This is a genomic window from Bradyrhizobium pachyrhizi, assembly GCF_001189245.1.
In the GTDB taxonomy this organism is placed as follows: Bacteria; Pseudomonadota; Alphaproteobacteria; order Rhizobiales; family Xanthobacteraceae; genus Bradyrhizobium; species Bradyrhizobium pachyrhizi.
The window spans coordinates 1-41173 of sequence record NZ_LFIQ01000059.1; the positions used below are offsets into that span (position 1 = coordinate 1).

General features: G+C 62.1%; 34 protein-coding genes and 6 pseudogenes. 21 read left to right on the forward strand and 19 right to left on the reverse strand.

Annotated elements, in window-relative coordinates; all coding sequences use genetic code 11:
- Positions 1-83: 83 nt before the first annotated feature.
- Entirely contained in the window at positions 84-260 is a 177-nt protein-coding gene (locus tag AKL29_RS12620) for a hypothetical protein (protein WP_430648871.1), read from the reverse strand.
- Positions 261-1271: 1011 nt separating this feature from the next.
- On the opposite strand from AKL29_RS12620, the gene AKL29_RS12625 reads away from it, so the two are divergent.
- Positions 1272-2198, forward strand: a complete 927-nt coding sequence (locus AKL29_RS12625) for an AfsR/SARP family transcriptional regulator (RefSeq protein ID WP_152977556.1) — start codon at positions 1272-1274, stop codon at positions 2196-2198.
- Between the two features lie 353 nt (positions 2199-2551).
- On the opposite strand, the pseudogene AKL29_RS40610 reads toward AKL29_RS12625, so the two are convergent.
- The 3 genes and pseudogenes from AKL29_RS40610 to AKL29_RS12640 all read right to left on the reverse strand — a co-directional run bounded on the left by AKL29_RS40610 (position 2552) and on the right by AKL29_RS12640 (position 5071).
- Positions 2552-3360, reverse strand: a pseudogene (locus AKL29_RS40610) (transposase).
- Positions 3361-3470: 110 nt separating this feature from the next.
- Entirely contained in the window at positions 3471-3791 is a 321-nt protein-coding gene (locus AKL29_RS12635; RefSeq protein ID WP_050384398.1) for a hypothetical protein, read from the reverse strand.
- Between the two features lie 91 nt (positions 3792-3882).
- Positions 3883-5071: pseudogene (locus AKL29_RS12640) on the reverse strand (IS3 family transposase).
- 403 nt (positions 5072-5474) lie between these two features.
- On the opposite strand from AKL29_RS12640, the gene AKL29_RS12650 reads away from it, so the two are divergent.
- The 16 genes from AKL29_RS12650 to AKL29_RS12725 all read left to right on the forward strand — a co-directional run bounded on the left by AKL29_RS12650 (position 5475) and on the right by AKL29_RS12725 (position 21688).
- Entirely contained in the window at positions 5475-5936 is a 462-nt protein-coding gene (locus tag AKL29_RS12650) for a nuclear transport factor 2 family protein (RefSeq protein WP_028338068.1), read from the forward strand.
- A 32-nt stretch (positions 5937-5968) separates the two neighbouring features.
- Positions 5969-7834, forward strand: coding sequence for an alkaline phosphatase family protein (locus AKL29_RS12655; RefSeq protein ID WP_082190568.1), 1866 nt, complete (start codon positions 5969-5971; stop codon positions 7832-7834).
- A 3-nt stretch (positions 7835-7837) separates the two neighbouring features.
- On the forward strand, positions 7838-9205 hold the full coding sequence (locus AKL29_RS12660) for a DegT/DnrJ/EryC1/StrS family aminotransferase (RefSeq protein WP_152977557.1): 1368 nt from the start codon (positions 7838-7840) through the stop codon (positions 9203-9205).
- Between the two features lie 3 nt (positions 9206-9208).
- The gene (locus AKL29_RS12665) at positions 9209-10063 is read left to right on the forward strand and encodes a transketolase (RefSeq protein ID WP_050384401.1); all 855 of its coding nucleotides are present in this window, start codon (positions 9209-9211) and stop codon (positions 10061-10063) included.
- Positions 10053-10991: a transketolase family protein gene (locus AKL29_RS12670; protein ID WP_050384402.1), complete on the forward strand. Its 939-nt coding sequence runs from the start codon at positions 10053-10055 to the stop codon at positions 10989-10991. Before AKL29_RS12665 ends, AKL29_RS12670 begins: the two co-directional genes overlap by 11 nt.
- Positions 10991-12334 (forward strand): radical SAM/SPASM domain-containing protein, encoded by a 1344-nt coding sequence (locus AKL29_RS12675; protein WP_160321742.1) that lies wholly within the window; start codon positions 10991-10993, stop codon positions 12332-12334. Before AKL29_RS12670 ends, AKL29_RS12675 begins: the two co-directional genes overlap by 1 nt.
- A gap of 93 nt (positions 12335-12427) precedes the next feature.
- On the forward strand, positions 12428-13195 hold the full coding sequence (locus AKL29_RS12680) for a B12-binding domain-containing radical SAM protein (protein WP_244481988.1): 768 nt from the start codon (positions 12428-12430) through the stop codon (positions 13193-13195).
- Complete coding sequence (locus tag AKL29_RS12685) at positions 13150-14340, forward strand: radical SAM protein (protein WP_160321744.1); 1191 nt, start codon at positions 13150-13152, stop codon at positions 14338-14340. The genes AKL29_RS12680 and AKL29_RS12685 overlap by 46 nt, the downstream gene beginning before the upstream one ends.
- Entirely contained in the window at positions 14337-15524 is a 1188-nt protein-coding gene (locus tag AKL29_RS12690) for a diaminopimelate decarboxylase family protein (protein ID WP_050384405.1), read from the forward strand. The genes AKL29_RS12685 and AKL29_RS12690 overlap by 4 nt, the downstream gene beginning before the upstream one ends.
- A 12-nt stretch (positions 15525-15536) precedes the next feature.
- Positions 15537-16343: a DUF3050 domain-containing protein gene (locus AKL29_RS12695; RefSeq protein WP_063779905.1), complete on the forward strand. Its 807-nt coding sequence runs from the start codon at positions 15537-15539 to the stop codon at positions 16341-16343.
- 18 nt (positions 16344-16361) lie between these two features.
- Positions 16362-17567: a metallopeptidase TldD-related protein gene (locus tag AKL29_RS12700; RefSeq protein ID WP_152977558.1), complete on the forward strand. Its 1206-nt coding sequence runs from the start codon at positions 16362-16364 to the stop codon at positions 17565-17567.
- On the forward strand, positions 17483-18526 hold the full coding sequence (locus tag AKL29_RS12705; protein WP_152977559.1) for a hypothetical protein: 1044 nt from the start codon (positions 17483-17485) through the stop codon (positions 18524-18526). The genes AKL29_RS12700 and AKL29_RS12705 overlap by 85 nt, the downstream gene beginning before the upstream one ends.
- A complete protein-coding gene (locus AKL29_RS12710) occupies positions 18523-19092 on the forward strand; it encodes a hypothetical protein (protein WP_028338058.1) in 570 nt (189 codons plus the stop codon). The genes AKL29_RS12705 and AKL29_RS12710 overlap by 4 nt, the downstream gene beginning before the upstream one ends.
- On the forward strand, positions 19085-20107 hold the full coding sequence (locus AKL29_RS12715; RefSeq protein ID WP_028338057.1) for a cysteine peptidase family C39 domain-containing protein: 1023 nt from the start codon (positions 19085-19087) through the stop codon (positions 20105-20107). Before AKL29_RS12710 ends, AKL29_RS12715 begins: the two co-directional genes overlap by 8 nt.
- Positions 20101-21027, forward strand: coding sequence for an alkaline phosphatase family protein (locus AKL29_RS12720; RefSeq protein ID WP_063616682.1), 927 nt, complete (start codon positions 20101-20103; stop codon positions 21025-21027). Before AKL29_RS12715 ends, AKL29_RS12720 begins: the two co-directional genes overlap by 7 nt.
- Before the next feature lie 22 nt (positions 21028-21049).
- A complete protein-coding gene (locus AKL29_RS12725) occupies positions 21050-21688 on the forward strand; it encodes a GNAT family N-acetyltransferase (RefSeq protein WP_050384409.1) in 639 nt (212 codons plus the stop codon).
- Between the two features lie 57 nt (positions 21689-21745).
- Here the strand turns inward: AKL29_RS12725 and AKL29_RS40615 are convergent.
- A pseudogene (locus AKL29_RS40615) lies at positions 21746-22260 on the reverse strand (transposase); the annotation flags it as partial.
- Positions 22261-22895: 635 nt separating this feature from the next.
- On the opposite strand from AKL29_RS40615, the gene tnpB reads away from it, so the two are divergent.
- Both tnpB and AKL29_RS40630 read left to right on the forward strand, forming a co-directional pair.
- Positions 22896-23045, forward strand: a complete 150-nt coding sequence (gene tnpB, locus AKL29_RS46640) for an IS66 family insertion sequence element accessory protein TnpB (RefSeq protein WP_082190573.1) — start codon at positions 22896-22898, stop codon at positions 23043-23045.
- Between the two features lie 222 nt (positions 23046-23267).
- On the forward strand, positions 23268-23696 hold the full coding sequence (locus AKL29_RS40630; RefSeq protein WP_244481974.1) for a transposase: 429 nt from the start codon (positions 23268-23270) through the stop codon (positions 23694-23696).
- Here AKL29_RS40630 and AKL29_RS12735 read toward each other — a convergent pair.
- Together AKL29_RS12735 and AKL29_RS12740 are read right to left on the reverse strand one after the other, a co-directional pair.
- A complete protein-coding gene (locus AKL29_RS12735) occupies positions 23638-24420 on the reverse strand; it encodes a hypothetical protein (RefSeq protein WP_244481976.1) in 783 nt (260 codons plus the stop codon). The genes AKL29_RS40630 and AKL29_RS12735 overlap by 59 nt on opposite strands.
- Positions 24421-24566: 146 nt before the next feature.
- A complete protein-coding gene (locus tag AKL29_RS12740; RefSeq protein ID WP_050384411.1) occupies positions 24567-25229 on the reverse strand; it encodes a ParA family protein in 663 nt (220 codons plus the stop codon).
- A 425-nt stretch (positions 25230-25654) separates the two neighbouring features.
- Between AKL29_RS12740 and AKL29_RS12745 the strand changes: the two are divergent.
- Together AKL29_RS12745 and AKL29_RS12750 are read left to right on the forward strand one after the other, a co-directional pair.
- Positions 25655-26706, forward strand: a pseudogene (locus tag AKL29_RS12745) (IS630 family transposase); the annotation flags it as partial.
- Positions 26707-26928: 222 nt separating this feature from the next.
- Entirely contained in the window at positions 26929-27339 is a 411-nt protein-coding gene (locus AKL29_RS12750) for a globin domain-containing protein (protein ID WP_050384412.1), read from the forward strand.
- Here the strand turns inward: AKL29_RS12750 and AKL29_RS43640 are convergent.
- From AKL29_RS43640 to AKL29_RS46455, 12 genes and pseudogenes are all read right to left on the reverse strand, one after another.
- Positions 27322-27648 (reverse strand): hypothetical protein, encoded by a 327-nt coding sequence (locus AKL29_RS43640; RefSeq protein WP_193395207.1) that lies wholly within the window; start codon positions 27646-27648, stop codon positions 27322-27324. The two genes, AKL29_RS12750 and AKL29_RS43640, sit on opposite strands and share 18 nt — an antisense overlap.
- 1069 nt (positions 27649-28717) lie before the next feature.
- On the reverse strand, positions 28718-29620 hold the full coding sequence (locus tag AKL29_RS12755) for a terpene synthase family protein (protein WP_050384413.1): 903 nt from the start codon (positions 29618-29620) through the stop codon (positions 28718-28720).
- Positions 29617-31173, reverse strand: coding sequence for a hypothetical protein (locus AKL29_RS12760; RefSeq protein WP_050384414.1), 1557 nt, complete (start codon positions 31171-31173; stop codon positions 29617-29619). Before AKL29_RS12760 ends, AKL29_RS12755 begins: the two co-directional genes overlap by 4 nt.
- A gap of 246 nt (positions 31174-31419) precedes the next feature.
- Entirely contained in the window at positions 31420-32427 is a 1008-nt protein-coding gene (locus AKL29_RS12765; RefSeq protein ID WP_050384415.1) for a polyprenyl synthetase family protein, read from the reverse strand.
- 145 nt (positions 32428-32572) lie between these two features.
- Positions 32573-33914: pseudogene (locus AKL29_RS12770) on the reverse strand (cytochrome P450).
- A complete protein-coding gene (locus tag AKL29_RS12775; protein WP_050384416.1) occupies positions 33914-34759 on the reverse strand; it encodes an SDR family oxidoreductase in 846 nt (281 codons plus the stop codon). Before AKL29_RS12775 ends, AKL29_RS12770 begins: the two are co-directional and overlap by 1 nt.
- Positions 34756-35055 carry a ferredoxin gene (locus tag AKL29_RS12780; RefSeq protein WP_028336627.1) on the reverse strand — a complete coding sequence of 100 codons (300 nt, stop codon included), beginning with the start codon at positions 35053-35055 and terminating at the stop codon, positions 34756-34758. The genes AKL29_RS12775 and AKL29_RS12780 overlap by 4 nt, the downstream gene beginning before the upstream one ends.
- 1 nt (position 35056) lies before the next feature.
- Positions 35057-36346, reverse strand: a complete 1290-nt coding sequence (locus tag AKL29_RS12785; protein WP_028336628.1) for a cytochrome P450 — start codon at positions 36344-36346, stop codon at positions 35057-35059.
- A gap of 95 nt (positions 36347-36441) precedes the next feature.
- Positions 36442-37644, reverse strand: a complete 1203-nt coding sequence (locus AKL29_RS12790) for a cytochrome P450 (RefSeq protein WP_050384417.1) — start codon at positions 37642-37644, stop codon at positions 36442-36444.
- Between the two features lie 370 nt (positions 37645-38014).
- A complete protein-coding gene (locus AKL29_RS43300; protein ID WP_167350392.1) occupies positions 38015-38515 on the reverse strand; it encodes a hypothetical protein in 501 nt (166 codons plus the stop codon).
- A 139-nt stretch (positions 38516-38654) separates the two neighbouring features.
- Positions 38655-40387: pseudogene (locus AKL29_RS46450) on the reverse strand (ThiF family adenylyltransferase).
- Positions 40300-40893 (reverse strand): reverse transcriptase domain-containing protein, encoded by a 594-nt coding sequence (locus AKL29_RS46455; protein ID WP_347336979.1) that lies wholly within the window; start codon positions 40891-40893, stop codon positions 40300-40302. The pseudogene AKL29_RS46450 and the gene AKL29_RS46455 overlap by 88 nt, the downstream one beginning before the upstream one ends.
- Positions 40894-41173 lie beyond the last annotated feature (280 nt).

A 41173-nucleotide genomic window follows, 5' to 3' on the forward strand; every position in this document is an offset into this window, starting at 1 on the left:
AAGGGGGCAGTTCCGGATGGCGTTTGACACCCGTGTCCTAATTCAGAGTTAGTCTTCCGTGAAGAACGAGGGCGACTGCCGGTTTAAGCGATGTTTTGAACCGGGACAGTTTCGGCGAGCGCCCGGATGATGGCGTGCATGAGCTCTGCGAGCCATCGCAGGAGCAGGCCGAAATTATAGCCCGCAGCGGCGAGGACAGCGTTGATGCGGTCGCCGACGGGTCTCCCCCGATTACCCATATTACCTTTCCAGCGTGCCATGCCCATTACCCCGGCGGACCAGACAGGTGCATTTGTCGATTGCTTCCCTGTCCGCACGGCCTTCCCCGCCATACGATCGGGTCGGCGTCCGCATCGTAACTTTCGAGGCGTGCTCAGGCTTCACTCACGTTACCGCCCGCTGGATTGCTCGGCCGCCCAAAGCGACCTTTGTCACGAGGCTTCGGTCTGTCCGATTGCTCGTCCAAACCGCTCGTCAGCTACCAGATCAATCGACAATTCTCTGGGTGGATGCTTCCTCCACTGGTAATACGCGCCGTCGGGGCGCACCATACGGTCTTACTTTGCGTCTATGTCCGTGTCGGGCTTTTGATCGTTAGTGCAGTAGAGCCACGACAGCACGGTTTGCAGGTTCGTTGTCCGCGCTTCGGAAGGAGCTTGAGCAATTCGGGTTTGTAAGACCGGGCGGGGCCGTGGGCACGAAAACCCAGGGGATCACGAACCATTCCTCGTCGACCAACGTGTCTTCCGCCAGCATCGAGCCTTGCAACCGTTTTACGAGAGCGCGCGGTTTCGTCGCACCTCGGGTAGAACATTTTACGTTGCAACCGTTTAAGTTGTATGCAACCGTACCCTTGGGCCTCAGGAACCCGAGATAGCATTCAGTGGCCATCAGCGTTCTAACAGCCCCGTTCGGCGGGGACGGTGCCCATGTCCAAGGGGCACCCCAAAAGCACATTGGCCGTTCACGATTACGGTTTCTGGACCCCGGCAACCAGTCCGCTACCGACATCAGAGCAAAAAGCAAAATCCATGAACCATCAGCGAATCTCGCGCCGCGCCGCGGCGATCGCTCGCGTCTGCAGCCTCGATGTGTTGCACGACAACGAAACATCTCAGCAAAGAGCCGACCGGATGCTGGCGCCGCACAAGCGGCGTAAACGTTCTCCGTCGTCAAATGATTTGAGGCTAATTAGGCGGCTCGCAGGGGTGGCTCCCTCAGCGGTTAGAGTTTAAGCGCCCTGCGCTCGTTGCTGCGAGCGAGGGTTTGCATTGGTTCTTTTGGGTGCCGCCGTGTTCTGTAATATTCGTACCTTCGGAAGCTTCCAGGTGATCTGCAACGGCCGATCTTACGGTCGCCGGCTATCACAGCACTCCAGAACCTTGCTCGCTTTGCTCGTGCTTCGCTACGGTCGAAGTGTCCGGCGGGAAGAGATCGTCGATCTGCTTTGGTCGGCAAACTACGACAAGGCACACCGACGCCGGCTCAGCACGATTCTGTGGCGCATCAATCACGTCGCGCCACGAAGCATGCAAAGATACGAGATCGTTCGCATCGAGGAGAATGGCGACATCCGGATCGACGCCGACACTAACATTCACATCGACCTGGCCGAATTCGAGACCGTCTTTAAGGCGATTCCGAGTCATGTCGAGGAATTCCGCAGCTTCGATGTCACGGCGATCGAAAATGCCGTCAACCTCTATCGCGGAGATTTGCTTGAGGATATGGACACCGAATGGTTGCACCAGGCACGTGCCCACGTTCGGCAATGTCATCTGGATATGCTGCAACTGCTCATCGAATATTTTGCCAAGGCAGGTCAACCGGACAAAGTTATTCTCTACGCCAACCGCTTCCTGCAGATTGATCCCTATGTCGAGACCGTACATCTTGCGCTCGTGAAGGCCTATTTAGCGACGGGAAAGAACGGCCTTGCCCTCGCGCAGGTCGATCTTTGTCGGCGCGTTCTCAAGGATGACCTCGGAGTTCCGCTGAGCGCCGACGCTGAATTCATCCTCTCTTCTCTCGGTTTGACGCGGCGTATAAAGGCGAGAACACCGCGCCTGCAAACATCCGAATCGTCGGTCGCCTCGACGGATCGAGTAGGTGAACTGCGCTTGACTGTTTCCAAAATTCTTGCGATTTGTGCAGAATTGCTGGACGAGCTTTCGCCGGACGGTTCCTCGCGTCACTAGAACCTATCTCAAAGTTGGCGAAACAGGATTAGCAGGCAAGCAAGCTGGACGAAGCCGAGGAAGTTCTGCGGATAGAACTGCCAACGCACCAACAGGCACCACTGTATCCGCGCGAAAGAGCGTTCGACCAGCCAGCGCCGGTTGTAACGACGGAGCCTGCGCCGGTCTTGAGTGAGCGACCTCACCCGGTTTGAACGATGCGGGGCGATCGATCTCGGTGCTCTGTGTCGGTGCTCTGTGTCGGTGCTCTGTGACCGCAGCTCTTCATCGAAGCGCATCGCTGTCATAGGCGCGATCGCCGATCAGATTCTCTCGTCTTGCACTACTTTGGCAGTTACTTGCGCTGCGGCTTTTCACAAGTTCGTCTTCTGCAATATGGGCATCGCGGGGATGGCAGTCGAAAGAATGAGATCGACGATGGCGTGGCGTACGGCCGGCAAGCTTGGCTGAGGCAGGGGTCCGTTGTTTCTTTTTTCCGCTCCGCTTGTGCGAGGCGACGGTGTTGCAAGAAGGCGTACGCGATCATGGTCATGAGTGCGTGACGATGAAGACCTTGCCAGGATCGTCCCTCGAAGTGATCAAGCCCGAGTTCCTCTTTCAACTGCTGATGCGCCTGTTCGCAGATCCATCGAGCCTTGATCGTGGCAGCTAGCGTGCGCGGATCTGTCGCGGCCGGCAGATTGGCGAGATAGTATTTCTTCTCCCCTGAGGTTCTGTGTTCGCCGATCAGCCAGGCCTCCTCGCCGGGAAGATGCTGCTGGCCCTTACCCTTGATCCGCTGCGGTGGTCCGTCGGCGATCCGCACCCGAACGACGGCAAAACGGGCTTTCAATCGACCCTTGGTTCCGGTTCGCCAACTCACAGTTTGCCACTTGGCATCGGCGAGCATGTCTTCCGCTGCCCTCGACAGGATGTCCGGAATGCACCGCTTGCGGGGACGTCCGCGCGTCGCAACTGGCCAGACCAACTTGACGCAATTGATCGTAATCGCCCGCGGCAAAGCGCTCCGCCATCGGCTGAATGCTTTTGCGCTCACCAGGGCCGATCAACCCCGCAATGTAAAGCGGACACATTCGCCGCCGGCCTTATGACCCAAGCGATCGAGAAATGGCTTCAGCCAACATTCGAGTTTGTCCTCCCGGTCCGACGTCGCGTTCCCCATGGTCGGCCCCTCCAAAAGCCGCCCCTATGAATCATTGAAAAATCGATTCGGGAATCCTGACGGGCTCACTAAACTGACGAAACTGCCAAAGTAGTGCTAGCCTCGATCATCTAGAAATCGAAACAGAGCTGCACCAAGCGCACCTCGTGATGGTTCGCAGCATGGGTGCTCACCGGAAGCGGCAAGCCACGGCGATCCACAATCGCCATGATTTTCAGACCTTTTCCACGTCTCGTCGGGCCGACCTCTGCGCCGCCGCCTTTGGCCATCGCAAAGGTTGCGTCGATGAAACAATCTTCCTCATCGAGCGCACCTTTATCGCGAAGTTCGTTGGCGATATCGGTCAGGATGCGTCGCAACACTTCCTTGCGGCGCCAATTCTCAGAGCGATGATGCACGGTCTTATAGTTCGGATAGCACTGCGGCGGCATGTGCCACTGCGCGCCTGTATTCAGAATTCAAAGAACGGCTTCCAGAACTTGGCGTGTCGCAATAGGCTTGCGGTGACCTTGCCCCCGAGATTTATCCAGTTCTGAGTTCGCTCCGGCTGTTGGATTTGCCCGGGCGGGCGGTGGTAGCGACGGGAGCTGGCGCGGAGCCTTCGGCGTAGCGCAGCGCCAGATCCCGATGCGGGTTGCAGGTGAAGGCGAACTCAGATGGTGTCTTCCATCCGAGCTGTGAGTGCGGTCGTGCATCGTTGTAGTCGGTCCGCCAACAACCAAGTGCGACACGGGCCTGGGCCAAGGACGTGAACAGCGTCTCGTTGAGCAACTCGTCCCGTAGCCGGCCGTTGAAGCTCTCGATGAAGGCGTTCTGCATGGGCTTGCCCGGCGCGATGTAGTGCCAGCGACGCGGCTCTGGTCGGCCCACGTCAGGATGGCGTTGCTGGTGAGCTCGGTGCCATTGTCGCTGACCACCATCCTGGGCTTGCCGCGCTCGGTCGTCAGCCGGTCCAATTCCCGCGCCACCCGGGTGCCCGAGAGCGAGGTATCGGCCACCAGCGCCAGACACTCGCGAGTGCAGTCGTCGACCACGGTCAGGATGCGGAAGCGGCGGCCGTCCGTGAGCTGATCCGACACGAAGTCGAGCGACCAGCGATCGTTGGGGGACATCGGCACCATCATCGGTGCCCGTGTCCCGATTGCCCGCTTGCGGCCGCCACGGCGACGCACCGCAAGCTTCTCTTCCCGGTAGAGCCGGAACAGCTTCTTGTGGTTAATCACATAGCCCTCCCGCTTGAGCAGAACATGCAGGCGTCGATAGCCGAAGCGACGGCGCTCTCGGGCGATCGTTCGCATGCGTTGGCGAAGGCCGACATTGTCTGACCTTGTCGTCTGGTATCTCATGGTCATTCGGCAACAGCCGATGGCTTTACACGCCTGCCGTTCGCTCATCCCGAAGGAGTCCCGTAGATGGGCGACAGCTTTCCGCTTGGCCGCGGGCGTCACCATTTCTTTCCCACGAGGTCCTTCAAGGCTGCGTTGTCCAGCATGGCGTCGGCCAGCAACCGTTTCAGCCGCGTGTTCTCATCCTCCAGCGTCTTCAGCCACTTGGCCTCCGAGACCTCCAGCCCGCCGAACTTGGCCTTCCATTTGTAGATGCTGGCGTCGCTGACGCCATGCTTGCGGCACAGATCGGCGACCGACACGCCGGCCTCGTGCTCCTTCAAAATCCCGATGATCTGCTCTTCCGAAAAGCGGCTGCGCTTCATGCTCTGGTCCTTGTCGTGGGCCAGAACGAACTTCAAACTGGATTAAGCCCGCGGGGCAAGGTCAGCGGGCCCAGCCGTCCATCAGCAATGTGCTATTCCGGAAAGTGTTTCCGGATGCGCTCCCGTTGTTCGTCCGCCAGCCGAAGCATCCTCCTTTATAGCCAATCGACTCGAAGCTTCAATTTAGAAATAGGTTCAGCAACACTTCTCCAAGCACCGTCGCTCCTCACCCGCTCGAATGAGTTGCTTCGTCCGTGTGCGATAGCCACTCGGGGTGTGACAGTGGTGAAATCGACACGTGATCGCGGCGAGGCCTTGGCTTGATATCGAATTCGAGACCGGCGAGCCCGCGATGGTGCGATCGCTCGCTGCGGTCCAATCTTGATCAATACGGAGAGTCCCAATGGCTCTGAAAGCTGATGACGTAAGCGCCTTCTTGAAGAGGTGGGTTTCCTCATATGAGAACGGTGACAAGACCTTCTTCGATGCTTTCTCCAATGACGCATCGTTCTTCTCGATCTCCTCGCCCACCCGCATCGACGGCCTCGAAGAGTTCCGCCGCGGGTTCGAGGAGCAGTTTCTCGGCGAGAAGCGCCGCTCGCAGATTCTTTCGCCTGAAATTCGGGTGATCGGTGATGCGGCCGTCGTGTCGTATCACAACCGGGTTTCGGCCGGCGGCGGCACTGCCAACCTGCGCGCCACGCTGGTGGTGGTGCAAGGCAAAGGTGGGCTCGAGATCGCGCACCTGCATACCTCGCCGCTCGCCTCCGTTGGCGTGCCGGTCCAGGGCCGCGCTCCCGAAGCCATCACCCTGCTCGAGGAGCGCGTAGCCACCGCCGCCGCCGCCGTCGGTACGCCGAAGTAGACCAAGCGATCGGCAACGCAGGAAGTATTCCGATGAAACGCCACGCTCGACCGAGGATTGCAGTTGTCGGTATTGACGGGTTTTCGCCATCGACGCTGCAGCACTATCTCGGTGACGGCGTAATGCCAGCTCTCGCATCACTGGTCGCGCGTGGCGCTCGCGTTCCCCTCATCTCGACCCTGCCGGCGACCACTCCGGTCGCTTGGACGGCAATGAGCACGGGATGCTATCCGTCCAAGAACGGAATCGAAGGCTTTTTGCTGCATCGACCCGGACGGCGGCTCGACGATCGCATCAGCGGTGTCTACGCCGAACAGATGACTGCCGAGCCTCTCTGGCAGACAGCTTGTCTCAACGGGCTCTCGAGCTACGTCGTCAAGTTTCCGGTTTCTTATCCATCTGCCGCAACCCTGCGGGTGGACGGCGCGGCGGGATGGGGTGGACTGACATGCCTTCACGAGACGGCCGCGTCAGGCACCAGAAGCTGGCCGGATAGCGAGGACGCCACCATCTCGGAGGCTGCTCCCTGGCTAGGTCAGGCGCCTGAGCAATTCGCGCCGGTCTGGTTCGGTCGGCTTTCATTGCCCAACACCTGGGGTCATGCGCCGGTTTGCTTCGACCTCGCCGTATCCGAAGGCAAGGACGGACCAACCCTTTCGATCGCGCATGGCGCCGATTGGAGCAACCTTGTCATGACGCTGTTGCGTGGAGAATGGAGCAATCCCATCGAGATCGAGGCGGTCAATCGCCGCGGCGTGTTGCGCCGCTGCGCGCTGCGCTTCAAGACATTGGCCGCAGAGACCAGCCCAGTATCGTTCCAGCTCTTCAATACCCCCCTCCACGAACTCGACGGCCACTCGCATCCAGATGCGCTCTGGCAAAAACACCTTCGCGCTGCCGGACCGATCGAAGAGCAGACGGATCCCTCCTTGCTATTCTCCGGCGCGATCGACATCGCTACGCATGTCGACCGCTGCCAGCTCAACATCGATTGGCTCTCTCGTATATCCCGCTCGATTCTCCGCGACGAACCGTGGGACCTATACATGGTGCATACCCACATCGTCGATTGGGCGCACCACCTTCTCCAAGGGGCTATCGACCCCCGCCATCCCCGCTTCGAACCCAACCGCGCCGACGAAGCGGAGGGACTACTAAGGCATATCTACGCGCTGACCGACCAGCTCGTCGCAACTGTGATCGACGCGGTGGGTGAAAGCGCAAACGTCATTGTAATGGGTGACCACGGCCAAGACCTGCATCACACTACGGTCAGGTTAAATTGCTGGCTCGCCGAGGCTGGATACCTCTGCTTCCGCGACGACGACCCGGCGGAGGTCGACTGGGGTCGCACCCGCGCCTGCGTGCTCGGCAATGGCGTGTATCTCAATGTCGCGGGGCGCGAACCCACAGGCATCGTTCACCGCGACCAGGCCGGCGCACTGATCGACGAGCTCTGCGCGGGATTGCTCGATATCTCCGACCCGCGCAACGGCGAGCGCGTCGTCCACATCGCCGCACCACGAGATCATTTCGCTGCTCTCGGTGCGCACGGACCAGGTATGGGCGACATCGTGTTTTGCTTGAGCAGCGGCTACCAGGCGCGCAACAATCCGGGACCGATGTTCGAGATTACGATCCCCTGGACCGAGTTCACCAGCGGACACGATCATTTCTGGCCACTCGATCCGCGTCTGCAGACACTGATGTTCGCAGCTGGTCCCGCCTTTGTGGCCGGGAGACACGCATCACGCCTGCATTCGATCGTCGACGTCGCTCCGACCATTTCGTCAGCGCTAGGTATGGCCTCGCCACCTGACATTGACGGATCCCCAATCAATTCGATCCTGGCCGATCCGCCGTACGTTTCTGCCAAGCGTTCACCGCTGGAGGTCTAATCCGTGACTATCGCCAAAGCACCGATTATCAGCACCCGGCCTCAGCTAGCTATCGACGGTGGCGATCCCGTCGTGCGCAAGGGACACATGATGATGGCCCGCTGGCCCCGGCTGGATCGCAGCGATCTCGAGGCCGTCACCCGCCAGTTGGAAACCGGCTTGTACACTGAGATGGCATCGACCGCGCGGGTGCGCGAATTCGAAGCCGAGATGTCCATGATGGCAGGCACGCGTTACGCGCTTGCGGTGCACAGCGGCACGGCTGCGCTGCATTGCGCCATCGCGGGGCTAGGGCTGCAATCGGGCGACGAGGTCATCGTCCCGGCATTGGCCTATATTGCGTGCGCCGCCGCGGTGATTCATCACCAGGCGATTCCGATTTTCGCGGACGTCGATCCCGCGACCTACAACGTCACGGCCGAGAGCGTCGAGGCGGCGATCACGCCGCGCACGCGCGCGATCATGGTTGTCCATCTCCACGGCTTGCCCTGCGACATCGACGCGATCTGCGAGGTCGGACGCCGGCTCGGCATTCCAATCATTGAAGACTTTTCGCAGGCCGTGGGGGCGACCTATCGCAACCGTCCTGTCGGCGGCCTGGCCGATGTCGGCGCCGCGAGCCTGATGGCCGGCAAGAACTTGCCCTCGGCCGGAGAGGCCGGCGTTCTCGTGACCAACAATCGTGACATCCGGAACCGCGCGGCAGCCGTCAAGGCATTCAGCGAGGCGGTAAAGCCCGATGGAAGCTACGAGTTGATCGGGGCCACGATGGGGTGGAACTACCGGATCAACTTACTCTCTACCGTGATGGTGAGCCGTCAGCTCTTCCATCTCGAGAAATATACGCAGGCCCGGCAGGAGGGCGCCGCCAGGCTCGATGCCTCGCTGTCCCTCATCCGTGGGTTCACGCCACCGTTTGTGCCACAGGACCGACAGCACTGCTACCACATGTATCGCTTCAAATTCGATCCGGAGGTCGCAGGCCTCTCGGTCACCCTCGATCAGGCGCACGAAGCGCTCAAGCGTGTGTTCAATGCCGAGGGGCTGTTTCTGGTCGAATTTCAGAACCAGCCATTGCCGGGTCATGACCTCATCCGCCAGCGCGTCGGTTACGGTCGCGGTTGTCCTTGGCGTTGCCACGGGAGAGAGGATATCGACTATGGCATCGAGCGCTTTCCCGGTGCGCTGCGGGCGATCCGCGACTCGCTGGTGATCGGCATGCCGTCACAGGCGGTTCTCGCCAATCCCGAGGTAGTTGATGCCTATGTGGCAACGATCGAGAAGCTCGCGTCGAACATGCGGATCTTCGAGCGCTTTGCCGCCGACTTGCCGTCAACGACGCCGTGGTCGGCTTCCGCACGGATGTTCTGAACCATGACCGAGCACCCGCGCCCATTCGATGACAATCAGGCTCTCGACCCTCGCAGCACGCGGTTGCGCATTACTATACTGCGGACTCACGCAGTCGCCGGCCAAGGCCACCTCGGTAGTTCGCTTTCCCTGGTCGAAATCCTGAGCGCTCTGTTCGCCGAAGGACGTTTCGCGACCAACGTAACGGCGGAAGGCGATCGGCTGGTGCTCTCGAAAGGACACGCGGCACTTGGGCTCTATTGTGCGCTCGCGGAGGCGGGTATCATTTCCCACGCCACGCTGGCGACGTTCGGGCAGAACGGCAGCACTCTCGAGCCTCATCCAAACGAGACCGTTCTGCCAGAGGGCTCCGTCTGCACGGGATCGCTCGGGCAAGGATTGTCGATTGGATTGGGCTTCGCATATGCTAGCCGACTGAGTGGCCGTAGTGACGAGCGGACGGTCGTCATCCTCGGCGATGGAGAGCTCAACGAAGGCCAACCATGGGAAGCCGCAATCGCTGCGCGACGCCTGAAGCTCGGAACTCTGCTCGCCATCGTCGACGCCAATGGCATGCAGCAGGACGGTGCGATGAGCGACATCATGCCGATCGACGATCTCCAGGGTGCATGGGCCGCGCTCGGCTGGCAGGTCCATACCGTGGATGGTCACGATTTTCGAGGCCTGCTCAGCCTGCTTGCGGAGATCCGCGACGTCTGCCCCGACACGCCAAAGCTGATCGTTGCGCAAACGGTCAAGGGCCGCGGAGTTCCCTTCCTGGAAAACGCGGTCGACAGCCACTATCCGTCGCCACTCGACAACGCCGAGCTCGACCTTATCGAGCGACTGCTCATTGCGGAGATGCGCGATGTCCAATGACGCTCCACTCTACGCTCGCACACTCCGGAACGTCGGCACGGAGCACGCCAATGCGATCGTTGTCGACGCCGGTCTGGCCACCTCGATGCAATCAGATCTATTTCAGGTCGCCTTTCCCGAAAGGTATGTCAATCTCGGTATTGCCGAGGCGAATGCGGTCGGCTTTGCCTCCGGCCTTGCCCGACGCGGCTTCAGGCCTATCGTGCACTCCTTCTCCAACTTCCTGGCCCGCCGCGCGCATGACCAGATCGCGATCTCCATCGCGCTGCCCAAGCTTCCCGTCCTTTTGGTCGGCGGCTCCTGCGGCGTGTTCGACGGTCGTAACGGCCCGTCGCACTTCGCCAGCGACGATCTCGCAACTTTCACGTCCTTGCCAGGTTTTAAGGTCTACGAACCCGCCGATGGCGAAGACCTGAAGAATGCGATGCGCGAGGCGATGACCGAGGACGGTCCCTCTTACTTGCGCCTGCGGCGCCATGGCATGCGTACCGGACGCGCTGACGAAGCCAAGGGCGGCAACGGCACGCATCTGGTTCACGCTGCCACAGAAGATGCCAGGGTCACCATTGTCGTCATTGGCAATCTTCTTGAAGAGGCATTCACAGCCGTCCGTATTCTGGCCGATCAGGATGTTCACGCGGACCTTTTTCACGTCGTGCGGATCAAGCCACTAGCCGCCGAGAAGATCCTTGCCAGTGCCCGACGCACCCAGCGCCCGATCGTCATCGAAAATCATTGCGCCGTTGGCGGCGGCGCGCAGGCCGTCACGGTCGCACTTGCCAGCTACGGCCTCAACGTCTCGTGCTTCACACTGCCCGACCGCTTCCTTCCGGCCGGCGATCCGCGATGGCTGCTCGCACAGGTCGGCCTCGACGCAAACTCGCTGGCCGACCGGATCGTCGCGCTGCTGCATCAAGGAGCCGCGTGATGCCGCCAATGTTCACCCCGCTGAATGGAGCTCTCCACGATCACGTACCGGCACGCACGCGTGCAGTTGTCCGTTGGCGGAAGGAAGCGTTTGGCTATCTGGCAGCGTTTCCGGATGGTCTTGTGGGTATCTTCGACGAAGCGGCGGCGCAGTTGCTTGAGAACGGCGCCGACTACGCGGCTTGCAGCGCGCATCTCGTCCCTCAGTTGGAAGTACCTACCGACTTTCACTTTGATGCGCCGCTCATGGCCTGGATCGAGCTGACGCGGGCCTGCAACTTACGCTGCCCGCATTGCTTCGTGGAGGGTGGTGTCGCGCGCGCGGGCGAACTACCGACCGAACGTATTCTGGGCCTGCTCGACGAGTGGGCCGCCATGGGCGTTTTCTCGGTGATCCTCACCGGCGGTGAGCCGACCATGCACCCGGACTTCGTCGACATCGTCCATCACGCTCACCGGCTCGGATTCACCGTCGGCCTCGCCACCAACGGCATGCCGATCACGGAACGACTGCTGGCCAAGCTCCCGCGAGATGACGTCATCATCAGCGTCAGCATCGATCATCTACACGGCCAGGGCGCGCATTCCGGGGCAACCGACTTCGAATACGTCACGCGCAAGCTGCTAATGATGAAACAAGCCGGCTTCAACACAAGCATCATGACCACGACGTCAAGTCAGAATGTCAACGCTCTGCAAGCCATCATCGAATGGGCCATCGACAATGACATCAGCCTACGCAGCGTGCCCTTCGTCGCAATGGGGCGGGGTTCGCTCAATCGCCATCTCGTCAATGGTGTCGACGACGTCGAGCGCGCCGCGCGCTTCTGGATCGCCGAGGAGGAATGGGAGCGGGTGCGCGATCCGAAAATCGGCTTGTGCGCCGGCAAGGTCTTCAACTTCCTGCTGACGATGGTCTACGCGACGCGACGTTGCATGAGCGGCCGTGGCCTTTGCTACGTCAATTCAAACGGTGACGTTTACCCCTGCAGCACCTGCTCCGGCAACAAGGTGCTCTGTGCCGGCAATGCACGTTGGACTTCCTTTGCCGAGATCTGGAACGGATATTGGGACATCCGCAACATCACATGGGACAGTTTCACCGAGACTTGCAACGGCTGCTCCATCAGAGAACGCCGCTATTTCTGCACCGGCCGCTGCCCGGGCAGCTCGAGCGTCCTGCACGGACGCCTCGATGGCTGTGGCACCACCGACTTTCAGAAGGCAAGCATCCTGCGCCGCGAGGAGCTCTTCAAGGCGCACATCCACGCCGAGCCGGCCATTCCGGTGACGCGTCATCAGGTCAAGGCAGCGCCGGCAGTAGCCGACGCTGACGCGCGATAGAGGTTATCCGCCATGCAAGTATCGCTCGCGACCAGTCTGCATCTCGATCACGGCGCAAGACCACTCGATGCCATCCCGGGCAGTCGCTTGACCATGCAGGCCTTTGTTCCGGTCGGATTGTTGTCGCTGAAGGCGGCCTGCAACGTCGAGAACGCCAACTGGCGCGTGCACGTCCATGAACTGAACACGCTCATCAATGCTGGCGCCATTCCCAACGATGAGGATTTCTACGACAACGTCGCCCAGACCGTCGTGCAAGGCGGTGGCGACCTCGTCGGGCTGATGACGGATGCCGACTCACTGCATCACACCATTGCCATCGCCAAGCGGATCAAGGTTCGTGCCCCCCAATTGATCGTCGGCCTCGGCGGACCTGCTGTCACGCCGACCGCGCGGCTTCTGCTGGAGCGTTACCAGGCGATAGATTTCGTCGTACGTAACGAGGGCGAAGAGACCTTCCCCGAGTACATCGCCGCGCTCGAGGAAGGCCGCACGCCGGCAGGCATCCAAGGTCTCACCTGGCGCGACGGCACCACCATCCAGCACAACGCAGACCGTAAGGTCATCGAGGATCTGGACCGGCTGCCGATCCCGGATTTCGATGCGTATGCTCAGACCGCACATTCGGCGCTCTACCTCGACGTCGGTCGCGGCTGTCCCTTCAAATGCGCGTTTTGCGCCACCGCGCCGTTCTGGGAACGCCGCTACCGGATGAAGTCGACCCCACGCATCCTCAGCGAAATGCGATTGCTGCGCGACCGTTGGGGCCGGCGTCATTTCAACTATTCGCACGATATCTTCACCTGCGACCAAAAATGGACGCACAAATTCTGCGATGCAATGAAGGCCGCCGAACTCTGACCTGGACCTGCTCGACACGCACGGACGTCATCGACCCCGAACTCCTGGAGCACATGGCCGAGGCAGGATGCGTCGAAATTTACTACGGCATCGAGACAGGCTCGCAGGAGATGCAGCAGACCATCTGCAAGGGTCTCGACCTGAATTGGTCGCGCGAAATCGTGCGCGCAACAGCAGCCTGCGGCATCCGCCCGGTGACCGGGTTCATCGTCGGTTATCCTGAGGAGACCCAGAAGACGTTCTCCGACACTATCGCGCGCTTCTTCGACTTTCTGGAGGTCGGAGGATACCGGGCTCATATCTTTACTCTGTGCCCGTTCCCGGGCGCGCTGATGTTCAACAATGCCAAGGCCGGGATCGACCGCCGCGCAGCCTATCTCGACCTGCCACTGCAGCCGGCCGTGAGGGATGAGGCCGACCAATTGAGCCAAAGCGATCGCAACCTATTCGCGAGCCACTATCGCTTCGCCACGCCCAACATGCCTCACGAATTCATCTCGGCAGCAGAGGAAATTTCGCCGCACATCGTACTGCTGAGGCGGCTTTGGCCGCACCTGCTGCCCTACTACGACGAACCGGCGACACTGTTCAAGCATTGGACGACATGGATCGGCAAACGCAATGACGAGCGACCGTGGCGAGCCAATCATCACGGCAATGCCGGCGATCTGATCGACTTCATCTCCGCGGAGATGCCACTGCTCGGCATCGACGATCAGCCGCTGCGAAATTTGGTCCGTTATGAAGCGGCCAAACTCGCTGCCGCCGCGCTACCGGCGGACACGCTCCCGCATCCGGAACGACTGCTGTCGGATATGATCGGGCAAGGACACCCCTTCCTCATCGTTCCGTTCGAGACCGACATTGGTCGTCTTGTCAGCGGCAGGCCGCAGGCGGCCAACGACATCGAGTTGCCGCAATGGGTCGTGTTCGCGCGCGAGCCGGGCGGAACCGTCAACACCCATGTCATCTCCGACGCGGCGCGGCGCGTGCTGGAACGCGCTCGCACGCCAAGTCCACGCGACGAGCTGGTGCGGGTTGCCCTGAACGACTGCACGCTCCCGCAGAGCGAAGCCTTAGATCAGGCCGTGGAAATCGTCCAGGCGCTGACGTCTAGCAACCTCTTGAGGGAACTCCGGACATGATGATTCCTCCATATGTACTATCCGCCGCATACCACATCGAGGCCAACGGCTATGTCTATGACCTGAACATATTGCGCGATCGCCTGCGCCAGATCGAGGACGCACTCCCGATCCGGAGACGGCGCACCCACTTCGCCACGATGGCCAACGATCATCCGAGCGTTCTCGCCACCATCGCCGAGACCGGACACGGCGTATTCGTCAACTCCCCAGCGCACCTCCACCTCGCGCTTGGCGCCGGCCTCTCGGCCCGGCGGATCATCTATGCTGCGAGCAACATGTCCGGTCATGAGATGCGGATGTGCTTGGATGCCGGCGTCCATCTGGTCATGGACTCCGCAACTCAGTTGGCCGGCCTGGACGCCATCGCACCGGCGGGTACGTCGGTCGGAATCCGCGTTAACGTCGGCAGCGTAATCGAAACACCGTCGCTGGCAATCGAAACGTCCTATCGGTTCGGGCTGCTTGCCGACGAAGTCGGCGCTGCGGTCAGCGCCACGCGCAACGTGCGTGTCACCGGTGCGCACTGCTATTTCGGCACTGACATCCTGGATCCGGACACTCTGCTGGACGGGCTCGAGCGTCTGTCGTCCGTTGCGGTCAAGCTTCCGCACCTCGAGTACGTCGACGGCGGCGGCGGCTTTGGCATTGCTGACGATTTCGTTTCTCGCCAGTTCGATCTCGCGGCTTACGGCGCGGGCGCCGCCGCCATCATGGCGCGGCTCGAACAGAGGACCGGTCGTCCGGTGACCCTTATCGTCGAGCCAGGACGCTGGCTTTGCGCGCCAATCGGCTGGTTCTTTGCCCGCGTGACCGACGTCAAGCCGCGTGCGGATCGCATCCTTGCCGGCGTCGCCGCGAGTGTCGTCCAGTTTCCACGCATGCTACTGCACCCCGACAAGGCTCGCCATCCCTGCGAGATCGTCGACAGCCAGCAGCGCCCGCCCGCGGCCTTGCCAGTCTGGGTTACCGGCAACTCGACCTATTCGCGCGACTTTCTCGCGCGCGGTGCGGTGTTGCCCCATCCTGAGGTGGGCGACCTGATCGCCTTCCACAATGCGGGCGCCTATTGCCGCTCGATGTGCACGCGCTTCCTGGGGAAAGAAGATCCAGAAGAAATCCTCCTCCACGCCCCGGAAGAGCGCAGGCCGCTCATGGATGCCTTTGTAACTGCGACTCAATAGCGAGTAACGCCAATGTCAGCCATGGAAATGTACAATCTGCTGCGTCGCCTCGAGATATCGCGCAAGCAGATTGCCGAGCACAGCATCTATCAGAGTCTCGAGGACATCAACGACATCCGGATCTTCATGGAGCACCACGTCTTTGCCGTCTGGGACTTCATGTCGCTGCTCAAGTCGCTGCAAAAAGCGCTCACCTGCACCGAAATTCCCTGGGTTCCGGTCGGCTCGCCGAAGCTGCGGCGCTTGATCAACGAGATCGTTCTCGAGGAGGAAACCGATGAGGTCGAAGGTGATCCCGCAAGCCATTATGAATTGTATCGCCAGGCGATGATCGAGATCGGTGCTAACACGCGCGCGATCGACGTCATGGTTGAAGCGGTCGCGTGCGGAAAGCCGGTCAGCGAGGCGCTCTACCACTGCGGCGCGCCGGTGGGTGCGCGCGCCTTCGTCGACAAGACCTTCGAGCTCATCAGCTCCGGCAAGACCCATGTCGTCGCGGCCGCATTCACCTTCGGTCGCGAAGAGCCGATTCCCAACATGTTCCGGACGCTGGTCGGCAGCCTGCAAAAGCAGCACGGCGGCCGCTTGAAAACCTTCATTACCTATCTCGATCGCCATATCGGTTTGGATGAAGACCATCACGCACCCATGGCGGTCCAGATGCTCGCCGAGCTCTGCGGCAACGACCGCGAGAAATGGGAGGAGGCCACGCGGGCCGCGATCGTCGCACTGACGGCGCGTCATAGTCTCTGGAGCACAGTCGTGAGCGAAGTGTCGCTGGCGCGCATGGGTGTCCCCCCGCTTCGGGCGGCTGGCTGATCGCCGGGGAGAGATGCCGTGCAGTCACCACAACCGGCGCAGCCTCGTCGCAGAAGCAGTGAGATCGGCGCGCTGCTGACGATCGACTTCGTGACGCATGGACTGCCTCGCACGCGAACGGTGACATTCGAGGCCTGTCGCGACGAGCTGCCCCGCGGCACGGTCAGCTCCTGGACGTCGTCGGCGCCGGCGAACTGGCAGATGCCGTCGGTGTCACCGCCGAGTATGACCGATTCAGACCAGGCGACCGCGGCGCTGCTGGATTTCTCCGCGTCGATTACGGCACCGCTTTCGCTACGCTACAGCCGGCTGGTCTCCTGCAGGCAGATGACCGACGCCGAAGACGACTGGCAATCGAGAGCCATCGATGTTCACGCTTTGACGGGCCGGATCATGCTTGCGAACGGACGCACGATGTCACTGGGCTGGAGCGGCTTTGGTGACGGCCTTGCGGGTATGGCAGAGGGCCCGAAGCGCGCTCGTGTGGAGTGGGTCTCGCGCTGCGCCGGAACGGCCGCACCAGTCGACGCCGGCGATATTCCGGTCGTGCTGGCGCCGCAGCCTGCCGCCGTTGTCGCGCACGAGGCCATCGGTCATTTTTCCGAGGCTGCCGCATCCGCGGCGATCGACCTGCGTCATCGCCTTGGATGCCGGCTTGCGGCCGACGACTTCGATGTGTTTGACGATCCGACACGCGGCGCTGCCGCGCGCTACGGCGTCGACGACGAAGGCACGGTCGCGGTCGGGCCGACACAGATTGTCGACGGCGGCGTTCTGGTCCAGCAACTTCATGGTCGCGGTTCGGCCCGGACAGCACAAACGCTGTCAACCGCAAACGCCCGCGCGGCGCAGATCACCCAACAACCGATCCCCCGCCTCTCCAACCTCGTGGTGCCGGCCGGAACCCGGTCGCAGGACGAATTGGTGGACTGCCTTGGGGACGGCCTGCTGGTTCACCATCTCTCTCACGGCTTTTCGCGCGGACTTGAGATCGAGGCCCGCATCGTGCTAGCTGAGCTTGTCAGATCGGGCCGCCGCACGGGAATTTTCGTCGGCGACGGCCGGCTCACCGAGCGGATCGACGTGCTGGCGCGGTGCATCGCGCGTGGCGATCGCATTGAGCTCAATCCGAATGCCCTTTGCGGCAAGCACGGCCAGATCCTCTACGACGTCGGTACGATGGCTCCCGCCATGTTACTCTCGCAACTGAGGATCGCACGATGACTATCGACCGCACGATCGTCTTTGCGCGCTGCCGCGATGGACAAATCATCCATCACTTCGCGCATCGCGTGATGGCCAATGCTGGACGCGCGGCAGTTGGTGCCTGCGACCAGGATGCTGTCGGGCTGTCCGACCTGGCGAGGAACGAATGGCATCGTCATTCGGCAAGGCTGCCACCGGGACGTCGCAGCCAGCTCGTCGCCGAGATGGGGCACGTCATCGATATCGGCAATGTTCGGCCCTATTCGATCGTCCATGCCAACGGCAGCATTCTCCAGGGCTTGCCATCGCCGCACCTTCCCTTGGTCGCGGAGGCAATCAAGTGGGCCGACGTTCCTCGCAAGCCGCTGCTGACGTTCGGCCCGTCGGCAACGCTCGCGCTGGTGAATTTCATCCTTGACGGTATCCCGGGCGCGATCGACGCGGCGGCGTGGCCGTTCGATAGTGAGCTGACAGTTTGCGATACCGGGCAATCGCCTTATCCCCCGCAACATCGGGACAATGCGACGGCAAGCCGCATCGGCACTGGCACCGAACACCGCGATGAAGGCGATGATATCGCATTCATGCTGCTTCAGCGCAGCGAGGTCTGGCAACGCCCGGTGAACGCGCTCTACAACATGCGGCAACGCAATCTTGCGATCGGATGCGAGCGCAAGATGCCCGATCCGTCCGGCCCGGTCATCGTGTTCGACACCTTGTCAGCGGAGGTCGAACCCACGCTGTCGCGCTCATCCTGGCTTGCGACTTGGTATCTCGTCGACGCAGACCGTCCGATTTGGGGCGAAGAGCGAGTCGCCGTCGCAATCGATACCTCAAAGATCCTGCGAGACGATGTTCGTACCATCGGGACGCCCTGGCCCGCCTGCATATACGATCCGATCGAAGGCGAATGCTACGGAATGGCGCCCCATCTGTTCGCGCAATCCTCGTCCCTAGCGGTGAGCGTGCTGCAATGAAATCCCTTTGTCTTGATCTCGAACCTTATATCAACGCGCACTTGGCGACCTTCGATGCCGACCGCCGGGCCGGCTTTGTGAATGCCTGGTGCAACAGCTTCCCCGCAGAAGAGATTCCCTTTGGGAGTAACCTGCTGATTGGTGGCGCGATGTTTCGACTGCCGGGGAAGCAGCGAGGAACGCCGGACCACATCGAAGCGCTCGAGCAAACTGTTGAAGTCAATGCAGCGACCAGCGCGCGCGCAGCGGCCATTCTCGGCTTCGGAGAGCTCGGCGATCAGGAACTACGGTTCAAGGTTTCGGATGTATTTGGAGACGAGTACATCACGCGGGTAGTCCTGCCGAACTGGCTCGTCCCGAAGCACACCCGGCAGGAGCAGCAAAGCTGGCGGGCGACGCACCTGCACTATCCCGACTATGAGCTGGATCATCTATGTCCATGCCTGTTTGCCGTCGCGGCACCGTTCAGGTCGGAGATTCGGCCCCGCTCCATCACGCTTCACGCCAATCCGCTCGCGCATGTCTTCGCCATCAGCTTGCTGACCGAGGGCCTCCCGCATGCCTGACTTCGCCTCGTCGAGAATTCTAGTCCCGAGCACCCTTCGCAACCTGAACATCATTCTGGATGCGATCGTGGACCGACCGAGTGCCCCCTGCTTGGGTTGTGTCTGGGGCTTTGCCGAGTTCGATCCCTCCTCAACGGCCGCCGAGTTTGACCTCCCATGCGGCTGGCGCTTCTACGCACAAAAGCTCCTGAACTTCGCCGGCATCCAGCTCGACTATGCCGAGGACGGTCGAGACAACGCCTACGATCGCGTTGAGTTGGGTCAGTCCATCATTGCTGCGGTGGACAGTTATTACCTGCCCTATCGGCCGGCCTGGCAGCGGGTGCACAGCGCTCGGACGCTGATCGTCGATCGTCTGGCCATCGACACCGGAATGGCCGACATCATTGACGTCTGGATGCCGGAATACGCCGGCCCGATCGAACTTTCCGATCTTGATCACGCGCGGAATTCGCATGTGCCAGAAAATATCGAGCGTGAGCCGCTCTATGCCGGCATTCCATTGAGGGAACGGTGGTGGACCGTCGCCCTAGTCGTAGACCCGCTCATTCGTAATCACAGCGGCGTCATGTCGAGATTATCGGGGTTGGTGTCGGACGCCATGAGTGCGAACACGCTGGGCAGGATGGCCAAATTCCGCCATGGTGCGGTCGAAGCGCTGTCGCGGCCGCTCGCGATCTCGGGCGGAGCCCGGCGCGCAGCCGCCCTACAACTGCGAGCCGAGATAGGATTGCGCGCCTATCTCTATGCCTTCTTCAATTTCGCGAGCGCTGCTCTCGACGATCAACTGTTCGCCGCCGAGGTCTGCTTGTGGTCGCGGCAGCTCGACGAGCTCTCCGGAGTGCGCGATCTACTGATCAAGTCGGTAGCTTTCGATCGACCCGAATATGCGCAACTTGCCGATCGTGCGCTGCGCTCCGCCGAAGGGCGGGAGCGCAGGTTGACTCAATTCGTCGACGAGCGCTGTCCACAGCAGGCGCCCGATTCGATCCGTGCTGGAGGAGAATCATGCTGAACAACATCATTTGGCTGGTCTTCGACAGTGCACGCTACGACGCTTTCATGGCGGCGTCCACGCCCGCAATCGACAGCATTGGTTCGACGGAACGGCGCTTCAGCTATGCGAGCTGGACCGCACCGAGCCACTACGCCTTCATGATGGGTCTGCCGCCTCATGCCAACGCGCCTGGAGTACTCGCTGCCGATGTCCATCGGCAAGATCTGTCGCTCTGGCAACGTCGCATCGGAGACGATGCTCAGGAGATTTCCTTTGCGGATTTCGCGCCTTCCTTGTCGCTGCCCGCCTTCCTACGCTCCATTGGCTATCGCGCCGAGGCTTACGTATCGCTGCCTGTCCTGAACCCGCATACGCCGATCGCGCAACATTTCGATCATTTCCAGCTGATGCCAACCCATAACGATCTCGCCGCAATCGTAGCGCAACTGCGGTTTTCCCGGCAGCCGCAGTTCATTTTCGTCAATGCGGGCGAGACCCATTATCCGTACGCGCTTCCCCATGAGGGGCCGAACGATCTGCCGCGGATACCTGGCGTTCACGGCGTCTGGCGCGATCTCGACGATTTCCTTAAGAACAGAGGTGGGGTGGCGCAACCGGGGGCAGAAAATAGAATCCGGTTCGACACCGAATCGCTGCGGCCGCTGTGGCAAAAGCAGGTCGCCTGTATCGAACATCTCGATGGTGTCGTTGCTACCCTCATCGAGAAGGCGCCGCCGAACTCTTGGTTCATCATTACGGCCGACCATGGCGAGTTGTTCGGCGAAGACGGATATTTCGGCCACGGCCCCGTAGTCCACGAGAAAGTGTTCGAGGTATTCTTCGTGGAGGGCAAGCGCCCGCGCGTTGCGAAGGCTAGCAGCATCCAGCTTGACCAGGCTGTGATAATGGGGCGGCTGAGGAAGCTCGGCTACGCTTAATATCGATCAAAGGATGACTTTAATGGCAAAGGCAAAGAAAAGGACAATTGCCGTACACAGCGAGGCCGAATCGAGCGGATCGTGCTTCAAGAAGCTGGTCATCCGGCCCGTGACCGACAAGGACTGGCCGGCAATCGCGGCCCTGTTTGGCGACAAAGGTGCCTGTGGCGGATGCTGGTGCATGTACTGGCGAGTGGAACGCGGCGGACGAACCTGGGACGACATCCGGGGTGACAATGCGCGTGCGCAGTTCCACCGGCTGGTGCGGTCCGGAAAAGTTCATGGGCTGCTCGCGTTCGAGGAAACAACGCCAATCGGGTGGGTTTGCGTTGGACCGTACGAAGATTTCCCCCGCCTTGCCACGGTCCGCGCGCTCCGGCGTGAGCGGCCGGCCAAGACCTGGTCCATCGTGTGCTTCTACATTCCCCCGAAATACAGAGCTCGTGGTCTTGCCACACGACTGCTGGTCGCAGCGCAGAAGTTGGCCAAAGCTTCCGGCGCCGCCGTCGTCGAGGGATATCCGGTGGCAACCCGGGCAGGCAAGCAACTTCCTAGCGCCTTCGCATGGACTGGTGTACCGAAGATGTTTGCTGATGCTGGCTTTGCTAAAACTGCCGGAGGCCAAGCCGCACTACGAGTCTGGTTGTCTGTCGTCAGATAATTTGGGACTGATCGGGCCTTTCGAGAAGGGAGGCTCTGGCTCATCAGGAGTTAGAGTTTAAGCTGCTCGCAATTGATGCTGCAAGCGTCGGTTTGCGTTGGTGTTGCGCTTGATGCGTTTTTCGGTCGGCGAGGATGGCCTCAGCCCTGTCGAAGTAGACATCGGCAGGAGTGAGGTTGTCGATGCTCTCATGATAGCTGACGTGATTGTAGTGTTCTACGAAGGCCCCTATCTGCCGTTCGAGGTCGCCGGGCAGGTAGTAATGATCGAGCAGAATGCGGTTCTTCAAGGTTAGGTGCCAGCGCTCGATCTTTCCCTGGGTCTGGGGTCATCACAGCCGCGCACATGTTGCATGCCCTTGTTTTCGAGCCAACCGGCCAGATCGTCTGCCACGTAACTCAAGCCTGTCGCTTAGAAGCCTCGGCCGGTGTGCGACGGTGCCACGGTCGGAGGCCAGAGGCCAGGAGTGCCTGGTCAAGTTTGGCGGTGACGTCGGAGGCAGCCATCGTGCGGCCAAGCCTCCAAGCAACGATGTAGCGCGAGAAATCATCGAGCACGGTCGAGAGATAGTACGGTCGCGGTAGGGACGCAGGTTTCCCAGCGCCCCCCGCCCAGATCTGTACGTGCGGAGCTGGCGCATACGGCTCCTGCCTTAGGTCATGGCGCGTACCGTGGATTGGGATGCGGATGGCAGGCGCGGACTTTCGGGATGTATCGCCCGACGTAATGCTGGAACCGATCCCAGGTCATCGAGAGCGCCGGCTGCGTCGACGAAGCGAGCGCAGCCATGCCCGGCAGACCTCGGCGCGGAACTGCCGAGCGGTTTTAGATTCCCAGGAATCGCTTGGTAGTTCAGCTAACGCTCCACCGTTCCCAGCCGAAGCCCTGTCGTTTCCGGGCGTGCGCCAGATGACGCCTGACCTTTTTCTCCACCCAATCTTTGATGTAGCCGAAGCACTCACTGGAGTGCCCTACTGCGAAGTAGTCCCCCCCCCCGGAGCATTGGATTGATCAGGCTTATCACCCTCCCAATCAGTTGCGACCGGTGTCGGCGGAACGCTCCGGCAGTCAAGCTCGAGATTGCGATTGGCGGCCTCGTCGTGCGGACGGACGCGGCGATAGATGGGGAGCATCTGTCTCGATTGATCCGCGGTGCGGGCGTCACGATGATTGTCCCCGGTTCCGAACCGAAGATTTACATCGCGACGTGGCCCGCCGACTTCCGCTGCGGCACGATGGGCTTGCTGCGAAGGTGCAGGAGATGCTTGGTCTCGATCCGTTCAGCGGTGCAGCCTTCTTGTTCCGGTCGAAACGGGCGGACCGGCTCAGGATTCTAGTGTGGGATCGAACGGCCTAGCGCATGAACGCCTCGAGGGTTGCAAGTTCGTGTGGCCAAAGATTGCGGAAGGCGTTATGCGGACATCGCCGCGATGTTTGCCGCGCTGTTTGAGGGCCTGGATTGGCGGTTGGTCCGCCCGGAGGAAGCGCGGCGTCCACAGATCGCTGGATAAGTGCGGCAGAATGACTCTGTGCCGAGTTGGGCATGGCGCCGTCGGCGCAGATGTGCTCGACATGGCGCATGAGCACCGCGACGCTTCGCGACGAGAATGAACGCCTGAAGGCACTTTTAGCGCAGGCAGCATTGAGCGAACATCAAGCGGCGCTGGCAACGTCGGAAGAAGCGCGGCGCCGGTTGGAGGTCATTCTCGGAGAAGTACGCCGAGAGAAGTTCGGAGCGAAGTCCGAGAAGCTGCGGCCAGATCAATATCATTTGCCGCGCGAAGACGTGGAGATCGCGCAAGGCGTCCTGGACGCGGCACAGGAGAGGGCTGCGGCGGTCATCAGGGGCCGATCGCGTGCGTCCAAAGCTCGGACGAAGGTGCCGGGCAGTCCTCTCAGGGACCTCGCCTCAGTCAAATCGGGACGCCAAATGCCCACGCTGCTTAGCTTTACATTTCTGGATCTGAAATGCGGGTCAGCATCTTCACGTGCGGCCCCGCCCGTTTGAAGATCGGCTCCCAAAAGGCATAGGCGGTCTCGGCGAAACTCGCGCTTATGGTGAACTTCGTGAGCGCGGCTCGATGTGCGGTTTGTCGCCGGCAGCCTTGCCCCTCGACAAGGTGCCAGATGAATTGAGCGACTTGGCGCGCGTATGCGCTCGGACGACCTCGGTGGTTGGGTACGATCTCAAGCCGCATGGTCCCGGTGTCGCGCGTCTCCGGTTCAGTGATATTGGCAAGCCAGATGAAAATTGATGGATCAATGCTCGCGGCATAACCGTCGCGCTTGAGCTGCTGATTGATCATAGAGAATGCGCTGGCGGCTTCTCTGAAGCATTCGCTCAGGATAAAGTTCGCCTGATTCTCCAGCTTGCCGCTCTGAAGATCGTCCAGCAATCTGACCGCCTCGTCAGTGAGCCGCCGCATGTATCGCAACTGCGGCTGGCCCGCGCTGTCGCTTGGTTTCTTCTGCACGATCAACTCGGCCGCATCCGCGCGGAACTCCGTTGCGGCTTCTCTGAGAATGGTCAGAAAATTGCCTTCAAGACCGGAACCGCCGATGTCTTTCGACGCCGCTCTGCTTCCCACCCGTGCTTCCACGAGGTTGGCAATCCTCACCATCATCTCGGTGGTAGTGTCGGAATCTAGGAGTTCGTCCTTGCGCGGCGCCGCCGCATTCCGAGTTTCAAGCACCGCAACGGGATTCGGAGCCGTCACTTGCCTCGCAAGCATTGTTTGATCACGTCTTCTCACCTGTGTGCTCCGATCGCGGATTGGAAACAGCAATCCCACTGGACAACACAAACAGGCCATCGTCAACGGCTCGGCTCGCCGCCGCGGTAAGCTCCACCAGCGAGCGTCGCACACAGCGCTTATGGCTAGCACGGCGCCGTTTTTGCGTGTGACTCATGATCTAACGACCCCTCGACAAGCTTTTTCAAGACCCAGCGCCACAGCTCACGAACTTCCTCCGAGGCTCTTCCCTCTTCTGCAAGCTCGGTCACGCCCAATCCTGCCCCAAGCGCATCCTGGTGGTCATTGCGCTGTCCGACATAGGGAAGCGCAAGCACCCCGAGCGAATTGAGCGACGTTGCAGCTTCACTCAAGCGGCAGCCCCGTGGTGGCGTCTGATTGAGGACGAAAGCGAATCGGCGGTTGAGCCTACGAATAGCAATCAGCGTCGGTATCACAGCTTCGATATCGGCCAGACTCGGACGCACCGGGATCAGGCAAAGATCGGCCTTCGCGATGGCGAGCATGGCCAGTGCATTGTTCGTGGCCGCGGTATCGATGACCGTAAGCCAGGTTCCCTCAGCTTCAAGGCTAACGAGAGCCCCTCCTATTGCAGCGGGATCGGAAATCCGAACGACCCGCGGATAGGGGTGGCCGCGCCGCTCTTTCCATTTTGAAATCGTGCCTTGTGCATCCGCCTCGACAATTGCGACGCGCTCCCCGTTTCCCATCGCTGCGACTGCAACTCCGACCGCCAGCGTGCTCTTGCCGCTACCGCCTTTTTGGGTGACCAGAGCAAGGACATACATATCCTGCGCTTCCCGGATGACAACGACATGAAACGCATGAGTCGTCTAAAAAACTGAAACTACCAATCGGTGACCTATCATTCCCCATCGTGAATCGCATCAAGAGCGAGTGTGGAACTCACAACCAAACCGCGTTATGCGTTGCCCAACGGCTGCTTAGGTCTCAGTCAACTACCAACCTTGGGAATTGATGGAGAAGATGGTCACATGGCAATCTTGGTCCGCTAGGAAAGTCGATACGAGGCTGGGTTTAGAGAATGAAGAAAGCCCTGCTGGGATTGATCTTCGCCAGAACGGAAGCGTTAGATCACACGGAGAGCTAGAATCCTTGACGCGCGTTGCTCCTCTCTCAAGCTAGTCATCTGGAATACAAGTTCGTCACATAACAGGACGCTCGGACCTCTGAAGGAGAGCGCTGGTGGCAGCAGGAGCGGACGTACTTGGAGAGCAAGTTCTTCGTCATCGTGTTGCCCGGTCGCTATCTGAGCGATGTCGCGCGATCCTGCGGCGTGCGGACGGCCTACCTTAGCAAGTCCGTGGCTGCTGAACTCGGTTTCCATGAACACACCGTTGGCAAGTGGCGTCGCCGATTTTTGAAGGATCGCTGTGCTGGTCTGCTTGACGAGGCCAGCCCTGGTCGCCCTCGCACCATCAACGACGATCAGGTTGCCGCCGTGATCGAGCGGACGTTGCGGCTGACGCCGGCCGACGCGACGCCCTGGTCGATCCGCTCCATGGCTGCGGAAACCGGCTTTTCCCCTACCCCGATCCGCCGCATGTGGGCGGCGTTCGGCTTGCAGCCGCACCGTAGCCAGACATTCAAGCTGTCGAGCGATCCGCTGTTCGTCGACAAGGTGCGCGATATCGCCGGCCTTTACCTATCCCCGCCAAACCGAGCCCTTGTCCTCAGCATCGATGAGAAAAGCCAGGTTCTGGCGCTCGATCGCGAGCAGCCGGTCTCGCCGATGATGCCTGGCGGGCCAGAGCGTCGCACGCACAGCTATTTCCGGCATGGTACGACATCGCTGTCTGCCGCGCTCGACGTCGCCTGGGGGTTAGTCATCGGCAAATGCTACAAGCAGCACGGCAACGAGTTCTTGAAGTCTCTAAAAAAGATCGATGCTCAAGTTCCTGAAGGGTTCGATGGCCATATCGTCATGGATAACTACTCCACCCACAAGACGCCCAAGATCAAGGCGTGGCTCGCCCGCCGGCCGCATTATCATGTCCACTTTACGCCGACTGCCGCATCATGGACAATCAGGTCGAGCCTTGGTTCGCCGAACTCACCCGAAAGCAGATCCAGCGAGGCGTTTGCACCACCGTCAGGCAGCTCGAGGCCGACAGCTATACCTTCATCGACCTGCACAACAGAAACCCGAAGTCCTCCAAGTGGATCAAGTCCGCAGATCAGAGTTTGGCATCTGTCAAACGCTTCTGTCACAAAGCCCAGCAGACCTTATGTGGCGAACTTTAGACTCACGTGATTAGCAATCATTGATCTAGGTCGCTTTTTAGGAACGACGTAAGGATGTACGGTCACGAGAGTGAGATTTCACATGGCATCAATCCAGTCCAGCACCTTTGACACTGCCGGAACCGCGACCACGAATTTGGCACCATCGTCACTTCTGATGAGAAGGCGCTGTCGGTCACTGAAATCACAGCGCCATTCTTTACGAGGCTGCTTGTCTGACCAATGACGCCCGAGCAGGTCGACCTCATAGGGATATCATTCGACGCGATGTGGCCGATCCGTCGCGACATCGCTGACCTGTGTTACAGCCGGTTCATCGAACTAGATCCCGATGCAAAAGACATGTTCGCCGGAGACATCGAGCGGCGGCGGATGAAGGTGCTGGATATGATCACGGCCCTGGTCGCCTCACTCGACGAGAGACCGATATTCCAATCGCTGATCACGCTTTCAGGTCATAAGCACGCCAGACTTGGCGTTCAGCTACCGCACTATGTCGCAATGGGCGAGGCGTTGATGTGGAGCCTTGAGCGCAAGTTAGGCGCCTCATTCACCGAGGAGCTGCAGGAGGCTTGGCGAACACTTTACGCCACGGCCCAGACCGAGATGCTGCGGTCAGCCGCGAAAACATAGAGCGTCACGCAAGTTTCGCTGTGGTGCTGAGAGACCGCAGTTGGGGCGCATCGCGATCGACTTTTCTAAAATGTCGCGCTTCAATACGCAGCCGTTCGTTTGGCCGAAGATGGGCTGCTCAAAATCGGTGAGAATCCAGCCCGGATTATGCGGTCTCGGGACATCGCCTAGTTCGTCCGCAGCCATCGTGCCCGTGACGAAGATATGGGCTCTGGCATTGGGCTCTGGCATCAGGCGATCATCGCCGCAGGTCGCCCCGGCGATGACGATCGGTAACGATGGTTCGCGCCGCCACAGACGGTCGCCCATTATTTGTATTATGTGCAGGGATGCGAGCGTTGGCATCGAGGGTACGATTATAAGGGATTTGTGAAATTGGCGGCAGTGTCAGGGAACATGTGGGCCAGTCACCCAGCATGATCTTGCGACCGGGCCACCTGCTTGTGCATAGGCCTTTGCCGTTCTACTGGGAACGAGTGGCTGCGGCCAGTCGCCGTTCGTCGGCAGCCCACGCCAGCATCCGGCGGTTGGCGCCGACATCGTAAGGATCGACAAGAAGGCCCGCGCAAGATCGGACAGCGCAGCTTCGCTATGTCCAAGCCTCCAAGCGGCTTCGGCGCGGAGAAGAAGCAGTGAGCTGCTGGTGGAGGTGAAACTCGAATGAGTCGATCGGCGTATTTGAGCGCCGTCGCAAACTCCTGCGTAATCAGCGCCTCGGCTGCGAGGCGTTCGAGCGCGATATGCGCGTGAGGCCCGGCAAGGAAGGAAACGTCGAGAATCTTGCGAAGATATCGCCATAGATCCGGCGAAACCGCTGCCGCTGTACGGCTTTGCGTCCTCCTCGCACCAATTCAGAGACACCCTGCTTGCCTCTAACGCGGCTATGGTGGCGGCGGAGTCCAGGTAAAGCGTGCTTGTCCTACTTCCTCACCAAACTATCAACCTCGGCGCCCGCTATCGGGCCATGTGGACCGATGGCGCGGCCACTCTATAGGCTGTCACGCAACGGCTGCATCGCTCACTCGCCATTTGCAAAGTACAGCAAGGAGCACTGGGTACGTTCTTTCAGGCCTCTTATAAGCTCGATTGAAGGACTCCATCTTCGCCCTCGCAAACTGCCCTCGAGACAATCCAAGCCTGCTGGTGAGCATCGAGGCCGAGCCAGAATTGGCGCCGTCGTCTCTAATATGACAGCTCGCGTCTTGCAGCGGCGACCGTGCCCGGCGCCGTTCGCCGATCCAGCACGAAGTCCGGACGGTCGTCCTCGCGCCGGCTTGGGGCGATGTCGCTCATGCTCCCTCCATTCGTCGCATCGGGCGAGGATGTTGCGTCGGATCGGACCGACGGCAGCGCGCGCACGCCGCTGCCTCCCGCGCGTTCAGGCCGGTGCACGCTGGCCTCCCCACGGAGCGTCGCTGCGGTAGCGGCTGGTCGAGGTCTGGTAGTAGTGCGCGCGGATAGCCGCCATGGCCTCGATCAACGGTCCCCACGGCGCGGGAAAGCGTTCTTCCGCCATCACCCGGTGCAGCATGCGCGTATGGCCGGCCAGCTCGTCGTTGAGGAACTCCATCACAGGCATAGCCGGATAGCGCTGCAGCAGCAGGATCGCTGCGTTGTCGGCCTCGCCGGCCGACCTGTCCTTGTCGCATCCATGCAGATCGTTCTGCAAGCGCCCTATCGCGGAGATGAGCCGCAGGAGCTGGCGAAACGCCGGACGCGCGCGCAAGCTCGCCATGTCCAGCCCCCACAGCAACGACAGGCAACAGAACACGTTCGCGTAGGCGATCGAATCGATGCCGTTGTGCAGGTACTCGGCGTAGGACCAGCGTTCCTCCCCTGCCGCCTGCGCTTGTCCGGCGCGCAGCGCCGCGCAGTAGCACCGGGTATCGTCGAGAAGCTGAGCATAGTCGCGAGGATCGTAGGCGAGCGCGGCCAGCGAAGCGCGCAGCACAGTGCAGCCCTCGAATCCGGGGAGCGCGCATGGCACGCCCTGCCCGAGCGCCTGCTCTACCGCGGCGAGCTGCTCCGGCGCGATCAGGCCAAGGTCGTTGCAATCGTCGAGCCAGAACAGCAGCGCCAATTCGCGATAGAACGCCACGATTAGCGTTTCGTCCTGCGGATCGCGACCGGTGCGGGCGCTGGTGTCGCGCAGGCTCGACTGGATGCGCTGCAGGATGTACTGGCCCCCCCTGACCGCTTCCACGGCATGCTCGTCGGCGAAGGCGGTCAGGGAACGCCCCCACTCCAGCACCTGCTGCAGCGCGCGTTCGGCCTGGATCATGGCGCCGCTCCTGCTCCCTCGGCCTGGACGCGCCGCCCCCAACGAAGCGCCAGCCACAACCCGGCGAGTTCGGCCACGCGCACGACCCGGGTGGGGCAATACAGTTCCTTGCCGATCCACAGCGGCGTCTGCGGCAATGCATGCACCGCATGGCGGGCGAGCATCCACTCCAGTGCACGCGCCACCGCCTGCGCGATGCGCCGGCGCCCTGTCGGGTCTTCGCTCCCGTCCATCACGTGCAGCGCGAACAGCGCATAGGCGGTTTCCTCGAATGTGGACGCGCGACCGGCGCCCCAGCCGCCATCGTCGCGCTGCGCCTGCAGCAGCGCCGCCAGTGCGCACTCGTCGCGCCACTGGGGCTTGCCTTGCGCCAGCGCAGCGACCGCATGCGCGGTGGGGTACAGCCACGAAACGTGCCATTTTTCGTTGTCCCATAGACCGTGCGGGTTGCGATTGGCCTCGACGTAGGCGCGGGTGCCGGCGCCGGGCTTTCCCAACAGTTGCAACGCATGCAGGGCATGGATATTGGTCGACACTGAGGCATTGCGCTCGCCAGGGAAGGTGACGAACAGCTCGCCGATCTCGAAATGGCGCAACGCATCGATCGCCGGGTCGCGGCCTGCAAGGCGCAGGACGCACAACGCAACGGCAGTGTCGTCCGCATCGGCAGCGAAGTGCAAGGCCGGGCCCAGACCGCGCACGCCCAGGCGGGCGTCGAGCTGCGCGACGATCACGCGCACCGCCTCGGCGAGCGCGGGATGCGCGAACAGCTCGGCCAGATGCAGGGTGTACAGCGACCAACATGGCTCGAACACATTGATCGGCCAGACGTTGGGAACGAGACCTTCGATGCCGCTGCGCGTCGCTCGCGACGCCGCCTGCAGATACGCGTCGGCGTGCCGGATCTGCGGCGTGCTCTCCTGTGTCAAGGCGCGCGCACGCCACGCGGCGGTCGCCGCCGGACTGATGCCGATGCTGCCGTCGTCATCAGGGCATGCGGTGGTCGGTGACGTCCCCCAGGCTTCCCAGGAGTGCAGCAACGGATGGCCGCTCGGCAACATCACCACCGCCCCCAGCTTGACCAGGCACGCTTGCCGCAACGGTAACAGCGCCGGGTGGCGCGGAAACGCCACGCCGCCCAGCAAGGATGAGGCCTCGCCGCAAAACTGCGGCAGGATCAGCTCCGCGCCGATCGGCGCGTCTTCCGGCACCGCATGCGCGTAGGGATCGGGCTGGCGCTGGAGGAAGCGGGTTGCAGCCTTAACTGCGTCTGCAGCGCCGGGAAGAGCATCAGCACGTCGCAATGCCAGCAAAGCCGCCCACGTGGGCGCGTGGCGGAACAGCGGGAAGTCCGCGCTTCCCCATCCGCCATCGGCCTGTTGCTGTGCGATGAGCCAGGCGTATGCGTCCTGCCGACCGGTGACGTTACGGTGGAACTGCAGAGTTCGCGCCGTGTCGTAGATGGACGGACCGATGCTGCCGCCATCACCATCGCTCATCTCGCTCAGCAGGTGGCGCAATTCGGAAAGGATCTGTTCGGACAGCGCGTTCACGCGGGATGTTCCTTCTGCAGAGGGTTGACGAGGACCAGGATCGGCCAGGACCGCGCACGTCGCCCGCCGCAGGCCCGTCGCATGGGCAGCGCCGGACGGCCGCCCTGCTCCGCCGGCTAAGGGCCCCGATGCTGGCGCCGGTCCGCCGCATAGGCTTGCGCGCAGTGCGCCGCAGCCGTGCTGGGCAACCGCTGCGATCGGCGCCGCGGACTCCGGCACAGTTGCGGCTCCTGCGGACGGGAGCGCTCATGCGCATGGCGCGTGCTTGAGCAGATACGCGTTGGCCCGCTGCAGGAGCTGCGCCAAGCGTTCCGCACGCGGCCCAAGCGGGGCAATAGCGTCTGCGGCGTCGCGCAACAGATCCGGCACGAACTGGCGCGCTGCCTGCAGCCCCATGATCGACGCGCAGGTCGGCTTCTGCGCCGCTGCGTCCTTGCCGGGGGTCTTGCCCAGCGTCGCGGCATCCGCTGTCGCGTCGAGAATGTCGTCGATCACCTGCAACGCCAGCCCGAAACAGGCGCTGTAGCGATCGAGCGCACCGTACAGTGCAGCGTGCGCGGTATCCTCCGCTATGGCGCATAGCGCCCCCATGCGAACGGACGCGCGCACGAGCGCTCCGCTCTTCATCCGGTGCATCGCCACGATCCTGTCCAGCTCGACGTGCTTTCCAACCAGCGACAGATCCATGGCCTGCCCGCCTGCGGCGCCCTCAGCGGACACCGCCTGCGCCAGTTCGCGCACGAGCGCGATACGCTTGTCGCCTGGCGCATCCAAGCTCGCCAGAGTCAGAAAGGCGTGCGCTTGCAGCGCATCGCCGACCAGGATCGCAGTGGCTTCGCCGAACTTGACGTGCACGGTCGGAAGGCCGCGGCGAAGCACGTCGTCGTCCATCGCCGGCAGGTCGTCGTGGACCAGGGTACAGGCGTGCATCATCTCGATGGCGGCGCCGACGTCATCGAGGATGTGCGCCAGCGTGTCGGCCAGTGCGCCGGCAGCCAGACAGAGCAAGGCGCGGGTCCGCTTGCCGCCTTGCAAGGTGGCGTAGCGCATCGCCGCCATAAGCTCTGTCTCACCGTCGTCTTCGGCGCAGAGAAGTCGCGCCAGCGCCTGTTCGACCCGATTTGCGCTGTCCTGCATCCAGATCTCCGGCAGCAGCCTGCCGGATGTGCCGCGCGCCTGCGCGCCCAAACCACCAATCGCGGAAACGCCAGTTCGCTCGTCGTGTCGCGTAGAACCGATCTGCTTGTTGTTCATGTCCTCGTACCTGACAGGAGACGGCCATGGCGAGCGGCGAGCCGCCACCGTGTTGCCGGCGTCGCACGGAGCGCGCATACCGCGTGCAGCAATGCGGCGCGTCGCCGGCGCCGCTGCCTCGCCACACGGGGCATGCGATGCCAGCTCATGAGAATCCGATGCGGATTGTCATGGACGGATGTGCAGTCGTAATAGCGCCGGCCTTTTTCGACGCCGCTCAGCAATCGCGGCCGCACCCCGGCCTTGCGCATGGTCAGAGCCAAGGCGATACAGAACTGCACCAATTCCAGCCATACCAGGTGGTAGCCGATGCAGACGTGTGGGCCGGTACCGAACTGCAGCATGTCCACCGGACGGATCGGTTCGGAGCGTTGCAGCCACCGCGCCAGGCGGAACTGGTCAGGCGCCTCGTGCAGCAGCTCCGAGGTCGAGAAATGCAGCAGCGGGATGCACAGATGGGTGCCCGCGGGAATGCGCCGTTGGCCGAGTTGCAAGTCCTGCAGCGCGCGACGCGGCAGGAGCGTGGTCGGCGGATGCACGCGCAACGTTTCGCGGAACAGTGCCTCGGCGACCGGACACTGCGCCAGGTCCGCGTGGCGGGTCGGCACTGCGCCGACGCGTTGCGCCTCCTCGACCACGGCGTCCCACAGGAGAGGCTGCCGCGCCAGCTCGATCACCATCCAGGCCATCGTCGAAGCGGTGGTGTCATGACCGCCAAGCAGCAGCAAGCGGATATTGGCGACTAGGACGTCATCTGAGAGCGTATCGTCGCTGCGATCGAAGGCGCTCACCATGTCGTTGATCAACCCGGTGCGCGCGGCATGCGCACGCGCGTCGCGGACGAACTGGCGCAATTGCGCGTCGATCCAGTCGCGGGCGGCGCGGCCGCGCCGCAAGGGCAGTCCGGGCAGGTCGACCGGGGGCGCGACGATCAACTGCAGCAGTTGCCGGTACTTGCGATGCCATCCCGGCAGGTCCTGCGCGGGGATTCCCATGAGGCTGAAGATGAGCTTGAGCATCAGGTCGCCGGTCTCGCGCAGGATGGTTACCTCGCCGCGGTCGCGCCACGCCTGCACCCGCGCCCGGATGACCGGCGCGAACAGGTCGCCGATACCGGCCTCGGTCAGGCCCTTGGGCAGGAACGCCGCTCTGATCGCATCGCGCGCCTGCCGGTGCGCGCCGCCATCCTGTGCGACCAACGTTCCAACGAACAATTCGGGCGCGATCTCTTCGATCAGCGCGGAGGACACGTCCTTGTGCCGGAGCAGTGCGAACGCATCCGGATCCATGCAGGTCATCAGGTGTCCGGTAGGGCCGAAATCCAGCCAGAAGTGGCTGCCCAGCGTCCATTCCGCGCGCCGCAGCAGGCGCGGCAGGTCTTTGGCGATGGCGGGGAGATGCCCGACCAGCGGGAAAGCGCCGGGCACGACCGGGATGTCGTGCCGCAGCCGGTGCCGGCGGTTCAGCGGGTTGAGCAGCATGTTCATCAGCCGTGCGGCGCCGCGGCCGCTTCGGCGGTGTCGCTGGCAGGCCGCGCCGCGCGGCTGTTGCCGCCGTCGGCGTACGTCGGCACATGCGCCAGCATTCCGCCGTCGATGGACACGACCTGGCCGGTGATGAACGCAGCATCGTCGGAGAGCAGGAACGCCACCAGCGCGGCCACGTCCTCGGGGCGGCCGACGCGCGGCAAGAGCTGGTGCCGGCGCAGATGCCGTTGCATGCCCTCGTCCAGCTTGGCAAGGAGACGATCGGTCATGATGAGACCCGGCGCAACCACGTTGCAGCGGATCTGTGCATGACCGTACTGGGTGGCGAGCGAGGCCGACAGCATGTTCATCGCCGCCTTCGACGCGGCATAGGACGTCAGTGCGGTGTCACCGCTGAGCCCCTGGCACGACGACATATTGACGATCGCGCCACCGCCGCCGGCGATCATCCGTGGGATGGCCTGCCGGCAGCAGAGCAGCGTGCCGCGCAGATTGATTGCCATGGTCTGATCCCAGACCGCCAGGTCCAGCTCGAGGATCGCGCGGTCGCGCAGGGTCAGATGCATGGCGCTCGCGTTGTTCACCAGCAGGTCGACGCCACCGAAGTGCCGCTCCGCCGTCTCGAACAGTGCTGCCACCGCCCGCGCTTCGGCGATGTCCATGGTCAGGGCCAGCGCGTGGCCCGCTTCGGCCGCGATCTGCGCGGTGCAGGCGATGGCCGCCGAGCCATCGATGTCGGCCACCACCACGCTGCCGCCCTCGCGCGCGATGGCGAGGGCGCATGCCTTGCCGATGCCGGCGCCGGCGCCCGTCACCACGGCCACCTTGCCTTCAAACCGTCTCATCGTGTCCTCCTGGGATTGCGTTGGTCTTTCGCGGCATGCCGCTCGGCCTCGGCCTGAGAAGGCGCAGGGTCGGCGCTGGCGCGCTCGTCATCGCCAGCATCGCTTTCGATGACCCGAATGGCGGCGACCGGGCACTGGCTGGCCGCGAGCCGCACGGCGGCGTGCAGCGCCTGCGGGACCGTCGCCACGCACACTTCGGCCACGCCGTCCGGTTCGCGTTGGCGAAAGGTGTCCGGCAGCGTCAGCACGCACTGCCCGGTGGTTCCGCACAGATCCTGGTCGACCACGACGCGCATCTCAGCTCCCCTGCGCATGCAGCCGCACCGGCAGTGCGCGAAACGTCCTAAGGAATGCGGAGGGCTCCCGGGTCGGCTGCTCGGCCAATGCCAGCCTGGGGAAGCGCGCCTGGATCAGCGGCAGGCTCTCGGCCAACTGCACCCGGGCCAGTTGCGCACCGAGGCAGAAGTGGATGCCGTGGCCGAAGCTCAGCATGATCTTCCCGTCGGTCGACAGGCCAGGACTGGTGCCGTAGAACCGCGCGGGATCGAAGCGATCGGGATCGGCGAAGGCGTCCGGGTCGCGATTGCCGGCCGCAATCAGCACGCGCACATCCGCGTTCTTCGGGATCACCACGCCGCCCAGTTCGATGTCGCGCTGGGCGATACGCGGAATGGAGCTGAACATGGCGGGCGCATCGCAGCGCAGGACTTCTTCGACGAATGCCTTAACCCCCACGGCGTCAGCCTGCAGCCAGTGCCGCTGTTCGGGATACGCCAGCATCGCCAGCACCGCATGGTCGATGCTCGCAGCAGTGGTGGCGAAGCCGCCCAGCAGCATGCCCCACAGCATGCTGATCAACTCCGCATCCGACAGCGTGTCGGCATCGTCGTCGTGTACGCCGACCAGCATCGACACGATGTCGTGGCGGGGATTGATGCGCTTGCGCTGTATGAGGATGCCCAAGTAGGCTTGCACCTTGGCGCTGGCCGCGTCCGCCGCGGCGAGCTTGGGATCGCTGGCGTGCGGGCTCAGGCCCTCCAGAATGGCGCCGATGCCGGCGGCGAGCCCGACTATGTCGTGCTGGGGCATGCCGAACAGCTCGGCGAAGACCTGCATGGGCAAGGCCAGCGCGAATTCCCGATGCAGGTCCACCGCCTCCCCGCGTTCCAGCGCGGGCGCCATGCCGTCGAGGCGCGCTGCGACGATGCGCGCAATGCTCGGCCGCAGCTTGTCGATCTGGCCCATGGTGAAATCGCGCGAGATCAGCCGGCGCAGACGCGTATGCGTCGGTGGTTCCTTCATCGCGAGCGTCGACGCCAGCAGATTGAACGACAGGCTGTTCGCCGCACGCGGGAAAAAGCGCGCCAGTTCGCTCGGCGCCGGTCCCCGAAACGCATCGCCTGTGGCTTTGAGCGCCCAATAGATGTCGGCGTGGCGGCTCAGCAGAAAGAGCCCCGATGCCGCGCGATGCACCGGATCGTGCTCGCGCAACCACCGCATGAACGGATACGGGTCATCGATGCACGCTGGTGACGCCAGTTGGGCAAAGGCGTCCCGGCATACTGCCGTGGTTTCTTGCACGTCCATCTTGGTTACCTGTTGGCTGGCTGATCTGACCGGCGAGCGCCAGGCGCGCCAGCAAATTGCGAAAGAAGATCGCGCTTCCCTGCGGCGTCCGCACATCACCAGAGCACCGGGAACTCCTCGAATCCGCCAGTGATGATCTCCTTGCGCAACTTCAGTTCTTCGGGCGCCACGGCCAGGCGCAGCGCGGGAAAGCGCTGGAAGATCAAACCGAACACGACCTTGAGCTCCAGCCTGGCCAGCGCCACGCCGATGCAGTGGTGCGGCCCGTCGGAGAACGCCAGATGGGGGTTCTCGTCGCGTCCGATGTCGAAGGTTTCCGGGTCGTCGAAATGGCGCGGATCAAATGACGTCGCCGGCAGGCCGACCAGCACCTTGCTCTCTGCGGGAATATGTACGCCCGCGATGGTCACGTCGGTCCTCGGATAGCGCATGATGCCATCCCAGCCCGCGCCCGGCGGGTACATGCGCAGGATTTCCTCCACCGCCTTGTCCACCAGGGACGGATCGCGGGCCAGGCGTTCGCGCTGTTGCGGATGGCGGAACATGGCCAGCAGGCCGAATTCGATCTGCGCGACGGTGCTCTCGTGCCCCGCCACAAGCATGCCCGCCGCCAAGCCGAGCGCCTCTTCCTCGGTCGCCTTGCCCTGGTCGACCGCCGCGAGCAGGTCCGTCAGCAGGTTGTCGACCGGATCCTGGCGCTTGTCCCGCATCTTGTCGCGAATGTAGCCGCGCAGTTCTTCCCAGGCCAGGCGCGACGCACTGCGCGGGCCGCTTTCATGCTGATGCGTCATCACCTCGTCGGACAGGTTGGCGAAAAAGACGTGATCCTCGTAGAGCACGCCCATCAGCGCGCTGATGACCATGGCCGGAAGCGGAAAGGAGAGGTGGCGCCGCAGGTCGGCGGGCTGTGGCTGGGCCGCCAGCGTCTCGATCAAGTGCGCGGCGATCGCCTCGACCTGCTGCGCGAGCAGCTTCGCCCTGCGGCTGCTGAAGGCCGGCGCCACGATCGTGCGCAACCTCGCATGCTCGCTCCCCTCGTGCGAGACCAGCCACCCCGGCGAACCGAGAATCACCGAATCGGGGGTGAATGCCGCCGGCGGCATTCCCGCTGGCCGGAACGCCGCATCAGACAGCACCGTCTTGGCCTCGTCGTAGCCTGTCACCCACCAGCCTTCGTGCCCGGACGGCAAACGCACGCGGTGGATCGGACCGTTGGCGCGTAGCGCCAACATCTCGGGCGAGGGCTCGATGTGATCGACGCGCCACATCGGCAGCGTCGGCAAGGGTTGTTCGGACATGTTGGCACTTCACTCTCTGAGCGATGGAAGGGCGGAAGGTAGCGGCAGGTGCTGCGGGCAGCGAATGCGCAAGACGCCATGGAGACGACGTCCTGCGCGGCGATGGTCAGCGCCAGATCCTCCAGCCGCACCAACAGCGAAGAAGCGAAGGCGCATCGCAATCCAGGCGCGCCAGCGCAGCGCCCAGGCAGACATGCGGCTCCTAGCCGAAAGACAGGTGCGGGTTGTGCCACTGGGTGACATCGAACGTGTCGGCATCGTCATAGATCGATTGACCGCAAGGATAGGTGAACGAGGTTCGAGCCTACCCGCCACCGACGTGTGTCCGCCAATATAGCTCCGGGCCTGTCCCACGCCGCCGGTGGCAATTTCATTCCTGGCTCAGCTCAAGGTCTGCCGCTTTGGTTGCACCGCGCGCGACGAGCGCAATTGTTGTAGCAACCAAAACAAGCACTCTAGATCGCGTCCAACACTTCCCTGCATTTTCTCGGTCCACAACCGAGCGCCAAGTCATTGTCGTCGGACGGGCCAGACGCGAACAGCGACGCGGTGTCCGTCCCGAAGACCAGCGCACTGCGATGGTGATGATGCCGTAAACAGAGCAAATCGCGTGCCGAAGGAAATTCGGCAGGCTCAGCAGGCACTTCGTAGCGCCGCGCAGTGTGAGGTTTCTGGCATTGAGTCTCAATGCCGACATCCGGCGCAGCAAATATCCGACAAAGGCCTGCTCTCGCGGCGAATGTGCGCGGCAGCCCTTGCGCGATATTTCAAGCGTCCCGATCGCCTGCAAGCAGCAGGCTCTTGCCGATCCCCATGCTGCGGCGCCAATCATCGGCTGAGTCTCGAAACGCGAAGCGCCCTTCGCTGCCAAGAGACGCACTCAAGGCGCTATCGGGTTTGCCTCAAGCTTTCTATCGCCCGCCAATATTCAACAGGCGAAGCGCGTTTCACGAAAGGCATGCCCTATGGCTGCTTTGGCTACGATCTAGATCAACACGGCGGAACGCGCGCTAGCCTTCCATACATGGCAGATCTACGCCATCGCCTCGCGCGAACCGCATCCCGCCTGTCGAGCATTCCGGACAATCAACATCCTGACGCGGTTCGACCAGCTGCAGCTTTCCGGTCAGGGCATTGATGTGCTGGTAGTGCAACGGGCGATCAGCGCGTAGACCGAGGTAATCCATGAGAAAATCATTCACGGCATGCCCTGCGGAGACCGCATTAAGACTTATCACGCTGGGATTTGGCTCCTCAACGCCATAGGCCTGCGCCTTGCGTTCCGCATCCGTCTTGGCTTCTTTGGCCAGGAGATTGGGATCGATCAGCTGATTGCACCAAAGGCACCCTGCACCTGGACGAAGAGGACGAATGGCACTGAACGCATCGACGACCTGCCCCTGCTCATCGGCGCGGACTTTTGAGCCCAGCTGAACGGCTGGAATGAGATATTGATGGATTAACGCGTTCACGACCAGGCGTGCCCGCATCGAGTTCGCCGCAAGGAAGATATAGTCGGAACCCTTGAGGCGGCCCGCGACCGAAGCCTTCGCCACATCCGCGGCGAAGTGCTCGATGTGCGCACTTGGGTTGGCCTGTTGGATCAGGCGCCGTGCCAATTGAACCTTGGGCGTCCGATTTTCAGCATCGGATTGCGATGCCCCGATCAACCGTGCGAGGTTGGAGCTTCAACCGTATCGTCGTCAACCAGCGTGAAATGGCCGACGCCCAGGCGCGACAGATATTCCACAAGAAGGCTACCGATGCCGCCTAGACCGACCACCGCAACGTGGGCGCGCGATAAGGTCTGCTGGCCGTAGAGTCGAGGAGAGGCGCGGTGATGCGCTTGTTGCGCGTTCCGTTTCCTCTCCCCGCTCATCAAACCGGACGTGCAGTTTTCCCGCATCCGGCTTTCCGACAGGTTTCGTCGCAAGCCGCACGTCGGCGACACTTTGCGCACGCGGTTCAGCACGAGTACGCCAGGGTTCCCATAGATCTGATCAGAGAACCGTCTGACGCCACGTCCTGGCGTCTTATGTCGTCTGCGCAGAAAGGCGAGCACGCGGTCGAAGACGTGTCGATCAACGGCCTGATGAGCCGTAGCAACAGAGCCATAGCTGAAGTAAGCGGACCAGCCGCGCAGAAGGCGGTTCAGTCGTGCCTGTACTTCGGGCCAAGCGCCCTTGTTGCCCGGCGTCAGCAGCTCGCTGACCTTCCTCTTGATCCGCAGCACGCTTTTCTTGGACGGAGCCGCGCCAAGATACCACCGTCCCCCATTGCGGAAGCGGCGGAGTCCGAGCGTGTACCCAAGAAAGTCAAAGCTTTCCAATCGGGCATTCTTCACCGAGGTTTTAGTTTCGTTGAGCGTCAACCCAAGCTTGATCATCACCGCTTTCGTCCACGTCAATGCCTCCTCCGCGTGGCCGCGGCTGAGAATGACGAAGTCGTCGGCATAGGAGATAACCTGGGCATGGAATGCTTCACGCCGACCGCTGAGACGCCAATGTTTCAGGAACCGGTTCATGTAGATGACGGAGAGCAGCGGACTGATGACACCCCCCTGTAGCGTGCCACGCTTGTTGCTCTTACCGCCGCTCATGCGCCGTTTCCCGTCGCTATCCCGCTCCTCGACCGGTACTCGCAGCCATAACTTAATCAGCCGCAGCACATTCCGGTCGACGATGCGTCGGGCCACCGATTTGAGGAGGTCCGAGTGCGGAATCGTGTCGAAATATTTCGACAAATCGGCGTCAACAACGTCCGTGTAGCCCGGCACACAAACCGGTGCACTTCCTTGACTGCATCGACCGCGCTGCGACGCGGGCGATATCCATAAGCACCGTCCTCAAAATCCGCCTCGAAGATCGGCTCCAACACGATCTTTGCGGCAGCTTGGACGACCCGGTCCCGGATTGTTGGGATACCGAGTGGACGTTCGCCGCCGCCGGGCTTCGGGATCATCACCCGCCGCACCGGATCGGGCCGGTAAGTCTTCGTGACGAGTTCATCGCGCAGGCCAGCCAACCATGCTTCGAGTCCCGACGCGTCGATTTGCTCGAAAGTTGTTCCGTCCACTCCTGGCGCACCCGCGTTGGCGCGGGCCAGCTTGTAGGCATGGTTCAGAATGTCCTCGCGGCAGATCTTGTCGTACAGCACGTAGAAGCGGAAGGCAGGCTCCGCCTTCGCCTTGCAATAAAGCTTTCTCTGAAGGCTCCTGATCTTATCGGGCGTTTCAAGGCTCATCGCCAATCGACCCTTCCCCTCGCCATCTTCAAAAGCGCACCTGAAGTCAGGGTCCTTTCCTCCACCGGAATTACCCGATTTCATCGGTACCTATGACCTGTCCGACTCCCATCCGGTCCATCGACTACTCAATGCTGAAGGCGCGACCTTCGACCAAGACGGGTCCCCCCCGATTACCCGCACTACCTTTCCAGCGTGCCGTGCCCATTACCCCGGTGAACCAGACCGGTGCATGTGTCGATTGCTTCCCTGTCCACACGGCCTTCCCCGCCATACGATCGGGTCG

Excerpts from the sequence above, each read along its gene's own strand:
- AKL29_RS12620 (WP_430648871.1), bottom strand. The coding sequence starts at position 260 with ATGGCACGCTGGAAAGGTAATATGGGTAATCGGGGGAGACCCGTCGGC.
- AKL29_RS12635 (WP_050384398.1), bottom strand. The coding sequence starts at position 3,791 with ATGCCGCCGCAGTGCTATCCGAACTATAAGACCGTGCATCATCGCTCT.
- AKL29_RS12650 (WP_028338068.1), top strand. The coding sequence starts at position 5,475 with ATGGCTCTGAAAGCTGATGACGTAAGCGCCTTCTTGAAGAGGTGGGTT.
- AKL29_RS12655 (WP_082190568.1), top strand. The coding sequence starts at position 5,969 with ATGAAACGCCACGCTCGACCGAGGATTGCAGTTGTCGGTATTGACGGG.
- AKL29_RS12665 (WP_050384401.1), top strand. The coding sequence starts at position 9,209 with ATGACCGAGCACCCGCGCCCATTCGATGACAATCAGGCTCTCGACCCT.
- AKL29_RS12670 (WP_050384402.1), top strand. The coding sequence starts at position 10,053 with ATGTCCAATGACGCTCCACTCTACGCTCGCACACTCCGGAACGTCGGC.
- AKL29_RS12675 (WP_160321742.1), top strand. The coding sequence starts at position 10,991 with ATGCCGCCAATGTTCACCCCGCTGAATGGAGCTCTCCACGATCACGTA.
- AKL29_RS12680 (WP_244481988.1), top strand. The coding sequence starts at position 12,428 with ATGCAGGCCTTTGTTCCGGTCGGATTGTTGTCGCTGAAGGCGGCCTGC.
- AKL29_RS12685 (WP_160321744.1), top strand. The coding sequence starts at position 13,150 with ATGGACGCACAAATTCTGCGATGCAATGAAGGCCGCCGAACTCTGACC.
- AKL29_RS12690 (WP_050384405.1), top strand. The coding sequence starts at position 14,337 with ATGATGATTCCTCCATATGTACTATCCGCCGCATACCACATCGAGGCC.
- AKL29_RS12695 (WP_063779905.1), top strand. The coding sequence starts at position 15,537 with ATGTCAGCCATGGAAATGTACAATCTGCTGCGTCGCCTCGAGATATCG.
- AKL29_RS12710 (WP_028338058.1), top strand. The coding sequence starts at position 18,523 with ATGAAATCCCTTTGTCTTGATCTCGAACCTTATATCAACGCGCACTTG.
- AKL29_RS12715 (WP_028338057.1), top strand. The coding sequence starts at position 19,085 with ATGCCTGACTTCGCCTCGTCGAGAATTCTAGTCCCGAGCACCCTTCGC.
- AKL29_RS12720 (WP_063616682.1), top strand. The coding sequence starts at position 20,101 with ATGCTGAACAACATCATTTGGCTGGTCTTCGACAGTGCACGCTACGAC.
- AKL29_RS12725 (WP_050384409.1), top strand. The coding sequence starts at position 21,050 with ATGGCAAAGGCAAAGAAAAGGACAATTGCCGTACACAGCGAGGCCGAA.
- AKL29_RS40630 (WP_244481974.1), top strand. The coding sequence starts at position 23,268 with ATGAGCACCGCGACGCTTCGCGACGAGAATGAACGCCTGAAGGCACTT.
- AKL29_RS12735 (WP_244481976.1), bottom strand. The coding sequence starts at position 24,420 with ATGCTTGCGAGGCAAGTGACGGCTCCGAATCCCGTTGCGGTGCTTGAA.
- AKL29_RS12740 (WP_050384411.1), bottom strand. The coding sequence starts at position 25,229 with ATGTATGTCCTTGCTCTGGTCACCCAAAAAGGCGGTAGCGGCAAGAGC.
- AKL29_RS12750 (WP_050384412.1), top strand. The coding sequence starts at position 26,929 with ATGACGCCCGAGCAGGTCGACCTCATAGGGATATCATTCGACGCGATG.
- AKL29_RS43640 (WP_193395207.1), bottom strand. The coding sequence starts at position 27,648 with ATGGGCGACCGTCTGTGGCGGCGCGAACCATCGTTACCGATCGTCATC.
- AKL29_RS12755 (WP_050384413.1), bottom strand. The coding sequence starts at position 29,620 with ATGATCCAGGCCGAACGCGCGCTGCAGCAGGTGCTGGAGTGGGGGCGT.
- AKL29_RS12765 (WP_050384415.1), bottom strand. The coding sequence starts at position 32,427 with ATGAACAACAAGCAGATCGGTTCTACGCGACACGACGAGCGAACTGGC.
- AKL29_RS12775 (WP_050384416.1), bottom strand. The coding sequence starts at position 34,759 with ATGAGACGGTTTGAAGGCAAGGTGGCCGTGGTGACGGGCGCCGGCGCC.
- AKL29_RS12780 (WP_028336627.1), bottom strand. The coding sequence starts at position 35,055 with ATGCGCGTCGTGGTCGACCAGGATCTGTGCGGAACCACCGGGCAGTGC.
- AKL29_RS12785 (WP_028336628.1), bottom strand. The coding sequence starts at position 36,346 with ATGGACGTGCAAGAAACCACGGCAGTATGCCGGGACGCCTTTGCCCAA.
- AKL29_RS12790 (WP_050384417.1), bottom strand. The coding sequence starts at position 37,644 with ATGTCCGAACAACCCTTGCCGACGCTGCCGATGTGGCGCGTCGATCAC.